This is a genomic window from Deinococcus depolymerans (assembly GCF_039522025.1).
Taxonomy (GTDB): Bacteria; Deinococcota; Deinococci; order Deinococcales; family Deinococcaceae; genus Deinococcus; species Deinococcus depolymerans.
Genome location: NZ_BAAADB010000023.1, coordinates 1 through 56,179, shown reverse-complemented (window position 1 = coordinate 56,179; position 56,179 = coordinate 1). Strand labels below are relative to the sequence as shown.

Sequence of the window (56,179 nt, the reverse complement as noted above, 5' to 3'; positions counted from 1 at the left end):
AGTGAGGCCGGCAGGAGAGTGAACGGTTCCATTCTTACCCCCAGGGGTCTTCACCGGACTGATTTTCATTCGTCACGCCGCAACTTGGCTTTTTTGATACTACAGCATGTTCCAAAAAAGCATGTTCATCTAAAGTTAAGAGTTTCCATGCCTGTCGGAGTCGTGTGCCACACGACGTCATGAGGACGCGGATCAGGAGAAACGTCGGTCAGCACGTCATTTTCTCTATCGCGTTCTGGAGTGCATGTTGAGCCGTGCCAAGCCCTTCTCAGCCTGAACAGCCCGGAGACGAGCATCAGGCGGTCGAACAACGAGAAGGCGAGAGGCGCCGGATGTCGTGTGGTGCGGGGCGCAGGGAACAGGTACGCGCAGCATGCTGTGCTGACCGATAAAAATCCGTGTGGGGCCGTGATCGGCAGCGTTCTGGAGGGCATCTCGTGCCGCCTGGAAACTCTTGTCCCAGCAGTAAGTTCCTGATCCAGGGTGAAATCGGCGAGCGCACCGCCACCCTGACGCGGTCATTGCTCGTTCAGACCAAAGAACGCCTCGCTGATCCGCATGGACTGGTCCTGTTCACGGACGGTTTTCTGTCGTACCAGACGTTATTCCCTGAAGTATTCGGCAGGCCGTACCGGCCTGCGAGACAGGGGACGCGGGGGCGGTTCCCGAAGACGGCTTACCGGATCCCGCGATCCTCGGCCCACGTACGGATCATCAAGGAGTATGCCGGGAAGCGGGTCGTGAGCGTCCGAACCGAGATCGCCGCAGGGACTCGCACCCGGGTGCACGAGGAACTGCAGCGGTTGGGCTACCGGAAGCCCAATACCTCTGCCGTGGAGCGTCAGAACGCGACGGCAAGACGGATGAATCCCCACCTGGCGAGGAAAAGCCTCGCATTCGCGAGGCTGACAGTCCACCGGGTGAGCCTGGCTCATCTGGTTCAGGGGACCTACAACTGGTGCCGAACGCAACGCGGTCTTCGGAAGAAGCTTGACGTCCCGAAGGGACGTCAACAGCACCTCCAGCGCATATCGGCGATGGCGATTGGGCTGACCGATCGCGTTTGGACGCTGCGAGCGTGGCTGTCACGGCCTCAAGGCGTTTCCTGTCGGGCATAGTTCGCCTCTGTTAGCGAATTCAGGTGATGGCCCCCGGACTCCGCATTTATCGTTACTGAGCCGCGATGATCCGCCCCGCCAAACAGCAGGTTTCGAATTCGCCAACAAAGTCTAGTTCCAGCCAACTACCTCTCGCTGGTCCAGAACGAGTTCCATCTCGGCGAAGGTTTCGAGGTAGATCTTGTTGGGCCATCTGAAGCTTGTGCGATTCAGCCGTCGGATGCGTTCAAGACGGTCGTGTCTCACTCACTCAGGGTAACGGAGGACTTTCGCAGAAGGTGCACTGGTGAAACGAGACACGGCGGGGACTATACCAACTGACCCACAGGCACACGGACGACTTTGAGATCGTGTGTTCCCCAGCCACTTGACCCCCACAACAAATGAGATTTATACTGTCCTAGACGATATTTTCCAGCTCAGTGGCAGAGCATCCGACTGTTAATCGGACGGTCGTTGGTTCGACCCCAACCTGCCGAGCCACACAGAACCCCCCACTCCGGTGGGGGGTTTTCATGTCCGGTCCGCTCAGAGCAGGCGGCCCTGCTCGGGACCCTGGCCGGGGTCCGGCGTCTGCACCGGCACGCCGTGGGCGTTCAGGGCCGCGCGCAACTGGGGAATGTTGTGCAGGGCGTGGCCCTTGGTGGTGTTCTCGAAGAACACGTACAGCTCGCTCAGGTCGTCCGCCACGAGGGCGATCTTCTGCGCCCATTCGTCCATCTCGGCGCGGCTGTAGCGGTAGTCGTGGCGTTCGGCGGCGCTCTGCCCCTCCCACCAGCTGCCGGCGTTACGGCCGTGCAGGCGCAGGTAGCCCACGTCCCCGGTGACGTGCAGTTGCGGTTCCGGCAGGCCCCCGGCGGGCGGGTAGTCGGGGCTGACCCAGATCAGGCCGCGCTCGGCCATGCCCTCGCGGACTTCCGGGCGGTCCCAGCCCTCGTGGCGCATCTCGACGGCCAGTTCATGCCCGGCGAAGCGTTCGGCCAGCTGGCCCAGGTAGCGGCGGTTGGCGGGCGTGCGGTGAAACGAGAACGGGAACTGCGCGAGGTAGGGGCCCATGACGCCCGCCTCGCGCAGCGGTTCGGGGCTCTGCAGCATCCGGTCGAAGTCGGCGTCGGTGGGCGCGCGGTCGTGGGTGAAGACCCGGTGGAGTTTCACGGCGAACCGCACCCGGCCACCGCTCCTGCGGGCCATGCCCTCGAAGGCCTTCAGGCCGGGAATGGCGTAGAAGGAACTGTTCAGTTCGGCGGCGTCGAAGTGCCGGGCGTAGGTGGCGAGGTACTCGTCCTTGCGGACCCCCTCGTAGAGCAGGCCCTCTTCCGTCCAGTCGTCGTTGCTGTAGCCGCCGCAGCCGATGTACACGCGCATGTCTGTCAGGGTACGGTGCGCGCCGCGGGTGCAGGCGTGGGGCGCGGTGAAGGTTTCGTTCACCTGCGGCGGACTGCCGTCTGTCCCGTTCCCACCCCCGCAGGGCGCCGGGTTGCCGACGCCCCGCCCGACCCCGCTCTGCTGCCACTCGCCCTGCGGCGCCGCTCTGCGAGTCTGCTCGGATTGAACGGTTGCCAGCACCATTCAATCGGAGTCCGTCTCATCAATGGTGCGGACAGGTTCATACCTTCAGGGCAGACCAGCGATGAACACGCCGTGTTTACCCCTCCCCCTTGAGGGGGGAGGCTGGGAGGGGGTGAGCAGGAATGGCGTTACAGAAGACGTTTTCCATGCTTGTTCCCTCTAGCGCTTGAAAAGTGTCCGCACTATTGCTCATACGGATTCCGTTTGTTTCGCTAACAGATCGGAACACCACCGATCTGCCAACGCCACGTCCGGAATCCGTTTCTCTCCTGCTCTGCGGGGCAGCTCTACGAGTCGCATCCGCTCGGATTGAATGGTCTTTGCAGCCCATTCAATCGGAGTCGGTATCAGTAGTACAGGATGTCCCAGTGGTTCGATTCGCGGGCGTAGATGTTCCCGGCGGCGCTGCGGTACTGGGGCGCGCCGTCGCCGCGTACGCCGATGTACGTGAAGTTCGCGGTGATGTAGTTGCTCACGCAGGTGGTGATGGAAGTATCGACCTTGTAGCCGTTGTAGTGACTGTACGTGCCGCTGGCGTGCCCGACCTCGGTGCCGCCCGTGATGTTCACGGCGCAGCCGGACGCCTGCTTGAGCGTGATGATCCCGTCGATGGTGCCGGAGTAGATCTGTTCGAGGGACGTGCAGCTGGCGTTGCTGCGGACACTGCAGTTGCCGCTGGACACCACGGGAATCCCGGCGGCGGTCACGCGGCTGCGGGCGGTGGCGTCGCTGAGGCGCGTGCCGCTCTGGGCGGTGAGGGGCGCGTCGCCGTCCTGCTGGGCGCGGCCGGTCGGCGTGGCTTCCGGCAGGGGCACGGAGCGGCAGGCGGCGAGGGTCAGCAGGGCGAGCAGCGTGGCGGCCTGAAGGGGCTGGGGCATGGGGGCTCCTGTGGGGTGGGGGCAGGGAACGTCAGCGTCAGGGCATGACAGGCAGGCCGGTCCGGGGTGGGGCCGGCGCGGTCTGAAGCTCGGGGTGGGACGTGCCGAGCGTACCCCACCCGCTTCCCACAGGGTGAGAGGCGCGTGTGAAGCGGGCGGGAGCAGAGCGCACGGGCGGGCGTGGCGTCGGCAACCCGGTGCTGTTCCAGGGTGGGAACGGGACAGACGGAACCCGCCCAGCTCCTGCTCGCTTCGCTCGGATTGAATGGTCTTTGCAGCCCATTCAATCGGAGTCCGTATCAGTTGAGGCTGGGGGGGCGGTTCAGGGTGGTCCAGAACGCCTGGATGGTCTGCATGGCGGCGCGGAACTGCGTGAAATCCATGGGTTTGATGACGTAGGCGCTCGCGCCGTGCGCGTAGGATTCGCGGATGTCGCGGCCCTCACCGCTGGTGGTGAGCATGACGACCGGGATGCCGCGCAGGCCCGGGTCGGCCCGGATGACGTCGAGCACCGCGATGCCGTCCATGTGCGGCATCTTCAGGTCCAGCAGGATCAGGTCGGGCAGCGTGCCGGCGCTGCGGGCGGCGCGGAGCAGCTCGATCGCTTCCGGACCGCCGGACGCGACACTGACCTCGTGGCCGGGGCTGCCGGCCGGCCCGTCGTCCAGGGCGGTCAGGGCGAGCTCCACGTCATTCGGGTTGTCGTCGATGATCAGGATCCTGCGGGTGTTCACGGTTCCCCCAAGGGCGGCAGCCGTTGCGCGTGCGAGGCGACCGGCGGCCTCGTGCCGCTGGTGACCATCAGCTTAGCAGAGCTCATGAGGGATTTATAAAGCCTGTTTAACATTCTGGCTGGCGCGTGTGCCGCCCCGGGGCGCCCGTCTCGTATGACACGCACACGGTCTGCCCGCACCCTGACCGCGTAGACTTGCCCCCATGTTGACCAAGCGCATCATTCCCTGCCTGGACGTGCAGAACGGACGGGTGGTGAAGAACGTCCGCTTCTTCGAGGACCACCGCGACGCCGGGGACCCGCTGGTGCTGGCCCAGGCGTACGAGGCGCAGCAGGCCGACGAACTGGTGTTCTACGACATCACCGCCACGTTTGAAGGCCGCAGCCTGATGCTGGACGTCGCCGCCAGGGTCGCCGAGCAGGTCATGATGCCCCTGACCGTCGGGGGCGGCGTGAACCACCTCTCGGATTTCCGGCAGTTGCTGCTGGCCGGCGCGGACAAGATCAGCGTGAACAGCGGCGCCCTGACCCGCCCCGAACTGATCCGCGAGGCCAGCGACCACCACGGCGCGCAGTGCGTGATGCTGAGCATCGACGCCAAACGCCGTCCGGACGGGCGGGGCTGGAACGTGTTCCGCGCCGGCGGGCGCGTGGACACCGGCCTGGACCTGATCGAGTGGGCCGTGCGCGGCCAGGCGCTCGGCGCGGGCGAGGTCTGCCTGAACGTCATGGACGCCGACGGCACCCGCGCCGGCTTCGACCTGCAGGCGACCCGCGCGGTGGCCAGCGCGCTGGACATTCCGGTGATTGCGTCCGGCGGCGCCGGGAAACTCGAGGATTTCCGTGACGTGCTGCGCGGCGGTGACAGCGGCGGGCACGCCGACGCCGCGCTGGCCGCCAGCGTCTTCCACTTCGGGGAACTGACCGTGCCGCAGGTCAAGGCGTACCTGAAAGGCGAGGGGCTGCCCGTGCGGCCCGACTGGCAGGACACCCACACGCCCTGAACGACACGCCCTGAGCCGTGGACCCTGAGCCGTGGGTCCTGAGCGGTCAACAACCCTCACTCCACACCTGCCACCCCGGCACCCTGGCCTCTGGAGGGCCGTGACATGACCTCTTCCATCTCCCTGGACACCCTGAACTTCGACCCGCAGACCGGCCTGATCCCGGTCGTCACGCAGGACGCCCGCAGCGGCGCCGTGCTGATGCAGGCATACGCCGACCGCGCCGCCGTCGAGCGCACCCTGGACACCCGCGAGGCCACGTACTACAGCCGCTCCCGGCAGGCGCAGTGGGTCAAGGGCGCGACCAGCGGCCACACCCAGCGCGTCGTGGACGTGCAGGCCGACTGCGACGCCGACAGCCTGCTGTACCGCGTTCACCAGACCGGCCCCGCCTGTCACACCGGCGCGTACTCCTGCTACCACCAGCCGCTCCTGACCACCGATACACCCCCCGCCGGGCTGGACGGCACGCTGGACCGCGTCTTTGCCACCATCACCGAGCGGCTCGCCACGCTGCCCGAGAACAGCTACGTGGCCCGCCTGCACGCCGGCGGCCTGGACCGCGTGCTGAAGAAGATCAGCGAGGAGAGCGGCGAGGTGCTGCTGGCCGCGAAGAACGCCGACCGCGCCGAGCTGGCCACCGAGGTCGCCGACCTGCTGTTCCACACCCTGTTCGCCATGGCCGAGGTCGGGGTCTCCCCCGCCGACGTCGCCGCCGTCCTTCAGGAACGCGAAGGAAAGACCGGCCTGAAAGGCCCGAAAGAGGTGGGCTGATACGGATTCCGTTTGTTTCGCCAACAATCCGGAACTTCACCGGATTGCCGGCTCCACGTCCGGAACCCGTTTTTCTTCCACTCGCTTCGCTCGGATTGAACGGGCTGTAGAGCCCATTCAATCGGAGTCCGTATGATACGGATTCCGTTTGTTTCGCCAACAATCCGGAACTTCACCGGATTGCCGGCTCCACGTCCGGAACCCGTTTTTCTTCCACTCGTTTCGCTCGGATTGAACGGGCTGTAAAGCCCATTCAATCGGAGTCCGTATGAGGACGACAGTACGGGCGCGGTCCGCGGGAAGCACTCACCGCGCGCCGCTTCCCGTTTCCCTCAGAACAGCGTGGGTTGCAGCGCTTCCTCGGGCACCTGGGGAAGCGCCTCGACTTTCACGTACTCCAGGCCGGCGGCCTGCGCGACCTTCAGCGCCGGGACCGTGATGTCGGGCGCGGCGAGGATGCCGCGCACGTTCCCCGGCACCTGTTCCCGCACGGCGTCCACGTACCGGCCGAGCTGGTGCACGGCGTCGTGGCCGGCCTTGCCGCGTTTGAGTTCCACGACCACGTAGCGCCCCTGCGCGTCGCGGGCGTACAGGTCGATGCCACCCACCCCGACGAGCAGTTCGCGGTCCAGGACCGTCAGGCCGTCCTCGATCAGGTGCGGGGCGCGGGCCAGGGCCCGCTGCATCTGCGCCTCGCTGCCCTGCAGCAGGAACAGCGCCTCGTCGCCCAGGTGCAGGGCCGTGACCTGCGCGCAGCCGATCACACGGACGCGCACCACCTCGGCGGGGCTGCGCCGCTCGGCGTGCAGGACCACGCAGCCGCCCTCCAGTTCCGCCGAGAGGTGATCGGTGCGCGGCTGCCAGTTCACGGGCTTCACGCCGCGCGGCCCGTGCACCTGCAGCGACCCGTCGGGCTTGAGCAGCAGCAGGCGGTCGCCGGCCTCGGCCATGCTGGCCGCGCGGCCCGCGTACAGCACCTCGACCTCGCCGGCCAGGTGCAGGGTCACGCGGGCGTGCAGGTGCGCGCGCAGGAAGGCCAGCAGGGCGTCCGGGGTGGGATGGGTCAGGGAGTCGATCAGCATGGGCGGGCAGCGCAGCATAGCGCGCCCGGCCGGAGGCGCGAAGAGTCAAGGTTCGGTGAACGCCGCCCGGTCATCCAGCGCGGGCCGCGCCGCATATGGCTGGTCAGGCTTCGCTCCGCAGGAACACCCCGCCGCGTGGGCCGGTGTTCCTCGCCCCTGGCCCGTCCCGCGTCCCTGCCCGCCCCACCCCTGTCCCGGAGGACCCCCATGAAGAACCTGGCCCTGCTGACCCTGATCTCTGCCGCCCTCGCCTCGTGCAACCAGATGCGCCTGCCCGCCCCGCCCGCCGGTCAGCTCGCGTACGGCCTGGGCAGCGACGGCACCCTCGTGACCTTCGGCCTGGGCAACCCCGACGCCAGCTCCGTGACGCAGGGCATCTCCGGGCTGGGCGGCGACACCCTGGTGGACCTGGACGTGCGCAACACCGACGGCCGGCTGTACGGCGTCGCGGCCAGCGGCCGGGTGTTCATGATCAACCCCGTCACGGGGGCCGCCACTGCCGACAGCACCGTCACGGGCGCCACGGTGGTCGCCGCGGACTTCAACCCGGTCGCCAACCGCCTGCGCGTGGCCGGCACGAACGACCTGAACTTCCGCCATACCCTGATGGCCGCCCCCACGCCCGCCACGACCGGCACCACCGCCGACGGCACCTTCGTGTACGCCCCGGGCGACCCGAACGCCGGCAGGAACCCTGGCGTGGTGGCCGCCGCTTACACCAATTCCTTCGACAACAGCGGCACGGGGGCCATCGCGGCCGGCACCACCACCACCCTGTACACCATCGACGCCGATCTGGACATCCTGGTCATGAACACGGTCGGCCCGCAGTTCAACACCCTGAACACCGTGGGCGCGCTGGGCGTGAACGTCATGGCGGACATGACCGGCTTCGACATCGCCGGCGCGGGCAGCGCGTACCTGAGCCGCGTGTCGGGCAACGACACCGACCTGTACACCGTGGACCTCGCGACCGGGAAGGCCACCATGACCGCCAGGCTCAGCGGCATGAAGCTCAGGTCCGTCGCGCTGAAGCTCGCCGCGCAGTAATCCCCCGCGCGCCTGCTTCCGGTGAACGTCCCTGCCTGCGCGGTGGGGGCGTTCACCGTTGTGTGCGGTGGTCGGGACACAATGGCGGGCGTGACCCGACCCGACCCACCCACCGACCTGTCCGACAAGGCTGCCTGGAGGACCTGGGCGCGGACCGTGCGCGCCGGGCTGCCGGACGTGTCCGGTGAGGTGACGGCGCAGGCGCGGACGCTGCTGCGTGCGGTGGGGGCCCGGTGCGTGCTGGCGTACCGGGCGTTGCCGGGCGAGCCGGACGTGTCGGCGCTGCGCGGCGAGTTCGAACTGCTGGCCCCCCGCGCCCGCTTCCGGCCCACGCCCAGGTTGACGCTGCACCCCTGGGACACCGCCACGGAGGTCAGCCGCTTCGGAGCGCTGCAACCGCCCGCCGACGCGCCGCAGGTGGGCCTGGACACCGTGGATGCGATCCTGCTGCCCGCGCTGGCCTTCGACCGGCGCGGCGTGCGCCTGGGCTACGGCGGCGGCTTCTACGACCGCCTGCTGCCGGGTTTCGCGGGGGTGACGGTGGGCGTGATCCAGGGGGCGCTGATCGTGCCGCGCCTGCCCGCCGACCCGCACGACGGCCCGGTCGCGTGGCTGCTGAGCGAGGCGGGCGTGCAGGCGGCGGTCAGTCCACCCTGAGTTCCGGCGTGGGGTCGCCCGCACGGTGCGCGGCGATGGCGCGGGCCACCACGTCCGGCGTGACTGCGCCTTTCGGCACGCGGCCCACCTGCGACCACAGGGGCGTGTCCACGGCGGGCGGCAGGACCAGCGTGACCCCCACGCCCCGGTGTTCCAGCCGCGCGACCTCTGCCGCGCGGGCCAGGGCGGCCTTGCTGGCGGCGTACTGACTGAAACCGCGCGCCGTGACCAGTTCGGGCCGCGCCCCGATCAGGTACACGCGCCCGCCCGCGTTCAGGCGGCCCAGCCCGTGCTTGAGCACCCACAGCGCCCCGAAGTAGTTGGCGTTCCACACGGCGCGGACGTGCGTGGGGTCGGCGTCCTTCAGGGGTCCGGGCAGCGCCGCGCCCGCCGCGTACACCAGCGTGTCCAGGGGCGGCACGCCCTCCAGCAGCGCCCGCACATGGCTCTCGTAGCCCAGGTCGGCGGCGTGGTGGGCCGCGCCGAGTTCGGCGGCCAGGGCGGTCAGGGTCGCCTCGTTCCGGCCGCTGAGGGTCAGGGTGTCGCCCTGCGCGGCCAGGACGCGGGCCGTGGCGGCGCCGATCCCGCCGGTCGCTCCGATGATCAGGGTGTTCATGACGGCAGTGAACCGCACCCCGCCCACCGTGTCGGTACGGGCGCGTACAGGTCACGGACCCTACCCTCCGAGCGGCCACGCCTGCACAGGCTGGTACGCGCCGCCGGGTCCGGGTTTGCGCATCCAGACGAGGTGGGTGGCGGTGAAGGACAGCGGCTGCGGGAACGCCAGCCGCGCCGCGTCCAGCAGGGCGTCCAGGGTCACGTCCCGCCGCCCGAGGGCCAGCGTGAGGTGCGGGGTCATCTGCGGCCCCTCGTACCCGAAGCGCCGCGCGGGCCTCAGGGCGTCCAGCAGGGCGAGGTGCAGCCGCACCGCGCCGGGACTGCGGGCGGGCAGGTACAGGGCGCGGCCGTCCGGGAACACGCGCGGCGCGAGCAGTTCGACCGGAACGGGCGGGATCGCCGCCGCCACCGCCGGGATGAGGTCCAGCCAGCGCAGATCGTCGTCCAGACCGCTGCGGGCCTTCACGGTGACGTGCGGCACCGCCGCCGCGTCGCGCACGCCGTGGGCTTCCCGGAACGCCACGACGCGGGCCTCGATGTCCGGCGGGGGCCGCAGCGCCAGCAGGTGCGAGGGGCTCACGGGGCGGGTGGGTCGGTCAGGGCGTCGCGCACCATCAGCGCGTGCAGGACGTCCAGGATGCCCGCGTGGTTTTCGCGGTCCGTGCCGGAGTGTGCGCGGGTCACGGCCCACCACGCCTGCTTGCAGTTCAGAAGGTCAGGGTCAGCCTGCGCGACCGTCCGCGCGTGCAGGGCATGACGGGCGTTGAGGCTCAGGGGGCGAGCGCCAGCCTGTGCAGGCACACCCCGCAGGTACCCGTGTTCGGCCAGGGAGACGAATGTGGAGCGTGGGCAGCCCTTGGCCAGCGTGCTGGGTTTCGCGGTCACGAGAGCCTGCGCGGCGGCCCAGGCAGCACGGGGAGTATGCCCCTGCCGCAGGGCTTCCAAGGCCCGGTCCGTCAGCTGCTCGTACACCGTTCCAGTCTGACGTTTTTCACCCTGTGGAACGCTCTTTTTCCCGGTCGTCATGCCCCAGCGTACACCCCCCGGGCGTCCAGACGGCCCGGACGCTCCGGGGGTGGGTCGGCTACAGTTTCAGGTGTGAACCAGTCCCCCACCGAGCCGCTGAAGCGGACGCCGCTGCATGCCGCGCACCTGCGCGCCGGAGCCCGCATGGTCCCCTTCGGCGGGTGGGACATGCCCGTGCAGTACGCCGGCGTGAAAGCCGAACACGACGCCGTCCGCACGAAGGCTGGCGTGTTCGACGTGTCCCACATGGGCGAATTCCGCGTGCAGGGCCCGGGCGCACTGGCCTTCCTGCAGCACGTCACCACCAACGACGTCAGCAAACTGAAACCCGGCCGCGCTCAGTACAACTGGCTGCCCGGCGTGTCCGGCGGGCTGGTGGACGACATCTACATCTACATGGTCGCGCCAGACGAGTACCTGACGGTCGTGAACGCCAGCAACATCGCCAAGGACTGGGCGCACCTGCAAAGCCACGCCGAAGGGTTCGACGTCACCCTGACCGACGAGAGCGACCGCTGGGCCCTGCTGGCCGCGCAGGGCCCCCAGACCGAGAGCCTGCTGCAACCCCACACCGACACCGACCTGAGCAGCCGGAAGAAGAACGCCTTCTTCCCCGCGAAGCTCTTCGGTTTCGACGTGATGCTGGCCCGCACCGGGTACACCGGCGAGGACGGCTTCGAGGTGTTCACGGACGCCAGCGAGGCCGAGACCGTCTGGGACAAACTCCTGGCCGTGGGCTTCACGCCCGCCGGACTGGGCGCCCGCGACACCCTGCGCCTCGAAGCGGGCTTTCCCCTCTACGGGCACGAATTTTCAGACACCATCCACCCGCTGAGCAGCACGTACAGCTGGGTCGTGAAGGACAAGACCCACATCGGCCACGAGCACATCCGCACGGCCCCCACGCAGACCCTGATCGGCCTGAAACTGGAGCGCGTGCCCGTCCGCGAGGGCTACCCCGTCAAGGTCGGCGGTGAGGTCGTCGGGCACGTCACGAGCGGCACGAGCAGCCCTACCTTCGGGCATCCCATCGCCATGGCCCTCGTGAACGCCGAGCACGCCGGAGCCGACATCTTCGACGTCGAGGTGCGCGGCAAGGACCACCCCGCCACCCGCGTGCAACTGCCGTTTTACAAACGGTGATGGCCCATCGTTGATAGTAGAAAGAACCGATCCATCACCCATCACCCATTCACCATCAACCCTCCGAAGGAGCACCCCATGACCACCACCCCCACCGAACTGAAGTACGCCGCCTCCCACGAATGGCTCGCCGCTGACGGCACCGTCGGCATCACCGACTTCGCGCAGGACCAGCTGGGCGACGTCGTGTACGTCGAACTGCCCGAAGTGGGCCGCGTCGTCGAAGCAGGCGAAACCATCGCCGTCGTCGAGAGCGTCAAGACCGCTTCTGACATCTACGCGCCCGCCAGCGGCACCATCACCGCCGTGAACGACGCCCTGAGCGGCACCCCCGAACTCGTCAACAGCGCCCCCTACGAAGGCGGCTGGCTGTTCAAACTCGACGTGACCGGCGAGGGCGACCTGATGGACGCCGCCGCGTACGAAGCCGCGAACAACTGACCCCCCAGCGGGCCGCGCGTTTCCGCAGCACCCCCTCCCCAGCCCTCCCCCCTGAAGGGAGAGGGAGCCCACAGAGGCTCACACGTCTGACTCCTTCCCCTGACCGGGAGGAGGTCGGGAAGGGGTGAGCCGCAGCGCCGCCATGCCCCCCCGACGCCCCACCCCCAGGAGTACTCCATGACCCGTTCCCTGACTGATCTGCTGCAGACCGCTGATTTCCTCGACCGTCACGTCGGCCCGACCGCCGCCGAACAGGCCGCCATGCTCGCGGAGCTGGGCGTGGGCAGCCTGGATGAACTGAGTGACACGACCCTGCCCGAGAGCATCCGCTTCACGGGTGACCTGAACGTGGGCGGCCCGGTCACGGAAGCGCAGGCGCTGGCCGACCTGAAGGCGGTCGCGGCGAAGAACAAGGTGTTCCGCAGTTACATCGGCATGGGGTACAGCGGGACGCACACGCCGGGCGTGATCCTGCGGAACATGCTGGAGAACCCCGGCTGGTACACGGCGTACACGCCGTACCAGGCGGAGATCAGCCAGGGTCGCCTGGAGATGCTGCTGAACTTCCAGCAGGCGATCATGGACCTGACCGCCATGCCCGTCTGCAACGCCTCGCTGCTGGACGAGGCGACCGCCGCCGCCGAGGCCATGACCCTCGCCAAGCGCGCGGGCAAGAGCAAGGGCAGCACGCTGTACGTGGCGCAGGACGTGCACCCGCAGACCATCGACGTGATCCGCACCCGCGCGGAGTACTTCGGGTTCGAGATCGTCACCGGACCCGCCGACGCCGAACTGCCCGAAGGCACCTTCGCGGCGCTGGTGCAGACGCCCGGCACGTACGGCGACCTGCACGACCTCTCCCCCATTGCCGAGCGTGTGCACGCCAGCGGCGGCCTGCTGATCGCCGCGACGGACCTGCTGGCCAGCGCCCTCGTGAAACCCGTGGGTGAGATGGGCGCGGACATCGTGATCGGCAGCGCCCAGCGCTTCGGCGTGCCGATGGGCTTCGGCGGGCCGCACGCGGCGTTCCTGGCGTGCCGCAGCGACTTCCAGCGCTCCATGCCCGGCCGCGTGATCGGCGTGAGCAAGGACGTCAAGGGCCGCCCGGCGCTGCGCATGGCGATGCAGACGCGCGAGCAGCACATCCGCCGCGAGAAGGCCACCAGCAACATCTGCACCGCGCAGGCCCTCCTGGCGAACATGGCCGCCGCGTACGCCGTCTACCACGGCCCCGAAGGCATCCGCACGATTGCCGAGCGCACGCACCGCCTGACGGGCATCCTGGCACGCTTCCTGACGGAGGCTGGCGTCGAACTGGTCAACGGGGAATTCTTCGACACGCTGACGTTCAAGGGTGACACCGCCGCCATCCGGAGCCGCGCTGAAGGCATGGGCATCAACCTCCGCTACGAGAATGATCTGATCTCAGTCAGCCTGGACGAAACCACCACGCCCGCCGACATCGAAGACCTGATCGAAGCGATTGCCGGAACCCGGCAGAACGACAACGGTCAGGAGTTCAAGGTGCTGTCCGAGTACCAGCACAAGTTCGTGGACGGCATTCCCGCCGACCTGAAGCGAGAGAGCGAGTACCTCTCGCACCCGGTGTTCAACACGCACCACAGCGAGCACGGCATGCTGCGGTACCTGAAGAGCCTGGAGAACAAGGATTACAGCCTGACGCACGGCATGATCCCGCTGGGCAGCTGCACCATGAAACTGAACGCCACGACGGAAATGATTCCCGTGACGTGGCCCGAGTTCGGCCAGCTGCACCCCTTCGCGCCCGCCGACCAGACGGAAGGCTACGCGGAGATGCTGGCGGAACTGGAGGCGTGGCTGGCGGACATCACCGGGTACGACGCCGTGAGCCTCCAGCCGAACAGCGGCGCGCAGGGCGAGTACGCGGGCCTGCTGGTCATCCGCAAGTACCACGAGAGCCGCGGCGAGGCGCACCGCAACATCTGCCTGATTCCCGCATCCGCGCACGGCACGAACCCCGCCAGCGCCGCCATGATGGGCATGCAGGTCGTGGTCGTGAAGACCGACGCGGACGGCAACATCGACATGGACGACCTGAAAGCCCAGGCGGAGAAGCACAGCGAGAACCTGGGCGCGCTGATGATCACGTACCCCAGCACGCACGGCGTGTACGAGGAACGCGTGACCGAAGCGTGCGAGCTGATCCACCAGCACGGCGGGCAGGTGTACCTGGACGGCGCGAACATGAACGCCCAGGTCGGCCTGACCAAACCCGGCCTGATCGGCAGCGACGTCAGCCACCTGAACCTGCACAAGACCTTCGCCATTCCCCACGGGGGCGGCGGCCCCGGCATGGGACCCATCGGCGTCAAGGCGCACCTCGCCCCGTTCCTCCCGAACCACGCCGTGCGCCCCACCAGCGAGAGCAGCACGGGGGCCGTCAGTGCCGCGCCGTACGGCAGCGCCAGCATCCTCCCCATCAGCTACCTGTACATCCGCCTGCTCGGCGCACGCGGCCTGAAAGTCGCCACGCAGGTCGCCCTGCTGAACGCCAACTACATCGCCCACCACCTCAAAGGCGCGTTCCCCGTCCTGTACACCGGCCGGAACGACCGCGTGGCGCACGAGTGCATCATCGACCTGCGCCCCCTGAAAGCCGAGAGCGGCATAACCGAGGAGGACGTCGCCAAGCGCCTCATGGACTACGGCTTCCACGCCCCCACCATGAGCTTCCCCGTGCCCGGCACGCTGATGATCGAACCGACCGAGAGTGAACCCAAAGCGGAACTCGACCGGTTTATCCAGGCGATGCTCGGCATTCGCCGCGAGATTCAGGACGTGCAGGACGAACTGATCACCGCCGCCGACAGCCCGCTGAAGCACGCGCCCCACACCCAGGCCGACCTGATCGACATGGACTGGAACCGCGCGTACAGCCGCGAAACCGCCGCCTACCCCACCAGCACGCAGAAACAGTGGAAGTACTGGCCCAGCGTGAATAGAGTGGACAACGTCTACGGCGACAGAAACTTCGTGTGCAGCTGCCCCCCCGTCGAGGACTACATAGAGGCGTAAAGTCAGCCCATCACCACAACTGAATGACATCTTTAGCCCTTCCCGCTATGCTGATCTAGTCGATGATCACACCATTTCTTAAATGGCCCGGCGGGAAGGGCTGGCTATATAAACAACATCCCGAGCTATTTGATGGCGATTATAGCAATTACTTTGAGCCTTTCTTGGGTAGTGGAGCAGTATTCTTTTCAAAGAAACCTGCCTTTAGTCACTTGAATGATTCGAATAAAGAACTTATTGAAACATATAGGGCGATTAGAGATAACCATGAGGGCATTCTGGATTTACTCGAAAGACATCAGAAAAAGCATTCTAAAGAATATTATTACAATATAAGATCTAGCAGGCCAACCAAAAGAATAGAGATTGCAGCAAGAATGATTTATCTTAATCGTACATGCTGGAATGGTCTCTACAGAGTAAACCTAGAAGGTCAATTTAATGTCCCTATAGGCACTAAGACTAATGTGCTAATGAGAGCAGAAGATTTCCCGATCATATCTGAATACCTCAAAAATACCAAATTAACTAGTATTGATTTCAGTCACTCAATCAGAAACGCGAAGGAAGGAGATCTAATCTTTGCTGATCCGCCTTACTTTGATTCTTCCTCGGCTGATAAATTCAAAAAATATTCATCTCTGCCTTTCACATTTAACGATCACAAAAGGTTAGCACGATCACTTTTTCGAGCGAGCGAAAGGGGCGCTAAAGTCATAATGACTCACTCACAATCAGATGATGTGTTAGGCCTATATGAAAACAAATCGCGGATCCTTTATACGGACAGGAGAGATACTCTCTCCGCAAAAAGTGAATATCGCGGACGCTATCGAGAAGTCGTCATCGTGATAGGTATATAGATGCTGAACTTTTTTACAAATCCGGCAATCAGACTCTGGTTCAAAAACTTTATGCGGACACTGATGGAGTGGGTGATTAACTTTACCTTTTCAACAAGTCCTCTTTGGCTAGGCACTTTAGCTCTTGCGGCAATCGATAAAAGCGATAACCACCTATTTTCCAACTACATATCCAAGTTTCCCAATCTTTATCAGAAGGGCGAATTATTTAGCTATTCTATCGCAGCTCTTGCGCCAGTTATTTATATCGCAATCAAATTGCGCAAGGAAGAAAAGTATTCAGATAAAGCAATTGGCTTATTGCTATTATCAATTCTATTCGCAATTATATCTAGCGTGCTAATAGCAACCAGCCTATCAAACAGCAATTTTAATGGGCAATCAACGTTATCACTCTCAATTACTGTATTTTGGGTATGTTTTGCGCTTTTATTTATCGCAATATTTATTAATAATCAGGCTTCGCCTGAATCTCAGATGATTGACGCAAATGACGTTATTGCCACGGAAGGACAAAACTTCGCCTCTAGATTTAGGGATAGGTAGTTTATGCTAGATTACAAAGAAAATAAAGGCGAGTTTAAGTTTCCCTGCCTTTCCATAAAACAACCTATCGGAGAGTTCTACTTAGCTAGTATGCCATTCGATATCTTAATGGCTATTTCATATTTTGACGTCAGGCGCATCGAGAGAGAAGAGCGGGCAATAGAATCATATCTAGGCATACAACGCCCTTTAAGCACTAAAAGAGTTCAGGAAATAAAAAAATATGTAACAAACAAGGATGCAACTTTCCCCTCATCAATTATCATCTCTGTGGATATAGAAAACACAGCAATTGACAAAGTCAATAAAACCATGACGCTTTTTACGTCAGATGATTCGGATTTAGGAGCAGATCATATAGGAAAAATAGCCCGAGTATTAGATGGCCAACACAGGTTGGCAGGGCTAGAAGATTATACAGGGAGTAACTTTGAAGTCCCGGTGAGCATCTTTGTCGGCCTAGATATTGCGGATCAAGCATATATATTTTCCACTGTCAATCTTGCCCAAACGAAGGTCAATCGCAGTCTCGCATATGATCTTTATGATTATGCAAAACACAGAAGTCCTCAGAAAACAGCGCATAACATAGCTATTGCCTTGAATGAAGATCCAAAGTCGCCGTTTTATGAAAGAATTAAACGATTAGGGGTTAGCGACGGCATTACCAGTGAGCAGACTATTACCCAAGCAGCATTCGTCGAGTCCCTTATTCGACTAATCAGCAAAGATCCCATGAAAGATCGAGATGATGCATTAAGGAATAGGAGACTCATAGATTATAATGACGAAAAGTTCGCATTTAGGGGAGACTTTATTCAAGGCGACGATCTAAAAATCGCACAAATCGTCAATGATTACTTTCAGGCGGTCAAATTAAAATATCCAGATGCTTGGTTAGATACTTCTAAAGGCGCAGTACTTAGCAAAACCAATGCATTTATGGGCCTGATGAGATTTCTACCTACAGCCTTGCGAATCTTAAAAATTAAAAATCTTAACCAAGATGTCAAAGGGTTTTCTACAATATTTGATAACTGGACCCTAAAATCAAATGATTTTACCACAGAACGCTTTAAGCCGGGTTCAAGCGGAGCATCGGAAATATATAGAACACTGAACAATGATATCCTTCAGAATTCAAAATATTAGCATGTTCCGCCAGCTTCGTCTATCAGATTTAGAACAGACTAAGATTTTTCAACTTCAAGGTAGTTTGAAATGCGGTCGCCATCCATCTTTTGCAACAAATCCACCCCGAATTGCTGTATGAGCGATACTGTTTGCAGAATATAAGTAGGGCCGCGCTTTTCCCCGAGTGTAGCCCTTCTTATATCCTCTGTTTACCTTTTGCTGTTGTGGTCGCCTTTCTGGAGTTCTTCGATCATCTTGGCATTGCAGGCGGTGATGTCGCTGGGGTTGCAATTGGTGACGATGCCTTTGTCCACGACGCCGGGATAACTCAATGATTCCCCATCAAACCTCAGTCCGCGTTTCAGGCTGCACTATTGATAGCGGCATAGATTCGCATTCATAAGCTGACGAGGCAAGTCGATATACCGAACCCGCTGCCAAGCCGTCACAAGCTTTGCTTTCAGCTCCGAGACCGAGCGGGCACAGAAGTTCCCCAGCACATTGCGCTTCACATATGCCCACACCAGCTCGATCGGGTTCAACTCCGGCGCATAGGGCGGCAAAAACACCAGCGACAGGCGTTCGTGGGTCTCCACGAACGCCTGTGTTGCCTTCGCCCGGTGGATCCCGGCGTTATCCAGCACCACCACGATCTCCCCCTGAACGTGGCGGAGCAGGTGCTGGAAGAATCGGATGACGTCCCCACTACGAATCGCCCCAGACTTCGTCTGCTGGAAGAACCGCCCATCCGACGTGATCGCACCGATGGTCGAGAGTTTCTCCCAATTGGCCGGGAGCGTGACCAGGGGCGTGACGCCCCTGGTCGACCACGTGCGCCGTCGTACGCCTTTCAGCGAGAACCCGACCTCATCCAGATACACCAGGGTCGCGCCCTCAGCGACCTTTTTTTCCCAACTCCGGTGCGACCTGTTCTTTCCAGGACGCGATCCGGAGTTCATTGCGCTCTGCCGCCCGCCCATCCGGCATTTGCGGCGTGAAACCCAACTGGCGAAGGATTTTTCGGACGTGGTCGTGGTGATACCACACGTCAAAGTGACGTCCGATCAGATCAGTGACCCGACGTGTCGTCCACGTCGGATCAGGGAACCCGTGGTGCACCGCACCCTCCCGCAGGAAGGTGCGCAATTGTTCGTGTTGTGCCGCTGTGAGCCGCGAGGTTGCGCCACTGGCAATGGTGGCCTTCAGGCCACCATTGCGGCGTAGTCGTGCTTTCCAGGTGTAGATCGTATGGACGGAGACACCGAAGTGATTCGCAATCTCCTGGTTCCGATGGGTTCCGCGTTCAATCCATGCGAGAGCGGCGAGGCGGCGCTCCTCGAGTTGAGCGCGGGAGTAGTGGGTCGGTTGCCAACCAGGCATGTGGCAAGTCTATCAACTCAGATCTTCGCCGCGATCAATAGACCGTCATGCGCGGGCATCCCCGGATACCCACCACTCTCTTGTTCAGTTCAGCCCGAGGCGTTCGCGCAGGCTGGGCAGGCGGGTGGTGTCGTCCACGAGCCGCTGGTCGTGCGTGTAGTCGTCCGTTGCCTCGATCACCCAGTCGCGGTTCAGGTGCCGTGCGAGGCCGCGCACGAGTTCCGGGAAGGTCAGGGCGTCGTGGGCGTTGCTGTCCAGGTGGACGGTCCCGCCGGTGCCGTCCTGCGCGAGGGCTGCGAGGGCGTGGGCGGTGTCGGTCATGAACGAGGTGGCGGGAATCCAGTGCCGGCTGGCGCGAATAACGCCGTTCTGGTCGTGTTGTGCCTGGAGTTGCTGGGTCATGTTGTTGCCGGTGGCGGTGAGGTGGATCTGCCAGCCGATGCGGGCGATGACGGCGTGGGGGTTGGCGGCGCGGATGGCGTGTTCGGTGCGGGCCTTGTGGTGGCCGTAGTCGCTGTCGGGCTGGGCAGGCTGGGTGGGGTGGTGGGGGCCGCCGGCCTGGGCGCTGTAGACCATGGCGGTGCTGGTGTGGACGAAGGGGATGCCGGTGGCGTGGGCGTGTGCGGCGAGGGTGGCGGCCCAGGCTTCGCTGCCCAGGGCGAGGTGCAGGATGCCCTGGGGGTTCAGGGCGTGCAGGTGGGCGCGGGCGGCGGGGCTGTCGTCGGCGGGGGTGGTGTGGCGGTCCCAGCCGGTGACGGTGTGTCCCTGGGCTTGCAGGGCGTGGGCGACGTGTGGGGCGAGGGTGCCGGTGAGGCCGGTGACGAGCCAGGGTCGGGTCATGGGGTGCAGTGTAGGGGGGTGGGGGTGGGGTTTGAGGGTTTTTTGTGGGGGGTCTGGTGAAGTGGGGGTGTCCGGCGTGGGTGGTGTGGCCGGGGGTGCGTTCAATGATTCCGGTTGCGGGTCATTGATCTTCTGTCGTTTTAAATGAATTTTGGGTCAATCATATTCCTTTCAGGTTCGTTTTCTATAGTCCGCTTCACCGGGCAGTTGTGGTGCCCGGAAAGGATGTGACCATGAAACGAATTCTCTTTCCTGTGGTAATGACGGTTTCCCTTCTGGCTCCTGTGTCCCTGGCGGCGGCGGGTTCCGCGGTGGGGTCCGCGTCGGGTTCGGCGGCGGCGGCGGCTTCGGCGGGCGTGGCGGTTCAGGCGAGCGCGGTGGTGCTGCTGGACGCGCAGGGCCGCGTGATCGGCACGGTGAACGGGGCGGGGCAGGTGGTGTTCAGTGGCGCGAGCCGCGCGGTGTCCACGGCCCGCGTGACGTTCGAGAACGGGGCGCAGCAGTCGTTCCGGGTGGCGGGCGGCGCGGCGGCGCAGGGCCGCGTGACGCTGGAGTCGCTGGTGGTGTCGGGTCGCGGGGCGGGCGTGAGCCTGGGCAGCGCGATCCGCGCGGAGGGTCAGGTGCTGGCGCGTGCGGCGGCCGAGGGTCGCGCGGCGTTGCAGGGTCGCGTGGTGACGCTGCTGGACGCGCGTGGGCAGGTGCTGGGTCAGTTCGACGCGGCGGGCCGCTGGGCGGGTGGCGCGCAGGCGGCGCTGGTGACGGACGTGGTCGTGTCGGGCGGTGCGGGCGCGGGGACGTATGACGTGGCGGGTCGCGTGCTGGTGGACGCTTCGGGCATGGTCAGCCTGGAGAACGTGGCGGTGCAGACGCAGGCGGGCGCGCGGACGCTGGTGCAGGTGCTCGTCTCGGGCGCGGCGGCCGGTGCGGCTGCGGGTTCGGCAGCGGCGGGTTCGGCAGCGGCGGGCAGCGTGTCGGGGAGCGGTTCGGCGTCCGGTTCCGCTGGTGGTGCAGGGTCGGCCGGTGGGAGCGGGTCGGGCGGCGTCAGCGTCGGTGTGGGCGTCGGCGTGGGGATCGGGATCGGCATCGGCGGCGGCAAGTAAGACGGACTCCGATTGAAGTGGCTTATAAAGCCATTCAATCCGAGCGGATGCGACTCGTAGAGCTGCTCCGCAGAGTAGGAGAGAAACGGGTTCCGGACGTGGAGCTGACAATCCGGTGAAGTTCCGGATTGTCAGCGGAACAAACGGAATCCGTATAAGACGGACTCCGATTGAAGTGGCTGCAAAGCCGGTTCAATCCGAGCGGATGCGACTCGGAGAGCTGCCCTGCAGAGTGGGAGCAACACGGGTTCCGGGATGGAACGCTGTGCAGATTCCGTTTCATTCCAGGCGGTCCATTCCAGGCAGGCGTGCAGCAGCGCAGCGGCCCTTCCATCTCTGGGAGGGCCGCTGCCTGCGTTGGGGTCGGTGGGGTGGGGTCAGCGTTTGCTGCTGTGGTCGCCTTCCCGGAATTCTTCGATCATCTTCTCGGTGAAGGCGGGGATGTCGTCGGGGTTGCGGCTGGTGACGATGCCCCGGTCCACGACGACGGGCTGGTCGACCCATTCGGCGCCGCCGAGGGTGAGTTCGTGTTTCAGGCTGGGCCAGCTGGTCATCTTCAGGCCCTTGCTGATGCCGGTCTCGCTGAGGCTCCAGGGGCCGTGGCAGATGGCGGCGATGGGCGCGCCGTGGTCGTAGAAGGCGCGGACGAACTGCATGGCGTAGGCGTCCAGGCGCAGCTTGTCGGGGTTGACGGTGCCGCCGGGCAGCAGCAGGCCGTCGTAGTCGCTGGGGTTGGCCTGCGTGACGGTGTGGTCCACGTCGTACCGGGCCTGGGGTTCCATGTCGCCTTTCATGCTCTGGATCTGCCCGGGCTTGAGGCTGATGAGGTGGGTGGTGGCCCCGGCGGCCTCCAGGGCCTCGCGGGGTTTCACGAGTTCGACCTGTTCGACTCCGTCGGTGGCGAGGATGGCGATGGTCTTGCCTTTCAGCGGTTGGTCGGTCATGCGTATCAGCGTGGCGGGTGGGGGGGGTGGGGGCGTGATGGGGGTCTGAAGGGGGGTTCATGGGGGGTTGAGCGGGACTTGAGTCGCGTGTGGGTGGCGGGGCATGAAAAGTCCCTCTCGGTGGGGAGAGGGAGGGACCCGCCGTGACGCGGAGCAGCGCCGCGGAGCGCCGGAAGGGTGAGAGGTGCGCTGCTTACACGGACTCCGATTGAATGGGCTGCAAAGCCCGTTCAATCCGAGCGAAGCGAGTGGGAGCAACACGGGTTCCGGACGTGGAGCCGGCAATCCGGTGAAGTTCCGGATTGTTGGCGAAACAAACGGAGTCCGTATTACTGGTCGCGGCCGGGCGTGGTGACCTCGACGGCGGTGAGGGTCTGCGTGATGCGGTACGTGTGCGGCGTGCCGGCCGGCACGCGGTAGGAGTCGCCGGGCTGGAGGGGAATGGTCTGCCCGTCGATGATCAGGTCGGCGCGGCCCTCGATGACGTACCCGAGCGTCTCGTAGGGGTTGGTGCTCTGGGGTTTGTCGGCGTTGGGTTCCTCGCGGTGCCACAGGCGCATGCGGGCGTGCTGCCCGGTCACGAGGTGGTGTTCGCCGTCCGGGCCGTGGGTGGTGTCGCTCTGGCTGACCTTGTAGGGGTTCATGGGATTCAGCCTGCGCCGCCGGGGCGGCCGGGGGGGTGAGGGCGACCTTCAGGGGTGGTCATGGGGCCTGAAGGGAGCGCTGGGGGTCCGTTCACCCGGGCGGGGAACGTGTGGCACGCACCCGCCGCTTCTTCTCATGGTTTTATTCGTGTCAGACGCACAATTCGGGGTGTAGCGGTGTGGGCGGGGGCTGGAGTACACTGCGGGTCTACCGGGCCGTCCGCGCAGTTGTGCGGGCGGCCTGCCAGGGGGGGTGAGGTTGCATGGGAACGAAAGAAGAGGTTCGTTCACGGCTGAACATTGCGGAGGTCGTGGGCGAGTACGTGCGCCTCACCCCGGCCGGGAAGGGCCGCATGAAGGGCCTGTGTCCGTTTCACAAGGAGAAGTCACCGTCGTTTCAGGTGGACACCGACCAGGGGTACTTCTACTGTTTCGGGTGCAAGGCGGGCGGGGACGTGTTCAGTTTCGTGCAGCGTACCGAGAACCTGAGTTTCGGGGACGCGCTGCGCAAGCTCGCGGAGCGGGCCGGGGTGCAGGTCGAGGCGAAGTACGGGGAGCGCAGCAACCGCGACCTGTACGACGTGAATGCCTTCGCACTCGCGTACTTCCGTGAGCACCTGACCGGCGCGGCGGGCGAGGGGGCCCTGGCGTACCTGCGGCGGCGCGGCCTGACGGACGCGACCATCGAGGCGTTCGAGATCGGCTTCGCGCCGGAGGGCTGGGACGGCCTGCTCAAGCACGCGCGCGTCAAGGGCCTGACCGAACGGCAGCTGCTGGAGGCCGGGCTGCTGATCGAGAACCCGGAATCCGGGCGGGTGTACGACCGGTTCCGTGGGCGGGTGATGTTCCCCATCCGTGATCACCTGGGGCGGCTGGTGGGGTTCGGCGGGCGGGTGCTGGACGACAGCAAGCCGAAGTACCTGAACACCCCGGAAACCGACGCGTTCCGCAAGGGCGAACTGCTGTACGGGCTGGACAAGGCCCGCGCGGGCCTGGGCAGCGGCGCGGAACTGGTGGTCGTGGAAGGGTACATGGACGTGATCACCATGCACCAGCACGGCTTCACCGGCGCGGTGGCGAGCCTGGGCACCGCGCTGACCGCCGAGCACGCCACGCTGCTCGAACGGCTGGGCGCGCAGAGTCTCGTGCTGCTGTTCGACCGTGACGAGGCGGGCCTGAAGGCCACGCTGTCCGGGCTGGATCAGGTGCTGGGGGCCAAGTTCCGCGTGCGGGCCACCAGCGTGCCCAGCGGCAAGGACCCGGCCGACACCCTGCTCGCGGGCGGCGACGAGCAGCTGCGGCAGGCGATCGGGAGCGGCCTGGACGAGGTGCATTACCGCGTGCAGGCCGCCATCGAGAAGCACGGGGTGAGCACCAGCGAGGGCAAGCGCCGCATCCTGATGGAACTGCTGCCACGCATGCAGAACCTCGACCCGCTCGACGAGATTGCCGAGGGGGTCCGCGCGGCGGCCTGCGAGACGCTGGGCATCAAGCCCGAGGCGCTCATGGAGTGGATCGCCAGCAAGGCCAAGCGCCGCACCCTGACCGACACGCACCTGGCGGGCATGAGTACCGCCCGGCACGAGGAGGACCGTGAACTGGCGCTGCTGCGGCAACTGCTGGTCGACCCCAGCCTGCGCGCGAAACTGGACGGCAGCACCCCGTGGCGCAACGACATGGTCCGCAACGTCATGCTGGCCCTGCAGGGCGCGCCCACGCCCGAGGGGGTGCTGGACCTGTTCCGGGGCCAGCCCGAGGAGCAGCTGCTGATCCGCCTGATGTTCGAGGGGCGTGACGCCGGCAGCATCAGCCGCGCGCACAGCCAGCAGTACGAGCAGAACGTCGGCGCGTACGCCGCGACCGCCGTGGACGACATTCAGGTCAGCATGAGCATCGACGCGCTGCGCGCCGAGGTCACGCACCTGAAAACGCAGCTCACGGCCGCGCCGCCCGCGCAGCAGCTCGACATGCTGCGCCAGATTCAGGAGTTGCAGCGGGCCATCGAGGCCGAGAAACGCAGCCGGCGCAGCGCGTAGCCCGCGGGTGGCACCGCTTTCGCTCCCGGTGGCACGCCCGGCCTTCCGACCCGGCTCCGGGTCATGGATCCGGATCGATACGGACTGCCGTTTGTTTCGTTGACAGATCGGACCATCACCGGATTGCCAGCTCCACGTCCGGAACCTGCCCAGCTCCTCCTCGTTCAACCGGAATCCGGATCAGTGAAGGTCGTGAACGCTGCGGTTGCGGCCCGCGTGCTTGGCGCGGTACAGGGACTGGTCGGCCAGGGCGATCCAGTCGCCGGGCTGGCCGGCCGCGCCGGACGTGACACTCACGGCCCCCACGCTGACCGTGACCGTCCCGAACGGCGACGCGGCGTTCGGGATGCCCAGCGCCTCGACGTTGCGCCGCAGCCGCTCGATCACGCCGGCGGCGTCCTGGGGCGACTCGCCCGGCAGGATCACCGCGAACTCCTCGCCGCCGTAGCGGGCGAGCAGGTCCCCGGGGCCGCGCAGCGCGCCGCGCAGTGCGCCCGCCACCCGCTGCAGGCAGCGGTCGCCCTCCTGGTGCCCGTAGGTGTCGTTGAAGCCCTTGAAGTGGTCGATGTCCAGCAGTGCCAGCGTGACCGCGTGCCCGAGCGGGACCTGCGCGGCCGCCTGCTGCCACGCCCCGTCGAAGTGACGGCGGTTGGCCACGCCGGTCAGCGCGTCGGTCAGCGACAGGGTCTGCAGTTCCCGGTTGGCGCTCAGGAGTGCGTCGTGGGCGCGTTCGACCTCGCGGGTGCGTTCCAGGACCCGCTGTTCCAGCGCGAGGTTCTGCCGGCGCAGGCGACGGGTCTGCAGCAGCGGGCCGGTCAGCGTCTCGAGGAGGCTCCGCACGCGCCGCTGCCAGCGGGGCGGCTGCACGTGCAGGCGCAGCAGCGCCTGCGGGTCGCCCCAGCCGGTCAGGGGCGCGAAGGCCTGCACCTGCAGGGTGTAGCGTCCGGCGGGCAGCGACTGGTACTGGATGGGGCCCGGCGGGTGGGGCGCGGACCACTCGGCTTCCCAGCCGAGCAGGCGGTGGCGTAGCTGCAGGGTGTCCTCGTCGAGGTACCAGGGGCAGGCGGGCCAGACTTCCAGGCCCCAGTGGCCCTGCGGCAGGGTGTGCGGCCCGGCCCCGCTGGCCCGCGCGACTTCCGGTGGCAGCGGGGCCGGGCCGGGCCGGAAGGTCAGGGCGGCCAGGGTGGGCTGCGGGGGGACGGTCAGGTTCCCGAGTTCCGTCAGGTCGATCAGCAGCAGGCCGGTGTTCAGGCCGCACAGCAGCGCGCCGGGCCGGGCGGCGAGGCTGCGGCTGGTGGTGAATTCCCAGCTGTCCGCGCCGGGCCAGTTGCTCTGGCGGCGCCGCTCGCCGCTGTGGGCGTCGTACTCGGTCAGGCCGTCACTGCCGCCCACCCACAGCCGGTCGCCCTGCACCAGGACCGTCCAGCCGGCCACGGCCTCCTCGCTGCGTGCCAGCACGCGCCCCCCGCCACGCCCGAGGCGCAGCACGCGGTTGTCCTGCACGGCGATCAGGTCGCCGTTGTCGCAGGGGGCCAGGGCGTACACGTTCCCGGTGTCGCTGAGCAGGTCCGGGACGGGCAGGCTCAGGCGGCGCAGCTGGCCGTCCGGCGCGTGCCACAGGCCCTGTCCGAGCGTGCCGATCCACAGGGTGCCGTCGTGCCCGGCGCACAGGGTGTACACGTACCCCAGGGGCGTCCCGCCGCTCAGGTGGCGGCGCAGCGTGACGGGGCTGCCGGGCGGGCCGTCCAGCGGCACGCTGAGCAGGCCCCGGACCGTCCCGATCCACAGGGTGCCGTGCAGGTGCAGCAGCGCGCGGGCCGGGGCGGTCGCTTCGGGATCGGCCGGCGCGACCGGCTGCGGGGACTGGCCGGGCGCGGCGCGCCACACGCCCTGCTGCGTGGCGAACCACCGCTCGCCGGACGCGAGTTCCAGCGTGTCCCACACGGCCGGCAGTTCGGCGACCACGCCGCCCTGCCAGCCGGCGTGGGGGGCGCTGTTCTCCTCGAGGCGCCACAGCGCCTGCTCGGTGCCGATCAGCCAGGCGTGCGCGCCGCTGGGCCGCACCGAGTACGCGGCCTGCGGGAGCGGCATGCGCGGCCGGAGGTACACGCGGCGCAGCGCACTGACCCGCAGCACGCCTCGGCTATCGGTGGCGGCCCAGACGTTCCCGAAGGAGTCGCCGTGCAGGGCGTTCACGCGGCCCTCGGCCAGCGGCGGGCCGTGCGCCTGCCAGCCGGCCGCGCCGCGCCGGAAGGTCAGCAGCTGCGCGGCCGCCGCGACCCACAGTTCCGCCGGGTGGGTCCCGGTGGGCGGCTGGAACAGCAGGGCGGTGGCGGGGGCGGGCAGCGGCAGGCGGGCGCGCACGGTCCCGTCGGGGGACAGTTCGGTCAGGTGGGTGTGCCCGCCGATGAACAGCGTGCCGTCCGGGGCGACGCTCAGCGCGGTGATCGCCTCGCGTGGCAGCGCGACGGGCGGGTCGCGCCACCCGCCGCCCGTGTCCGTGCCGGGGGCGGGGTGGCCGCGCAGGGCGCCGCTCTGCGTGGCGGCCCAGATCAGCGGGCCGCTGCGGACCAGCGCGGTGATCTGCTGCCGGGCCAGGGCCGGGTCGGTGACGGCCTGCACGGTCCCGCCGGGTTCCCAGCGGTACAGGCCGGACGCCGTGCCGATCCACAGGCCGCCGCCGGCGTCCGGGTCGGGCAGCAGCGTCTCGACGCGCCCGCCAGTCCAGGTGGGGGTGGTCAGCAGGGGCTGCGCGCGCGGCGGGCCGATCTCGCGGACGTCCAGAAGGTCCACGCCGGCGTCCCCGCCGACGAGCAGTTCGTGGGGCGCGTCGGCGCGGGCGGCCAGGGCGCGCAGGCCGTGGGTGGAGAGCCCGTCGCGCTGCTGGTACCGCCGGACGCTCACGCCGTCGTAACTGGCCAGGCCGCTGGACCCCGCGAACCAGTAGCGGCCCTGGTGGTCGCATGTCAGCGCGTGGACCTGCGTGCCGGGCAGGCCGTCGCGGCGGCTGAAGCGTTTGCTGGGCAGGTCGTTCGGCAGTGGTTGCACGGGCACTCCGGGGTTCAGGGCAGACGGGCTTCTTGCAGCAGTTCGGACAGGCGCGACAGGCAGCGGCTGTACTTCTTGGCGTACGCGCCGTGCCGGTACGTGTCGCTGAACAGGCCCGTGAGGCTGGTGCCGGTGAACGCGGCGGGCAGGCCCAGGTCGTACAGCTTGTCGATGAAGTGCACGAAGCGCAGCGCGACGTTCTGGTCGGGCATGGGGGTCAGGTCGGTGACAGCGACGGCCTGCACGCCCTCCAGCAGCCGCCCGAAGCGGCTGGGGTGGACCAGCAGCAGGTGGCGGCTCAGGTCGCGGTGCGTCAGGCGGGCCAGCGTGGCGGGGTTCTGCCGGGCCTCCCAGCGGGCGTACTCGTCGCGGCCGAGGGTGTCTTCGGGGCGCACGCCGCGCTGGCGGTAGTCGGGACCGTCGATGCGGTGCGTGTCGAAACGGTCGGCGATGCCCTGAATCTGCCGCTGGAAGTCGCTGGCGTTGAAGCGGCCCTGGCCCAGCGCGCCGGGTTCGGTGTTGCTGGTGGCGATGACGCTGGTCCCGCCGGGCATCAGCTGCCCCAGGAAGGTGTTCGCCATGTGGGTGTTGCCCGGGTCGTCGAGTTCGAACTCGTCGATCAGCAGCAGGTCGTGCTGGCGGAAGGCGTCCACGGCGCGGGTCATGCCGAGCGCCCCGATGATGTACATCAGGTCCTGGAAGCTCATGATGGCGCGTTCGCCCTGCGCGGCGTGGTACGCGCTGGCCAGCAGGTGGGTCTTGCCCACCCCGAAGCCCCCGTCGAGGTACAGGCCGCGTCCCTCGGGTTTGGCGCGGCGGAACAGGCGGAACCCGCCGGGACGGACCTGCGCGCCGCGCAGGAAGGCCTGCACGGCGGTGCGGGCCTCGGCCTGGCTGGGGTAGGCGGGATTGGGGGCGTACGTGTCGAGCCGCACCTGCTGGTAGCGGTGGCTGGGCGTCAGGTCACGGGTGAGCTGCTCGGGGTGCAGGGCGGGGTTGCGGGCGCTCAGGTCAATCACGGGCGGGTCCTGCGGCGCGGCGGGCGCCGGTCGTGCGGGGGCGTTCAGGCCGGGCGGGGCGGGCAGGAACAGGGCGGGGCCGGGTCACTTGTGAACGTCGAGTTCGACTTTGAAGTTCCCGCGCCGGGTCTCGTTCACGACGCGTTTGAAGTCGATGCGGCCCAGCCCGTCGGCGCTGAGGCTGTCGCCCTCGCGGATCTCGCTGCTGGCGCGGGCCGGGGCGCCGTTCAGGCGGACCTTGCCGCCGTCGATGCCCTGCTGGAAGTACGCGCGGCTCACGCCGAAGCCCTTGGCGCCGACCACGTCCACGCGCATGGAGGGCACCACGACCTCGCGCACCCGGCTGCTCTTGCCGGCGCTCTCTCCCACGGGCTGCACCGTGACCTGCCGGCCGCCGAGTTCGGTGAGGGCCTCGAGGGCCTGGGCGGCCTTGCCGGTCGTGGCGATCAGGAAGTCCCCGCGGTCCTCGCGCAGGTCGCCGAGCTGCGCCTCGTCGAGGCCCAGGCGGCGCAGCTGCACGCTGAAGTCCTGCAGGTCCCAGTGGGGCGCGGCGTCTTCGGGCGTCACGCGGTACACCTGCACGCCGCTGTCCACCTCGGGAATATGGGCGGGGTGCAGGGTCAGGATCACGCGCCGGGCGTCGGGGAACCCGCCGGCGATCTTGTGGTTCAGGTCGTCGCCGCTCAGCAGGCGGCGGTCGATGTCGTCACTGTCCAGGAAGGGGGTGCGGACGACCCGGCCTCCGCGGGCCTGCGCGACCAGGGTGGAGAGCTTGTGCTTCATGCGCCTCAGGATAGTGCGCGGGGGGGGCCGGTGGGCGGGCGGGGTGCATTTGCATGAAGGTGGTAAGACTTGGGGTGGCACGATGGAGCGGTGCGTGTCCGGCAAGTCCGGCCGCCGGCGCTGCGGGTTCTCCCGGCCCGCCCTCCCTGTCTCCCTTCCGCGTCTTTCATGCGTCCGCCGGCGCCGCCCCGGCACGCGAGGTACTCCAGAAGTGACCCCCCCTGCTTCCTTTTCCGCCGTTCACGCCACCCTGAGTGACCTGCTGCGCGTGCATGCGCCGCAGGCGACGCTACTGGCCTCGCTGGGCGACGAGGTGCTGCGCGTGCGGGCCGACGCGCCGGCCGTGTCGGTCGGACCGGACCTGGTTCCCCCGGACGAGTGGTTCGACCGGGGCGAGATGACCTGGCTCACGCGGGACGGCTCGCTGCTGGGCCTGCTGTGGACCGAGGACACCGCGGTGCCGCCGGCGGCCGTGCAGGTCCTGACCATGCTGCTGGCCGCCGCGCGGGTGGACGGCACGAACCGCGAGACCGAGGTGCTGGTCACGCAGCTGCCGGTCGCGACGGCCTGGCTCACGGCGGACCTGAGCTTCCGCAAGGTCAGCCGCCCCTTCCTGGAACTGTTCGGCCTGACCGAGGCGCAGGTGGTGGGACAGGGCGTGCAGGAGATCTTCGCGGGCCGCGCGGCCTTCCTGGACGTGCTGGCGCAGGCCGGCGCGGGCCGCTCCGTGCGCCTGCCGGACGAGCAGGTGCGCCGCGGCAGCGCGGTGGTGTGGGTGCGCGGCGAGGCACGCCCCTACTACGGGGGCGCGGTGGCCGGCGTGATGCTGACGCTGCAGGACGTGACGGGCGAGTACGAGCGGGCCGCGCGGGTCTCGGCGCTGCTGGACACCGACACCCCGGCGGCGCTGCTGTCGGATTCCGGGGCGGTCCTGCAGGCCAGTCACGGGCTGCTGGAACTGCTGCCGGCAACGTCGCCGGTCGTGACGGGCGCGCCGCTGTGGGCGTGGCCGTGCTTCGCGAACGTGCCGTCGGACACCGTGCGGGACCTGGTGCGGCTGGCGGCGACGGGCGGCGCGGCGCGCGCCGAGGTGGAACTGCAGGGCGGCGGAAGCCTGACCCTCAGTGTGCGCCGCACGTCCGAGGAGGGCCTGCTGGTCGCGCAGGGTGAAGCCGGGGGCCGCGACGGCCGCGCGCCGCTCGGCGTGATGACCCAGGTCCTGGCGCTGTCCGAGGACGCGACGATCCTGGTCGATCACCTGGGGCGCGCGCAGCTGGTCAGTGAGCGGGCGTCGGCGCTGCTGGGCGTGGAAGCCGCGCGGCTGGTGGGCCTGGGCATCTCGCGGGTGCTGGGGGAACTGGGCGTGCGGCTGTTCACGCCCGAGGGCGAGCCGCTGATCATGCCCGAGTGGAAGGACGTGCCGCTTCCCATGCGCCGCGAGGTGCTGCTGGCCCTGCCGGACGGCACGGTGCGGCAGATGGAGCTGCGCGCCACCGGCGTGGGCGGCGAGGCGGGCGGGGCGCGCGGCAGCGTGCTGCTGACCCTGCGGGACCTGACGGCGCTGCGCCGCGCCCAGGCGAAGATCCGGCACGACGCGCGGCACGATTCCCTGACCGGACTGCTCAACCGCACCGGGCTGCGCGAGGCGCTGAACGCGGCGGGCGGGTCGGGCAGCGTGGTGTGCCTGGACCTCGACGGGTTCGGGGCGCTGAACGCCGCGCTGGGCCGCACCGCCTGCGACCGGCTGCTGATTCAGGTGGCGGCGCGCCTGAACGACCTTGCCAACGAGTCCCGGGGGCAGGCGGCGCGGCTGGCCGACGACTCCTTCGCGGTGACGCTGCCGGGCGTGGACCCACTGGGCGCGGCGGGACGGGTGCGCCTGACCCTGCAGCAGGTGCCGCTGCGGGTCGGTCAGCGGGACGTGTCGGTCAGCGTGGCGCTGGGCGTGGTGGGCCTCAAGGCGGGCGTGCCGGGCGACGCGGCCCTCGGGGACGCCGAGGTCGCCATGCAGCACGCCAAACGGCAGGGCCGCGATCAGGTCAGCGTGTTCAACCCGGACCTGCGTGAGCAGGTGGCCCGCGCCTTCGAACTGGAAGAGGCGCTGCGCGGCGCGGTCGAGGGCGAGCAGTTCACGCTGCTGTACCAGCCGGCCATCTCGCTGCGGGAGGGCCGCGCCGTGAGTGCCGAGGCGCTGCTGCGCTGGAACCACCCGACGCTGGGCATGCTGAGCCCCAACCGCTTCCTGGACCTGGCGAGCCGCAGCGACCTGATCACCAGCATCAGCGAGTGGGTGGTGCAGGAGGCCGTGCTGGGCCGCTCGGCGGTGCGCGCGGCGCTGCCGGACCGGTTCGGGAACTGGACGGTCAGCGTGAACCTGGGCCTTGAGGAACTGCGCCGCAGCAGTGGCCTGCGCCGCCTGCTGCCGCTGCTGTCCGCCGAGGGCGCCCCGGACATCGAGGTGGCCGCCGGGAGTCTGCTGGACCACAGTCAGGAGACGCTGGGCCTGCTGGAGCAGCTGCGCTCGCTGGGCGCGCGCCTGAGCGTGGACGACTTCGGGGACGGCGCGAGCAGCCTCGCCTCGCTCACGCGCTTCCCGCTGAGCGCCGTGAAACTGCACCCCACCCTGACGGCCCGCCTGCCCGGCGACGACAAGTCCCTGGCGCTGGTGCAGGGCACCATTGACCTGGCGCACCGCCTGGGCCTGGAGGTGGTGGCGGTGGGCGTGGAGACGGCCGAGCAGCTGAACGTGCTGCGCGGGCTGGGCTGTGACGCGGCGCAGGGGTACGCGATCACGCCGCCGCTGGGCCGCGCCGAACTGCTCTCCTGGCTGCGCGACCACTGATACGGACGCCGTCTGTTTCGCTGACAATCCGGAACCCCGCCGGATTGCCAGCTCCACGTCCGGAGGGGCGTTTCTCTCCTGCTCTGCGGCGCAGCTCTCCGAGTCGCATCCGCTCGGATTGAATGGCCTTTGCAGCCCATTCAATCGGAGTCCGTATTACAGGTCGTTCGACCCGAGTCCGTGTGCTGACGGAGGGGGCGGGCCGGGTCGCCGGGGCGCGACTTCATGAATGGACGGTCAAGTGAAGGGTGGGCGGCGCTGCTGTCAGGCCCGGACAATCTGCTTAACGTGAAGCGGTCGCACTTCACTTTCCTGGAGGTTCCCGCATGTCTGACCGCACCCCCACCAACGACCGCACCCCCACCCTGGCCCGCCGCGACGCCCTGCGCCTGATCGGCACGGCCGGCGCGCTGGCCGCCGCCGCGCCCCTGGCCTCCGCGCAGACCGCTCCCGCTGCAACGGCGGCCCCCACCGCCATGAACGGCCACGGCTTCTACCGCCAGAAGATCGGGAACATGACCGTCACGGTCCTCAGCGACGGCACCGCCCCGCTGGCCGCGCTGCTGCCCACCTGGGGCGCCAACCCGGACCGGCAGGCCGAATTCACGCAGACCCTCGCCGAGTACCACGTGCCCGCCACGAACACCGTCAACCACTTCAACCCCGTACTGGTCGAACTGGACGGCCAGCGCATCCTGATCGACACGGGACGCGGCGGCGCGGCCGGGCAACTGGTCACCAACCTGCGCCGCGCCGGCATCGAACCGGACAGCGTGAACACGGTGTTCATCACGCACGGGCACGGCGACCACATCGGCGGCCTGACCACCGCCGGGAAACCCACCTACCCGAACGCGCAGCACGTCATGGGCGAGGCGGAATTCAACTTCTGGGTCACGCAGGCCACCCCCAACGACGCCGTGAAGAACAACCTGATCGCCCTGAAAGACCGCTTCAGGCTCATCCAGCCCGGGCAGGAGATCGTGCCGGGCCTGACGACCGTCCCCACGCCCGGCCACACCGCCAACCACCTGAGCGTCCTCGCGCAGAGCGCCGGGCAGGGCGTCATGATCCTCGGGGACGCCGGCGGGCACTTCCTGATCTCCCTGAAACACCAGGGCGCGTACGTCAGCTTCGACACGAACGGCGCGCAGGCCGCCCAGACCCGCCAGCGGATCTTCAACCGCATCGTCACCGAGGGGCTGTGGGTCACCGGCTACCACTTCCCCTTCCACGCCATCGGCCACCTGCGCCGCCTGAACGCCCGCTCGTACGAATTCGAGCCGACCGTCTGGAACTGGAGCTGAACGGGGCACGGAGGGCGTAGGCAGCGAAGAAGACAACCATGCCGCCGACCGCCCGCCACAGAAGAGAGGCCCGCACGGAACGCATCCGTGCGGGCCTCCTCTGTCGCGCGGCTTCCGGGGGTGGGGGGCCGCCTCCAGCCCCTCCACTCCCTGCGGCCTCCTTCATACGGACTCCGTTTGTTTCGCCAACAATCCGGAACTTCACCGGATTGCCGGCTCCACGTCCGGAGGGCCGTGTTGCTCCCACTCGCTCCGCTCGGATTGAACGGGCTTTGCAGCCCATTCAATCGGAGTCCGTATGATCAGTGGTGCGGACACTGTTCAAGCGCAGGAGGGGACAAGCATGGAACACGTCTTCTGTAACGCCAGTCCTGCTCACCCCCTCCCAGCCTCCCCCCTCAAGGGGGAGGGGTCAACACGGCGTGTTCATCGCTGGTCTGCCCTGAAGGTATGAGCCTGTCCGCACCATTGATTACACGCCCTGAACGTCGAAGGTCAGGCCGAGTTCTTTCAGGGTGTCGTCGTTGGGGTCGCGGCCGGTGACGACGGCGTACGCGGCGCGGTCGGGGGTCAGCCAGGTGTCCATGACGCGGCGCAGGTCGTCGAGGGTGACGGCCAGCAGGCGGGTCTTGTACGCTTCCTGCACGTCGGGCGTGTAGCCGGCCTGGTCGCTGTAGAAGCGCATGCGTCCGGCGGTGTCGGGGCTGGTGAGCGGGTCGAGGACCTTGCTGGCGCCCAGGATCGCCTCGGTCAGTTCGCGCTGCCCGAGGGGCGTGTCGAGGAAGGCGCGGGCGTCGCGGAACACGCGGTAGGTGCGGGCGACGTTCGGGTCGCGGTAGCTGCTCATGGCGAACACGCCCTCGCGGGTGTCGAAGCTGGCCGCGCCGCCGTACGCGCCGCCCTTCTCGCGGATTTCCTTGAGCAGGTAGTTGCTGCGCAGCAGGCGCGACAGGACCAGCAGGGCGGGGCTGTCCGGGTGGGTGTACGGCACGGTCTGGAACGCCACGGCGTTGAACGCGACCGGAGAGTCGGTCGTGCGGGCCTGCGGGCGGCGCGGAGCGGGGGTGGGGGCGGGGCGGCCGACGGGGGCGCTGCCCGTGAACAGGTCGGTGACGCCGCTCAGGTCGAGGGTCAGGTCCGGTTCGGTGGCGGTCAGGGCCAGGACGGGCGTGCCGGTCAGGATCAGGTCGCGGATGCGGCCGAAACGGGCCATGAGGTCGTCGAGGCCGCGGATGCCGCCGCTCTGATCCTCCACGGCCCGCCCTTCCACGATGCCCTTGAGGGTGTTCAGGGCGCTCAGGCCGCCGAAGCGTTCGCCGAGCGCCCCGGCGGGGCTGACCTGCGCCCCGGCGAGGCGTTCGGCGTAGGCGTTGCCGCTCTGCACGACGCTGGCCTTCAGGCCCGCGAGTCGCTGGCGCAGCAGCTGTTCCAGGCGGTCGCGGGTGAATTCCGGCGCGGCCAGCAGGTCGCGGATCACGCCGGTCAGGGCGGGGGCGTTGCGGGCCAGGGCCTTGCCGCTGAAACTGAGGCTCAGGCGCAGGGCGTTCAGGTCGTCGGGGCGCACGCCGGCGCTGACGCTGGCGCTCACGCCGCCCGTGACGGCCTCCATGCGGCGCGCCAGGGCCACGTAGTCCTGCCCGGCCGCGCCGCCGCGCGTGACGGCGAAGGCGTACAGCGGCAGGGCGTCCAGCAGGTCGTCCGGCACGTCCGGCAGGCGCACCTGCACGTCCAGGTAGCTCAGGCCGCCGGTCGGCTGGGCGATGCGGGCAATCAGGGCGCGGCCCGCGTCCTCGGTGCGGTACGGCACGCGCGGCACGCTGGGCGGCACGTCCGACAGGCTCAGGGTGGGCAGGGTGTCCAGCGGGTGCTCCTGCGCCTGCAGTTCCTTGAGGCGCAGGCTCTCGGCCACGATGCGCGCGCGGTCCTCGTCGGTGAATTCGGCGCTCAGGCGGTCGATCAGGGCCTGCTCGTCGGCCTCGGTGCGCGCGGCGAGTTCCGGGTCCGGCGCGAGTTCCAGCGTCACGCGGTGCGGGTTGTTCAGCAGCCCCTCCTCGATCATGGGCTCGAAGACGCGCCCGGCGTTCAGGTCGGCGCGCAGGCGGTCCAGTTCGGCGTCCAGGCGCAGGCCGGTCAGCGGGTCGCCGCCGTACAGCCACGGCCCCAGCATGCGGAACATCACCTGCAGCGCGAAGGGGTACCCGGCGTTGCTGACTTCCTTCTGGCCGATCTCGAACTGGTGCAGGCTGCTCTCGATCAGTTCGGGTTCGATGCCGCCCTGCGCGATGGCGCGCAGGGTGTCCAGCACCAGCGTCTCGACGGCCTGCACCTGCCCGGCCCCCAGGCCCTTGAGGCCCACGGCGAACGCGCCCTCCCGGAACGAGTCGCGGTAACCGCTGAGGTCCGCGAGGCCCGCCCCCAGTCCGGACTCGATCAGCGGGCGGGTCAGGGGCGCGGCCGGGTTGCCCAGCAGCACGTCACTCAGGACGCTCCAGCGCAGGTTGGCGTCGGCGTCGCTGGTCAGGCCCAGTTTCCACAGCACGCTCACCTGCGCGCCGCGTTCGGTGTCGGTGCCGGGGTACTCGACCCGTTCGCGGCGCGGCGCGGTGAACGGCGTCTGATCGGGAATGCTGACGTCCAGCGTCTGCGCCGTGAACTGCCCCATGACGTGCGCCTCGATGGCGTCCAGGATTCGCTCCAGCGGGAGCTTCCCGTAGGTGTAGAAGAAGGCGTTGCTGGGGTGGTAGTGCGCCGCGTGGAAGGCCCGCAGGTTCTCGTAGGTCAGTTCCGGGATGTTCTCGGGTGCGCCGCCGGAGTTGTTCGCGTACGTCAGGTCCGGGTACAGCGCCTTCCCGAAGGCCCGCCACATGACCGAACCGGGGTTCGCCATGCCGCCCTTCATCTCGTTGTACACCACGCCCTGCAACTTCAGCGGGGTCGTGGGGTCGTCGGGCGTCTCGAACTCGAAGCGGTGCCCGTCCTGCCGGAAGGACTCGTAGCGCATCAGCGGGAAGAACGTGGCGTCCAGGTACACCGACAGCAGGTTGAAGAAGTCCTGCTCGTTGCGGGTGCTGAACGGGTAGGTGGTCCAGTCGTTGCTGGTCATGGCGTTCATGAAGGTGTTCAGGCTGCGCGGCAGCATCGCGAAGAACGGGTCCGGCACCGGGTAACGCTGGCTGCCCATCAGGACGATGTGCTCCAGGATGTGCGCCACGCCCGTGCTGTCCTTGGGAACGGTCGGGAAGGTCACCGCGAACGCGGCGTTGTCGTCCTCGCGGATCACGTGCGCGTGCCGGGCGCCCAGTTCGTGCGACAGCAGCACCAGCGTGCCCTGCATTTCCGGGAGGGCCTCGACCCGCTCGACGGTGTAACGGCCCAGACGCTCGCCCACGCGGGGCGCAGCAGATACCAGTGAAGTCATGCCCCCGAGTCTAATGCCGCGCCCCCGCCCGGAACGCTGGAATGCGCGACGATTCCCGGTGCGGGGCGGGCGTCATGCGAATCTCACCGGGAGGGCCGGTGCGGGCAGGTACACTGCGGGGCATATGGCACCTCACCGAACCGCTGTCCGGCTCGCGCTGGCCGGCCTGCTCACGGCCCTGCTGGCGGCCTGCGGACAGGAGATCACGGGAACCTCCGCCAGCGGCGCGCGGGAAGCGCTGTACTTCGCGGACAGTCCGTCCGGGCTGCCGCCGCTGTACACCGGGGAGGCGTACACGGCGACCCTGACGGTCGCGGGCGGTGCCGGTCCGTACGCGGCGCGGCAGTCGGGCGGCACCCTCCCGCCGGGCCTGACCCTCAGCGGCCTGACCCTGAGCGGCACGCCGAAGACCAGCGGCACCTACGCGTTCACGGTGACCGTCACGGACGCCACGCTGAGCAAGAACAGCAAGGAGTACCGCGTGACCGTGCAGGACCTGCCGCCGCTGTCCCTGGCGCCCACCCTGCCGGCCGGGGAGATCCGCGGGGACACGCGCGTGCCCGTGACCATCAGCGCGCCCCGGAACGTGCGCGCCGCGCGGTTCGTGTGGGACCTGCCGGCCGGCGTGAGCCTCGGCGGCGCGCAGCCGGGCGAGACGGGCGGCGTGCTGTTCTGGCGGCAGGAGGGTCAGCGCCTGACCGTGGACGTGGGCTTCAAGGCCGCGCCGCGCAGCGGGGCGCGCGTGGCGCTGCTGAGCCTGAAGGTCACGAAGCCAGTCACGCTGAGCGGGAGCGCGCTGGGGTACGAGGCGCGTGACGGGCAGGGCAAGCTGCTGTCCGAGCGGCTGATGCCCGACGAGCAGAAGAAACGCGACGAGGCCGCCGCGAAAGCCGCTGCCGAGAAGACCGCTGCCGAGAAAGCCACGCCGGAGAAGGCCGCGACAGAGAAAGCCACGCCGGAGAAGGCCGCGGCCGAGAAGACCTTCCCGGAGAACGCGGTCCCCGGGAAGGCCGCGCCCACACCGGCCCCGGTCACGCCCACCCCCGGAGGGAAACCGTGAGGGCCGGCCCGGCCCTGCAGGCGACGTTGCTGGCGGGCCTGCTGGGACTGACCGGGGCGGCGCGGGCCACCACCGCGCCCCCCCTGACCCTGGCGCAGCAGGCGAGGAAGGCCGAGGTGATCGTGCGCGCCACGCTCGGCACGCCCGCCGAGGTCCGGGACGGCGACGTGACGTACGTGGCGTACCCGCTGACCGTCACCGAGACCATCGCGGGCGACCCGGCCAGCCTGCCCCGGCAGGGCGGCGCGCCGGCGCTGCTGTTCCTGAAGGGTGTGGCCGACCTGCCGGACCTGCGCAGCGGTCAGGACGTGATCGCGCTGCTGTACGCGGGGCGGTTCGACAGTCCGCTGGTGGGGTTCAACCAGGGCTTCTACCCGGTCGTGAACGGCAGTCTGGTTCCGGGGGTGTCGGTCACGCCGGCTGTCACGGCCGTCACGCCGGCCACCCCGGCTGTCCCACCGGCTGCCACGCCCACCCCGCCCGCCACCGAGACCATCACGGATCCGGCAAAACTGCGCGCCGCGATCCTGGCGGCGCGGGAGGTGCGCCCATGAACGCTCCCCGCTCCCGGCTGGCCCGACACCTGCGGCGCACGCAGGACCGCCGCACCCGCATCGCCGCGCTGCTGGCCGCCGCACTGACCGGCGCGTCGCACGGCCACGCCGACGCCGCCAGCGTGAAACTCCGCCCGCAGGGCGAGGCCCTGACCAGGGCCGTGCAGGCCGCGCTGGCCGCCATCAGCACGCCGGAACTGCCGGTCACGCTGGACACCAGCGGCGGCCCGCTGCTGACGCTGGGCGGCAGCGGGCCGAGCGCCGCGCCGTTCAACCCGGACGTCGCCGCGCGCCTGTTCGTGAGCGGCTCGGAACGCCGCATCGAGTTCAACCCGCGCGGCCCGCTGCCGCTGGCGGAGGCCGTGCAGGGCGAACTGGCCCGCGAACTGGGCCTGAAGGACTGGACGCCCAGCGCCGCGCGGACCGCCCTGAGCGGCGCGGACCTGAACGGCGACGGCCGCATCGACCTGACCGACCTGGCCATCCTCATGAACAACTACGGCAAGCCCGGCACCAGCGGCGACCTGAACCAGGACCGCCGGGTGGACGACGCCGACCTGCGCCTGTTCAGCGAGCAGTACAACAAACGCTGAGCCTCGCCGGGCGGGGCGGGGACCGGGCGCACAGACCCCGCCCCGCCCACCCTGCTACGCTGCCCGGCATGACCGATTCCAGTTACTCTCCCTATGACCCGGACACCATCGACCTGCAGGACTTCCTGAAGATGCGCGGGCTGGTCGAGACGGGCGGTGAGGCCAAGTTCCGCGTGCAGGGCGGCGAGGTCCGCCTGAACGGGCAGATCGAGACCCGCCGCCGCCGCAAACTGCGCCGGGGTGACATTGTCGAGTACGCCGGGCAGCGCGTCACGGTGGACTGGTAAGCGTGGGGCTGTACGAGGAGGCGGTGCTGGACTTCCGGAACCGCAAGGACCAGCATTTCGCGGCCGGGAAGGGGCCGGTGGACCCGCAGGCGTTCCACGGCCTGCGGTACTTCGCGCCGGACGAGGCGTGGGCGTTCACGGTGCTGCTCGAGCGCCTGCCGCAGGACGCAGCGGAGTTCCCGCTGGAGACGAACACCGGCGAGACACGCTTCATGGCCCGCTACGGGCAGGTGACGGTGCCCCTGCCGGGCGGCGAGCGGACCCTGAGCGTGTTCGCGCCGCTGGGCGAGGAACAGCCGGCGCGGGTGTTCATTCCGTTCCGGGACGCCACGAGCGGCGCGGCCGAGGGCGGCACGTACGGCGCGGGCCGCTACCTGGACGCCCCGCTGGACCGGCAGCTGGGCGGCGACGGGGCGCTGGTGCGCGTGGACTTCAACCTGGCGTACCACCCGTACTGCGCGTACGGGGACGGCTGGACCTGCCCGCTGCCCCCGCGGGAGAACTGGCTGCCGGACGCGGTCACGGCGGGCGAACGCCTGCCCTGACCGGGGGACCTGCCGTCAGCGGGCGATGACGGCGGCGTACAGCTCCGTCACGCCCGCCTCCTTCAGGGTGTCCTGGCAGGCGAGCAGGGTGTTGCCGGTGGTGAACACGTCGTCGATCAGCAGCACCGGACCGCCCGGCAGCGCGTCCGGGTGGGCGCGGAACGCGCCGTGCAGGTCCTCGCGCTGCGCGGCGTGACGGCGGGCCTGCTGCGCGGTGTGGCGGGTGCGTTGCAGACCCGGCACGCACGGCACGCCCAGCCCCGCGGCCACGGCGCGGCCCAGCAGTTCCGCCTGGTTGAAGCCCCGTTGCCGCTGCCGGGCCGGGTGCAGCGGCACGGGCACGACCGCCCGCACGTCCCAGTGGGTGGGCACGCCCTGCGCGAGCGCCTCGCCCAGCACGGCGGCGAGGTCGCGGGCCCCGCCGAACTTCAGGGTGCGGACCACGCGGCGGTTCACGCCCCGGTACGCGCCCAGCGTCACGAGGTGCGGGACCGGCTGGGCACGCAGGGGGCTGTGCGCCTCCACGCGGGCGTGCAGGTGGGCGCGGCAGGCGGGGCACAGGCCGGCGGCGCGGCCCAGCTGCCCGCCGCAGCCGGGGCAGGCGCGGGGCAGCAGGGCGCGCAGGGCGTCCCCGAGCAGCTGCGCGGCGTTCAGGGCGATCCCCGCTGCAGTTCGTCCAGGAACAGGGGCGGTTCGGTCTCCTGGATGCGCTGCCACGCGGCGTTCAGTCCGGTGGGGTCCAGCATGGGCGCGGCCAGCGAGAAGCTGGCGATGTGGTGCGCGCAGACGCGCTGCACGCCGCTCTCGCCCAGGCGGGCGCGTTCGGTCGGGGTCAGCAGCGCGGCGAAGGCGGCCGGGTCGCCCAGCGCGGGGTGACCGCCCTCGCGGATCGCGGCGCGCAGGAACGCGGCGACCTCGGCCGGGTTCAACCAGAACCCGAACATCAGTTCGTCCGACAGGGCGTCCAGTCGGCGCATCTGCGCGCTGTCCATGCCCCGGCGGATCAGGGACCGGGCGAGGTCCTGGCGTTCCAGGCGCAGCGCGGCGTACTGCGCCAGGCTCAGCTGCCCGCCGGGCGGCGCGACCTGGCCGCCCACGGCGCGGCGCAGGCGGTAGGCCAGCACGTATCCCTGGTACTCGCGCAGCAGTTCCGTCACGGGAGCGGTCACGCCGCCCAGTGTAGGGGGCGGACACCGGGAGCGGCGCGGGGCCGGTCCCATCCGATCTTCACGCCCACTTCACCCGGGCGCGGCAGACTGCGCGGGAATCATACGGACTCCGTTTGTTTCGCCGACCATCCGGAACTTCACCGGATTGCCGGCTCCACGTCCGGAACCCGCTTCTCTCCTTCTCTGCGGAGCAACTCTCCGAGTCGCATCCGCTCGGACCCAGCGGGCTTTGCAGCCCATTCAATCGGAGTCCGTATCACAGGTGTGTGGCGGGACAAAGGACACGCGGGGAGCGCCTAAGCTGGGCGTCACAGCCTTCCCTGAACGTTGGTTCCGTCTTCCGGTCGCCGCGCCGCGTCCCCGGCCGTCCCCGCTTCCGCCTCGCCCCTGCCCCACTGCCTGCCGTTTCCCCCCTTCCAGAGGAGAGTGTCCGACGATGTATCTGCTGCGGTCCCTGCATGAATTCGAGTACCGTTCCCACGCCGGGGAGGACCTGCTGGGCCGGGTGGACATCTGGACGGACGTGGCCGCCACGCGCGCCGTGCTGGTCCTGCGGGACCTGCCGGTCGGTGAGGCGGGCCGGGCGCTGGCGGCCCTGAACGACAGCGTCCTGCCGTACCTGCTGCGTCCGGCCACGACCCTGCTGACGCTGGTCCTGCGCCCACTCGAGGCGGGCGTCAAGGCGCGCGCGCTGGTGCTGCCGCAGAGCGCCTGATACGGACTCCGATTGAATGGCTTTATAAGCCATTCAATCCGAGCGGATGCGAATAGGAGAGAAACGGGTTCCGGACGTGGAGTTGACGACCCGGTGCCGTTCCATGTCGTCAACGAAACAAACGGAATCCGTATGACACGGACTGCCGTCCGGGCCAGTCACTCGAGTACGAAACGCACGCCCTCTTCGAAGGTCACGCGCGCCACGTCCGCGCGGGGCAGCACGGCGTTGCGTTTCCAGGGCATCCATTCGGTCTGCCCGGCGGCGCTGCGCAGGAAGCCGCGCACCCCGACTTCCACGTAGCGGGCCGGGCCGCCCAGCAGGGCACTCAGGCCGGCGCGCAGCACGTCCGGGTCGCGCAGGGGGCCGGTCAGGCGGGCCGAGGGCACCGCGTCGGGCGCGTCACCGGCCTGGTCGGCGTGCAGCGCGGCCGGGTGGGGGCGGTACAGGTCCACGGTGAAGCCGTCCAGGGCCAGCAGGGCCGCGCGGGCCTGCGCGGCCGCCAGGGGCTGCGTGAACGCCACGTGGATGTCCAGTTCGAAGCCACGCACGCCCTTGTCCGTGCGGGTACTGGCAGGTGAAGTGGTGGGGTCGCTCATGCGCTGGCACTGGCTTCCAGCTGCTTGCGGTGGTTGTTCAGGTGAATGGCGACCATGCGCATCCAGTCCATGGCGTCCAGTTCCCCGAAGAACGGGTGCCACAGCGTGCGGCCCGGCGTGGGGCGCAGGTCAGCGGCGGTGCGTTCCAGTCCGGCGCGGCTCTGCGCCCAGCGGGTGTCCAGGTCCTCCCAGGCCAGCCCGGTGTCGCTGGGGCGGGTGTGGGGCGGGGCGACGCGGCGGCCGTCCGGGGTGGTCTCGCCGGGCGCGCGGGGCGAGGGCCGCAGTTCCCGGTCCGAGAGCAGCAGCGTCACGCCGCGCGAGATGGAGTCGTTGATCAGGATGACGTGCTCGGCGTCCTGGGCGGGGCTCCACTCGCGGCCCGGCTGCACGCGCGTCCAGTCGGCGTGGCGGGTGCGCAGCTGGGCCTTGAAGCGGTCGAGTTCCTTGGTGAGGCGGGCGCGCACGTCGTCGGGCGTGGCGCCCATCACGGCCAGCACCGCCGGGTCCGTCAGGGGCTGTGTCATGCAGCGCAGTGTAGCGCTGCCCGTCCGCGCCGGCCACCGCACGCCGCGCGCCACGTTCCCGCCGGTCAGCGGACGGGCTGCCCGATCACGGCCTTGCCGCCCAGGTAGGGGCGCAGCGCCTCGGGAATGCGGATGGTCCCGTCGGCCTGCTGGTGGTTTTCCAGCAGCGGCACCAGGATGCGGGGCGCGGCGACGCCCGTGTTGTTCAGGGTGTGCGCGAAGACCAGTTTGCCGCCCGCGTCGCGGTAGCGCAGGCCGGTGCGGCGGGCCTGCCAGTCGCCCAGGTACGAGCAGGAGTGCGTCTCGCGGTACACCTGCTCGCTGGGCACCCAGGTTTCGATGTCGTACATCAGGACCTTGCCGGCACCCATGTCGCCGGTGCAGTTCTGCACGACGCGGTACGGGAGTTCCAGGGCCGTCAGGAGCGCCTCGGCGTTCGCCAGGATCTTCGCGAACCACTCCAGGCCGATTTCCTCGCTGGCCTCGCACAGCACGTACTGCTCGACCTTGCGGAACTCGTGCACGCGGATCAGTCCGCGCACGTCCCGCCCGGCCGATCCGGCCTCGCTGCGGAACGCGGCGCTGATCGCGGCGAACGTGATCGGCAGCTGCTCGTGGTGCAGCTGCTCTCCGGCGTACAGGCTGTTCACGGGCACCTCGGCGGTCCCGGCCAGCATCAGGTCGTCGCCCTCGATCCGGTACACCTGGTCCTCCCCGCCGGGGAAGTGCCCGCTGCCCACGAACGCCTCGGGGCGGGCCAGGGCGGTGGTGGACAGCGGCGTGAAGCCCCGCCCGGCCAGGAAGTCCATGGCGAACATCAGCACCGCCATCTCCAGCATGACCGCCTCGCCCTTCAGCAGGTAGCTGCGGCTGCCGGACACGCGGGCCACGCGCTCTGGGTCGCTCCAGCCCTGTTTCTCCAGCAGGTCCACGTGGTCCAGCGGCGTGAAGTCGAACTCGGGCAGTTGTCCCTCGCGGCGCAGTTCGACGTTCTCGCTGTCGTCACGCCCGACCGGCACGGACGCGTGCGGGATGTTCGGGACGCGCAGCAGCATGACCTTCAGGCTGTCCTCGTGGGCGCGCAGGGCGGGTTCCAGGCCCCTGATCTCCTCGGCGAGGTCCTTGCCTTTCTGGATCAGCGCCGGGCGTTCCTCCGGGCTGGCTTTCGGCACGAGTTTCGCGTTGGCGTTGCGTTCGGCCTGCATGGCCTCCACGCGCTGCTTCAGGTCCACCAGTTCGCGGTCCACGCGCAGCAGCTCGTCGATGTCGATGCTCACGCCCTTGACCTGCGCGGCGTGCCTGACAGCCCCGGCGTTCTCACGGATGAATTTCAGGTCTAACATCAGTCGGCCTCCACGGTGCGGGGAACGCGGATGTGACCGTCGGGCATGCTCTCGGGGGCGAGGGCGGTCACGGCGGCCTGCGGGAAGACCGCGCCGGGCACGTCGTCGCGCAGGACGTTCACGAGGTCGACCGGGCGCTGCATTTCCTGCACGCCGCTGGTGTCCACCTCGTTCAGCTGCTCGAAGTACCCCAGCACGCGGGTCAGGTCGCCCTGCATGGCGGTGCGTTCCTCCGGGGTCAGGTGCAGCCGGGCAAGCTGCGCGAGGTGGTCTATCTGGGCCGCGTCGATCATGCCCAGAAGTATAGAGGCGCGGAACCCGGACCCGGCGGGCCGCGTACCGGGTGCCATGCGACCTTCCTGGCGTGCCCCGGTGTTCCTGAGCGTCTCCCTGCTGGCGTCCGCGCAGGCGCAGGCCACCCCGGACATCCCGGCTGCCGTGACGCGGCTGTTCGGCGGGCCGGTGCAGGCGGCGTGGCTGGCCCCGGACCTCCAGGCGGTCCTGAGTGCCGCGCAGCTTCAGACGGCGCTGGACGGCCTGCGCGCGCAGCTGGGCGCCTTCCAGCGCACCGAGATGCAGGGCGGAATGGCCGTGGCCGTGTTCGAGAAGGGGCAACTGGGCGTGCAGGCCGCGCTGGACGACCAGGGACGTTTCACGGGCCTGCGCTTCACGCCGCTGGTGGCGACCACGGACGCGACCGGGACCGGCTCGCCGCGTGAGCTGCTGAAGCGCATCTTCGGGGGACCGCTGGACCCGGCGCTGTTCTCCCCGGCGTTCCTGGAGGCGCTGCCCGCAGCGCAGTTGCAGTCCTTCCTGGAGGGCCTGCGCGCCCAGTACGGCCCGCTTCAGGACGTGCAACTCAGCGCGACCGGCGCCACCCTGATCTTCGAGAACGGCCCGCTGACCGTCCGGCAGTTCACGCTGGACGCTCAGGGCCGCGTGACCGCGCTGGTCGTCGCACCCGTCACGCCAGAAGTGACCTTCGGCTCGCCCGACGAGGCGCGCGCCGCGTTCGCCGCGCTGCCCGGACAGGTCAGCCTGCTGGTGCAGGAGGTGGGCGTTCAGGGCGGCGCCCCGCTCGTCGCCCTGAACGCGGCGCGGCCGCTGGCGGTCGGGTCCACCTTCAAACTGGCGATCCTGGCCGAGTTGCAGGCGCAGGTCAGCGCCGGGCAGCGTGCCTGGACCGACGAACTGACCCTGACGGACGCCGACCGCAGCCTCCCCAGCGGCACGTTGCAGGACGCGCCGACCGGCAGCCGGTACACGCTGCGGGACCTCGCGGCGCGCATGATCTCGCAGAGCGACAACACCGCCACGGACCTGCTGCTGAACGCCGTGGGCCGCGCGGGCGTGGAGGCCCGGTTCGGTCAGCGGCCCATGCCGGGCACCCGCGAGGCCTTCGCGCTGAAGAACCCCGCGAACGCCGCGCTGCTCGCGGAGTACCGCGCCGCCGTCCTGAACGTCCCGGCGCGGCGGGCGGTGCTGGACCGGGCGCGCGTGGCCCCGCTGCCCGCCACCTCGGCGTTCGCGGGCGGTCCCCTGGCGCGGGACGTGGAATGGTTCGCCAGCACGGGGCGTCTGTGCCGCCTGATGGGTGAGGTTGCCGCGCTGAAGGAGACGCAGCTGAACCCCGGCGTGGCCGACCCCGCCGAGTTCCGCAGCGTCAGCTTCAAGGGCGGCAGCGAACCCGGCGTGCTGAACCTGACCACCCAGGTCACCACCCCGGCGGGGCGCACGTACTGCGTGAGCGCCACCTGGAACGACGCCCGCCCCCTGAACGACCCGCAGTTCCTGGCACTGTACGGCGGCGTGCTGCGCCTGCTGCGCTGATCCCACCCCCACCACACACCGCACCCCACGCCTTCCCTGAAGGTTCGCTCGGGGTTCCTCACCCGGCGTCAGGCAGGGCCGCGCACAGTGAAGGGCATGACGCCCCGCATCCGCACGGCCCTGCTGTCCATCGCCCTGCTCGGCACGCTGTCCGCCCAGGCCCAGGTGAGCATCTTCACCATTCCGGCCCTGCCGCCCCGCAGCGCCGCGCCGGCCCCCACCACGCCCGCGCCCAGCACCCCAGCACCCGTCACTCCGGCACCCGTCACTCCGGCACCCACCACCCCGGCCCGGCCGGCCCTGAACCCCGCGCTGACCACCCCGCACAGCGCCAACCTGAGCGGCCCCGCCAGCCTGCGCGGCGGGCAGGACACCACCTGGACCTTCAACCTGACCAACGAGGGCGAGAACCCCATCGAGTTGCAGCACGGAGCCTGCGACGTACGCTTCGAGGTCCTGAACGCCGCCGGCAAGGTCGTGCGCGCCAACCCCACGAACACGGTCTGCACCATGCAGCTGGTCGTCACGAACGTCGCGCCCGGCGAGACCATGGACGTGCAGAGCGTCCGCTGGAACGGCCGGGGCAGCGACGGCAAGGCCCTGCCTGCCGGGGAGTACACCATCCGCGCCTACTTCAACGGAGCGGGCGTGAGCATCGTCGCCACCGATTACCCGGTCACGCTGGAAAACTGAACGCCCCCCACCGGCTCACGGAACAGCGGGCCGCGTGTGAGGCGGCCCGCTGTTTCATGCCGGTCTGTCAGGGCGCCTGACCAGCGGCCCGGTCGGTCCGCACCTGCGCGAGTTTCACGCTGTCCCAGCGCTGCCCGGCCCAAGCGCGGGCCTGCGGGATGCGGGCGCACTCGCGGAAACCGGCGCGGGCGGCGGCCCGCACCATGCGTTCGTTGCCGCCCCAGGTGGTCAGGGTCAGGACGTGCGCGTCCGTCTGCTCGAAGGTCGCCGCCGCCCACAGGTCCAGCGCCCGCGTGCCCAGCCCGCCGCCCCAGTGCCGGGGGTCGAAGATCAGCAGGCCCAGCTCCCACCAGCCGCCGCCCGCCGGGGCTTCCTCGTGGCGGGTGACCTGCCCGATACACGCGCCGCTGAGCGCGATGATCTGCCCGTGCGGATCGGGCGCACGACCACGCTCGCGGGCCGTGAAGTCCGTCAGGGACAGCGTGGACGGCCCGCTGCCCGCGTGAAAGTACGGGGCGTCCCAGCGTTTCCATTCCGGGCCGCTCTCGGCATGCAGCCAGCGCCAGAGGGTGGGCAGGTCGTCGTCACGGCGGTCACGCAGGGTCAGGACGGGCAGGGTCACGTTGGGCGGTGTGGGCATCGACGCGCAGCGTACCCCGGCCGGGAATCTGTGGACATACGCCTTCTGCCGGATGCAACTCCTCACGCATGGGGTGCGTAATGGGGGGCATGAGCGATGGTACTTCCGGTCCGCTGACTCCCCCCGATTCCCTGCTGAAAGCGCCGGACGCCGTCCCGGCCGTGCGGGCGCAGGAAGCGCCGGAGATGGTGCCACTGTCCGCCGAGGACCGCGCACGGCTCGACCAGATGGCCCGCGCCTTCGCTCAGGACGTCCTGAGCGCCGGGGCGCACACCCCGGAATTCAAACGCAAGCTGGACGCCGTGCATGAACTCGGCCTGCCCGAACAGCGGGCCGCCGCGCAGAGCAGCAACCGCATGCTGGACCGCCCGCTGCGCGCCACCAAGGTCGGCGCACTCGCCGAGGGCAGCGACATCCTGCGCGGCCTGACCGACCTGCGCCGCACCGTCGAGGACCTGGACCCCAGCCGCGCGGCCACGCCCCGCCGCTTCCTGGGCCTGCTGCCCGGCGGGAAGAAGGTGCAGAACGCCCTGGACAAGTACCAGAGCGCGCAGTCGCACCTGAACGGCATCCTGGAGGCGCTGTACCGCGGTCAGGACGAACTGCGCCGCGACAACGCCACCATCGAGACCGAGAAGGTGCACCTGTGGGACACCATGCAGAAACTCCGGCAGTACGCGCACGTCGGGAAGGCCGTGGACGAGGCCCTCACGCAGCGCCTCCAGGAGTTGCAGGCCACCGACCCCGACAAGGCCCGCATGGTCAGCGAGGAACTGCTGTTCGCGGTGCGGCAGCGCGTGACGGACCTGCTGACCCAGCTGGCCGTCAGCATCCAGGGCTACCTGGCGCTGGACCTCGTGCGGCGCAACAACCTCGAACTGATCAAGGGCGTGGACCGCGCCACGACCACCACCGTCAGCGCCCTGAAGACCGCGCTGATGGTCTCGCAGGCCCTCGGGACGCAACAGGCCGTGCTGGGTCAGGTGACGGCCCTGAACGACACGACCGGCAAGATGATCGGCTCGACCGCCAGCCTGCTGCGCCAGCAGAGCACCGAGATCCAGCGGCAGGCGGGCAGCGCCACCGTGGACCCGCAGATCATCCAGGCGGCGTTCCGGGACGTGTACGGCGCGCTGGACGCCATCAGCTCGTACCGGCAGCAGGCGCTGGAACGCTTCCAGGACACCATGCAGGTGCTGGACAAGGAGGTCGCGCAGGCGCAGACGTACCTGGACCGCGAGCGGCAGCAGGCGTCCCGCGAACTCGCGCAGGACCTGAACGTCACGCCACAGGGCGAGCTGAAAATCTGATACGGACCCCGATTGAATGGCCTTTGTAGCCCATTCAATCCGAGCGAAGCGACTCGTAGAGCTGCCCCGCACAGCGGGAGCAAAACGGATTCCGTTTGTTTCGTTCACAGATCGGAACACCACCGATCTGTCAACTCCACGTCCGGAACCCGTTTTGCTCCTTCTCGCATCCGCTCGGATTGAACGGCTTTGTAAGCCATTCAATCGGAGTCCGTATAACACGCCCCTCCGGACGTGAAGCCGGCAGAGGCGGTGAAGCTCAGGATTGTTGGCGAAACAAACGGCAGTCCGTATGACCAATGGTACGGACACTGTTCAAGCACCAGAGGGGACAGGCATCGACAACGTCGTCACGCCATTCCTGCTCACCCCCTCCCCGCCTCCCCCCTCAAGGGGGAGGGGTAGACGCGGCGTGTTCATCGCTGGTCTGCCCTGAAGTTATGAATCTGGCCCCACCATTGCTTATACGGACCCTTCACCACACGCACCTGACGCAACCGCGAGTGGTGAAGGTCCGGCCGCTCGGATCAAGAGTTTCCAGGCGGCACGAGATGCCCTCCAGAACGCTGCCAATCACGGCCCTACACGGATTTTTGTCGGTCAGCACAGCATTCTGCGCGTATCTGTTCCTTGCGCCCCGTACCACACGACATCCGGCGTCTCTCGCCTTCTCGTTGTTCGACCGCCCGATGCTTGTCTCCGGGCTGTTCAGGCTGAGAAGGGCTTGTCACGGCTAAAAGTTCTCTCCAAGACGCAAGGGGGAAAATGACGTGCTGACCGACGTTTCTCCTTCTCCGCGCCCTCATGACGTCGTGTGGCACACGGCTCCAACAGGTGTGGAAACTCTTGCTCGGATAGAAACGGGCCGGACGCCCCTATGGGAGGCGTCCGGCCCGCTTCTGTACAGGGTCTGTTGCGTTCAGTTGTCGGCGCGGGCGCTCTGGCTTTCGTTCATGGCGTCGGCCGGGGCGAAGGTGAGGCACTGGGCGGTCTGGCCGCTCATGCTGACCTCGATCTGGCCGGCGGTGCAGTTCATGTCCTCGTTGAAGCGGCAGGTGGTGGCGTCGCAGCGGCTGACCATGCTCTGGGTGTCGTCGTTCATGGGACCCTCCTGCCTTCAGCGTGCGGCCCGTGTGGGCGGGGGATGGTGAGCTGCGCTGCACGGTGAAGGGAAGGGGCGGATTCCGAGTAAACGGGTCTGTTTTCTGCGTTCCAGCCGCTTTTTGGGCTGCTGGAGCGGACTGCGGTTCCCTCCGACACTTGCGTGGCGGCTGCAGTCCCTCATTTGTTTCACACGGACCCCGGCTTCAGTTGAGCAGGCTGGCGCGGATGCCCTGGGCGCAGGCGACGCGGTGCGCGACCTGCGCGGCGTCCAGTTCGCCGTGTTCGCGCAGTCCGGCGGCCAGGACCTCGATCTCGGTCCAGGCGCGGCGGAGTCTGGCGCGGGTGCGGCCCCGCAGGACGCTCAGGTAGGCGTCCAGGGTGTCGCGTTCGTCCGGGTCGGTCAGGGCGCAGTCGAGGAGCATGCGGGCGTCCCGGCCGCCGTCGGGGGTGGGCGTGCCGCTCAGGTGGGCGGCCTCGGCGGGGGCCAGGGCGACCATCACGACTTCCTCGGCCAGCGCGCGGTTCAGGCGCAGCGCGGCCGGGTCCGGCGCGGCAGCGTAGGTGACGCCGTGCAGGGTCACGCGGTTCAGGCGCAGCGGGGCGCGGGGGTGGGTGTGCGCCAGGAACGCCTCGGCTGCCCGGTGCAGCGAGCGGGCGTGCGCGGCGGTGGGGGCGGTGGCCGGGGGGGTCTGGGGGTGGGGGCTGGTCATAATCCTGACTTCCGGACTCAGGATAGGGCGGCCCGGGTGAGATTCGTAAGCACCGGCCGGGGGGGGCACTGTCCAGCGAAGCGCTGTCCGGGAAGGCCGGACCCGTCCAGCTGCCCCCCAGCCTCCCGGCGGTCATACGGACTCCGATTGAATGGCTTACAAAGCCGTTCAATCCGAGCGGATGCGAGTAGGAGAGAAGCGCCCCTCCGGACGTGGAGTTGACGACCCGGTGCCGTTCCGGGTCGTCAACGAAACAAACGGAATCCGTATCAGCCGCCCTTCTCCTCGACCTCGGCCTGCCGCTCACCCCAGGCGGCCATCTTCGCCTCCAGCTGCACTTCCAGGTCGTGCGCCGCCTGCCCCAGCGCCACGAAGTCGGCGTCGGCGGGCGCGGCGTTCAGGGCGGCCTGCGCCTCTTCCAGCTGCGCCTCCAGGCGGGCGATGTCCGCCTCGATGGCCTCGACCTCGCGCTTGAGGTGCCACAGGCCCTTCGCTTTCGGCGCGGCAGGCTTGGGGGCGGCCTTCGGGGCGGCGGCCAGCGCCTCGGCTTCCAGTTCGGCGGCCGTGCGGTGCTTGGCCTTGTAGTCCTCCCAGCCGGGGTACTCGTAGAACTGCCCGTCCTCGATCAGCCAGATGCGGTCGGCGAGGCCCTCGATGAAGGCGCGGTCGTGGCTGACCATCATCAGGGTGCCGCCGAAGTCCTCCAGCGCGACTTCCAGGCTCTCGACCATCTCCATGTCCAGGTGGTTGGTGGGTTCGTCCATGACCAGCAGGTTGTGGTCCTCCTGCGCGAGTTTCAGCAGGGCCAGGCGGGCCCGTTCGCCGCCCGAGAGGATGCGGGCCTGCTTGTCGTGCTGGTCGTACGGGAACATGAAGGTGCCCAGCAGGTCGTGCGCCTGCGGGTCCTTCTGGGTGTACGCGCGGGCCACGTCGTAGAGCGTGTCGTTGGGGTCCACGCCGCGCAGCGCCTGATCGTAGTACCCGACCGTCACGCGCGCCCCGGTCAGCAGGCGCGTGCGGGGGTCGTCGCTTTTCTCCAGGCCCAGCAGGGTCCGCAGGAAGGTGGTCTTCCCCGCCCCGTTGCGCCCGATGATGGCGATGCGTTCACCCCGGCGGATCTGCACGCTCACGTCCCGGAACAGGGTGCGACCCCCCGGCAGCACGCGCGTGACGTGCCGGGCGTCCAGGATCACGTCGCCACTTTCCGGCGCGTGGAAGGTGATGCGGGCCGTGCGCTGCTCGGCGGCCGGGGCGGCGGTCGCGCGGCTCTGCATGCGGTCCACGCGGGCCTGCATGGCCTTGGCGCGCCGGGCGAGTTTGCTCATGCCCAGACCCCAGATCTTCATGCGGTCCGCGCTGGCCTGCAGGCTGGCGATCTGCTTGCTCTCGATGGCGTGCCGGGCGGCCTGCTGCTCCTGCTCGACTTCCAGCAGTTCGCGGAACTTGGTGTAGTTCCCGGCGTACATCTTCAGGGTGCCGCCGCGCAGGTAAGCGGTCTCGCGGGTCACGGTGTCCAGGAAGGTACGGTCGTGACTGATGACCAGCACCGCGCCCGGGTAGCGGCCCAGGAAGCCTTCCAGCCACTCGACCATCACGATGTCCAGGTGGTTGGTGGGCTCGTCGAGCAGCAGCACGTCCGGGTTCTCGACCAGCAGCGCCGCCAGACCCAGCCGGGTCCGTTCCCCGCCGCTGAGGCTGGCGGCCAAGTCGTTCTCGCGGCCCCGGAACCCGAAGGCCAGGGTCACGGCGTCCTTGCGGCTGCGGCGCTCGAAGCCCCCCCGGCGCTGGTAGTGTTCCAGCAGCGCCTCGTGGTGCAGGATGCTCTCGGGTGTGCCGCTGCTCATGGCGGCGGCGGCGGCGCTCAGTTCGGCCTCCAGTGCGTCGAGGTCCTGGAAGGCGGCGTTCAGGACGCTGTCGATGGTCGCGCCGTCCGGGAACACCGGATCCTGCTGCAGCGACCGGACCCGCACGCCGGGCGCGCGTTTCACGGTGCCCCCGTCGGGGGTGAGCTGCCCGGTCAGGAGTTTCAGCAGCGTGCTTTTCCCGGCCCCGTTGCGGCCGACCAGACCCACCCGGTCGCCCGGCTGCACGGCAAAATTCACTTCGCTGAGCACGGTCAGCGGACCGTACTCCTTACTGGCATCCACGACGGCAACAAGCACGCCCCTCAGTATACGCGCGTTACGAAATTGTCAGATTTTTCTCGTAGACTGGATTCAATGAAGGTGACGGCCCCCGCAGCAGTTCCGAAGCTCCACTCGAACCTCCGGGTCGTTCCCCTGACGGCGCTGCTCCTGCTGGGCGGCGCCGCCTTCGCCCTCGCAGCCGGCAGCGCCCCGACCCTCAGTGCCGTGCAGGGCAGCGTCGAGACGCTCGGAGAGGCCGGCACCTGGGCCGCCCAGCCCGCCGGCGCCGCCGTGACCACCTCGCTGCGCACCGGCACGGGCCGCGCGGTCCTGACCACCGGGAACGGGCAGGTCGTGATGGGCAGCGCCTCGCAGTTGCGCCGCCTGCGGGACGAGGCGGACCTCACGCAGGGCCGCTTCTTCCTGCGCGGACCGGTCGCCGTGCATGTCGCCGGTAACCACGTCGTGATGGACAGCCCCGGGCAGATCCGGGTGGACCTCGACGGCCGGGTCACGCGCCGCGTCGCCGTGCTGACCGGACAGGCCCGCGTGGACCTGGGCGGACGCCTGATCACCGTGCGCGCCGCGCAGCAACTGAACCTGGGAAGCGGGCAGCTGAGCGCCTTCCGGGAAACGGACCCCTGGTACGCCTCGCAGTTCCGCGGGCTGGGCAGCGCGAACGTCGAGGCGACCCGCGGCATGGTGCACATCGAACAAGGCGGCCGCACGCGGGTCGCGGACGTCGGCGAGACCCTGGACCCCGGCAGCCGCCTGAACACCGACGCGGGCGCCTGGGCCGAGGTGGGCTTCACGGGCGGCGGCTACCTGCGCCTGAACGAACAGAGCGAACTGAGCGTCCTGGCCGTCGAACGCACCGAACGGGGCCGCGAGGTCCTGCTGAAACTCTCACGCGGCACCGCCTGGAACGTCGTGCAGAAGGGACAGGGCGGCTACCGCCTCGACACCCCGGTCGTCAGTACCGCCGTGCGCGGCACGGTCTTCCGCGTGGACGCCAGCGGGACCGTGAAGGTCTTCGAGGGGCAGGTGGCGCTGCCGGGCAACGCCGACCAGACCGTCAGCGCCGGACAGCAACGCGCGGAGAGTGGCGCCCTGGGCACCCTGACGCCCGACGCTCTCGACCGCTTCAACCAGTCGCTGGACGCCGAACGCGCCCGCCCACTCACCCTGGCCCTGCCGCGAGGGGCGCGCAGCATGCAGGACCTGACCCTCAGCGCCCGCAGCCTGCCCGACGCCACCGTGACCGCCAGCGTCGCCGGCCGCAGCGTGACCCTCAGCGGCGCGGGCGGCGCATTCCGCCTCGAACGCCTCGAAGACAGCCTCCCGGAGGGCCGCTACGAGGCGCAGGTCACCGCGCGCCGCCTCGGGCAGACCGTCACGGGCCGCGCTCCCGTCGTGATCGACCGCACCGCCCCCACCGTCACGTTCCGCGCCACCCGCTCCGGGCGGATCCTGCACCTCACGGGCGACGTGCAGGACAGCGGCTCGCTCATCAGCGGCACCCACGTGCAGCTTAGCGTGACCCTCGGCGGCGCCACGTACCGCCGTCTCGTCAGGCCCGGCCCCGCCGCGCTCGACTGGACCCTCCCGCTGGCCCGCCCGGACGCCACGGGTCACCTCACCCTGAAGGACGAGGCAGGCAACGAACGCCATGTTGAGATCCCCTGACCGCTCGCTGGCGCTGTACACCGTCCCGGTGGCGGCGGTCCTCGCGCTGCTGCTGACCCTGATCCTGCCGGACAACCCGCGCCTCTGGGACGCCCTGAACCGCGCCCTGCCCAGCGCCACCGACCGCCGCATCGTGCTGGTCGGCATCGACGACGCCTCCCTGCGCGACTACGGCCGCATCGGCACCTGGCCCCGCGAACTGTACGGGCAGGCGCTGCGCACCCTCAACCAGGCCGGCGCGACCGCCATCGGCATCGACGTGCTGCTCAGCGACCCCGCCCTGAACGACCGCCGCCTCGCCGACGCCTTCAGTCAGCCGAACGTCGTCCTGGCCACCGCCCCCGGCGAGAGCGGCCTGCTCGCCAGCCCCGACTGGCGTTCCCCGACCGGCATCAGCGCCCTGAACGTCAGCCCCGACGGCATCGTCCGCACCTTCCAGACCGGCTACCCCACCGGCGACCGCGGCCCCCTCGGCGCCAGCTTCGCGCGGCAGCTGGCCGTCGCCGCCGGCCGGAACGTCCCACTGAGCACCGAACCGCAACTGCTGCGCTACAGCTCCCCCGACCAGGACCGCCTGCCCGTCATTCCCTTCCGGGACGTCGTGAACGGCAACGTCCGCTACGGTGACATTCAGGGCAAGATCGTCATCGTCGGCCTGACCGCCACCGGCACCGGCGGCCCCACCGTCCGCGACGTCACCGGGCAGACCGTCGCCGGCGCCGCCCTGCAGGCCCGCGCGGTCTCCAGCCTGCTCAGCCCGCCCTTCACCCGCCTCCCCACCTGGCTGATCGCGCTGCTGGCCGTCGCCACCGCCGTCACGGCCGTCCTGGCACGCGGCATGTGGGGCTTCGGGCTCGCCATGCTGACGCTGGCCGCCGCGATTCCCCTGTGGCTGGGGAACATCCTGCTGCCCGGCGTGACGCTCTCGTACGCCGCGATTCTCGGCACGGCCCTCGTCGCCCTGGAACGCTGGTGGAACCTGCGGAACCTCAGCGTGCGCGACCCCCTGACCGGCTTCGGGAACCGCGTGGCCTTCACCCGCGCCCTCGAACAGCGCTGGGCCGGCCGCGCCGCCCGGCCGCTGGGCCTGCTGCTCGTCGACCTGAGCGGCTTTCGCAAGGTGAACGAACTGTACGGCCTGCAGGCCGGCGACGAACTGCTGCGCGACCTGTCCGGACGCATCATGAAACACAAACGCCGCGGCGACCTGATCTTCCGCTGGGGACCCGACGAGTTCGCGGTCCTGCTCGACAACGCCAGCACCCAGGACATGGCCCTCGTCACGCAGCGCCTGCAGGATTCCCTCGGGCAGCTCTCCTACCGTGACCTGCACGTCCGCACCAGCGTCGGGGCCGCCCGCACCAGTCCCGACATCCAGACGCCCATCGACCTCGTGGAGGCGGCCAGCCGCAGCCGCTACCGCGTGAAATACCAGCGCGAACAGCGGGGCTAGCGCACTTGCCATAAAGATGCAGTCTTATACGGGCTCGGATTGAACGGCTTTGTAAGCCATTCAATCCGAGCAAGAGTTTCCACTTCCCTGCCGATGTCGTGTCACGCGGCCTTAAGCAGGAGTCCGTCCTGCTCCATCCCGGTCAGGACGTACTTTTCAGCATTCTGAGCTGCCTGCCGTTGTG

The 56,179-nt window shown here is 68.6% G+C and carries 51 protein-coding genes (1 of these 51 cut by a window edge); 25 read left to right on the top strand and 26 right to left on the bottom strand.

The features are described 5' to 3' along the window. The 4 genes from ABDZ66_RS17280 to ABDZ66_RS12250 form a co-directional block, all read right to left on the bottom strand. Positions 1-32, bottom strand: partial view of an RES family NAD+ phosphorylase gene (locus tag ABDZ66_RS17280; protein WP_425544430.1) — the 5' portion only. 463 nt of this gene lie to the left of the window's left edge; the window shows 32 of its 495 coding nt (coding positions 1-32); it begins with the start codon at positions 30-32; the stop codon falls past the left edge of the window. A 1,614-nt stretch (positions 33-1,646) separates the two neighbouring features. Further along, positions 1,647-2,483, bottom strand: coding sequence for a DUF72 domain-containing protein (locus ABDZ66_RS12260; protein ID WP_343759299.1), 837 nt, complete (start codon positions 2,481-2,483; stop codon positions 1,647-1,649). 551 nt (positions 2,484-3,034) lie between these two features. Next, entirely contained in the window at positions 3,035-3,565 is a 531-nt protein-coding gene (locus ABDZ66_RS12255; RefSeq protein ID WP_343759297.1) for a hypothetical protein, read from the bottom strand. Positions 3,566-3,864: 299 nt separating this feature from the next. Next, the gene (locus ABDZ66_RS12250) at positions 3,865-4,299 is read right to left on the bottom strand and encodes a response regulator (protein ID WP_343759295.1); all 435 of its coding nucleotides are present in this window, start codon (positions 4,297-4,299) and stop codon (positions 3,865-3,867) included. Between the two features lie 202 nt (positions 4,300-4,501). Between ABDZ66_RS12250 and hisF the strand changes: the two genes are divergently transcribed. Beyond that, complete coding sequence (hisF, locus tag ABDZ66_RS12245) at positions 4,502-5,302, top strand: imidazole glycerol phosphate synthase subunit HisF (RefSeq protein ID WP_343759292.1); 801 nt, start codon at positions 4,502-4,504, stop codon at positions 5,300-5,302. Positions 5,303-5,407: 105 nt separating this feature from the next. Continuing rightward, positions 5,408-6,076 (top strand): bifunctional phosphoribosyl-AMP cyclohydrolase/phosphoribosyl-ATP diphosphatase HisIE, encoded by a 669-nt coding sequence (gene hisIE, locus ABDZ66_RS12240; RefSeq protein ID WP_343759290.1) that lies wholly within the window; start codon positions 5,408-5,410, stop codon positions 6,074-6,076. A gap of 332 nt (positions 6,077-6,408) precedes the next feature. On the opposite strand, the gene nucS is transcribed toward hisIE, so the two are convergent. Further along, entirely contained in the window at positions 6,409-7,158 is a 750-nt protein-coding gene (gene nucS / locus ABDZ66_RS12235) for an endonuclease NucS (RefSeq protein WP_343759288.1), read from the bottom strand. A 207-nt stretch (positions 7,159-7,365) separates the two neighbouring features. On the opposite strand from nucS, the gene ABDZ66_RS12230 reads away from it, so the two are divergent. Then, the gene (locus tag ABDZ66_RS12230) at positions 7,366-8,208 is read left to right on the top strand and encodes a DUF4394 domain-containing protein (RefSeq protein ID WP_343759286.1); all 843 of its coding nucleotides are present in this window, start codon (positions 7,366-7,368) and stop codon (positions 8,206-8,208) included. 90 nt (positions 8,209-8,298) lie between these two features. Continuing rightward, positions 8,299-8,865 (top strand): 5-formyltetrahydrofolate cyclo-ligase, encoded by a 567-nt coding sequence (locus tag ABDZ66_RS12225; RefSeq protein WP_343759284.1) that lies wholly within the window; start codon positions 8,299-8,301, stop codon positions 8,863-8,865. On the opposite strand, the gene ABDZ66_RS12220 is transcribed toward ABDZ66_RS12225, so the two are convergent. Genes ABDZ66_RS12220 through ABDZ66_RS12210 form a run of 3 tightly spaced genes read right to left on the bottom strand, consistent with a single transcriptional unit; the run spans position 8,852 to position 10,509 of the window. Next, positions 8,852-9,481 carry an SDR family NAD(P)-dependent oxidoreductase gene (locus ABDZ66_RS12220; protein WP_343759282.1) on the bottom strand — a complete coding sequence of 210 codons (630 nt, stop codon included), beginning with the start codon at positions 9,479-9,481 and terminating at the stop codon, positions 8,852-8,854. The two genes, ABDZ66_RS12225 and ABDZ66_RS12220, sit on opposite strands and share 14 nt — an antisense overlap. Positions 9,482-9,541: 60 nt before the next feature. Further along, the gene (locus ABDZ66_RS12215) at positions 9,542-10,063 is read right to left on the bottom strand and encodes a 2'-5' RNA ligase family protein (RefSeq protein ID WP_343759280.1); all 522 of its coding nucleotides are present in this window, start codon (positions 10,061-10,063) and stop codon (positions 9,542-9,544) included. Then, the gene (locus ABDZ66_RS12210) at positions 10,060-10,509 is read right to left on the bottom strand and encodes a DUF6979 family protein (protein ID WP_343759278.1); all 450 of its coding nucleotides are present in this window, start codon (positions 10,507-10,509) and stop codon (positions 10,060-10,062) included. Before ABDZ66_RS12210 ends, ABDZ66_RS12215 begins: the two co-directional genes overlap by 4 nt. A gap of 72 nt (positions 10,510-10,581) precedes the next feature. Here ABDZ66_RS12210 and gcvT point away from each other — a divergent pair, with 72 nt between their 5' ends. From gcvT to ABDZ66_RS12180, 6 genes are all read left to right on the top strand, one after another. Further along, the gene (gene gcvT / locus ABDZ66_RS12205) at positions 10,582-11,652 is read left to right on the top strand and encodes a glycine cleavage system aminomethyltransferase GcvT (RefSeq protein ID WP_343759276.1); all 1,071 of its coding nucleotides are present in this window, start codon (positions 10,582-10,584) and stop codon (positions 11,650-11,652) included. Positions 11,653-11,730: 78 nt separating this feature from the next. Then, a complete protein-coding gene (gene gcvH, locus ABDZ66_RS12200) occupies positions 11,731-12,093 on the top strand; it encodes a glycine cleavage system protein GcvH (protein ID WP_119674173.1) in 363 nt (120 codons plus the stop codon). 177 nt (positions 12,094-12,270) lie between these two features. After that, positions 12,271-15,150 carry an aminomethyl-transferring glycine dehydrogenase gene (gene gcvP / locus ABDZ66_RS12195; protein ID WP_343759271.1) on the top strand — a complete coding sequence of 960 codons (2,880 nt, stop codon included), beginning with the start codon at positions 12,271-12,273 and terminating at the stop codon, positions 15,148-15,150. A 62-nt stretch (positions 15,151-15,212) separates the two neighbouring features. Further along, complete coding sequence (locus ABDZ66_RS12190; RefSeq protein ID WP_343759269.1) at positions 15,213-16,013, top strand: DNA adenine methylase; 801 nt, start codon at positions 15,213-15,215, stop codon at positions 16,011-16,013. A gap of 63 nt (positions 16,014-16,076) precedes the next feature. Beyond that, the gene (locus ABDZ66_RS12185; RefSeq protein WP_343759266.1) at positions 16,077-16,559 is read left to right on the top strand and encodes a hypothetical protein; all 483 of its coding nucleotides are present in this window, start codon (positions 16,077-16,079) and stop codon (positions 16,557-16,559) included. Between the two features lie 3 nt (positions 16,560-16,562). Further along, positions 16,563-17,711: a DGQHR domain-containing protein gene (locus ABDZ66_RS12180; protein WP_343759263.1), complete on the top strand. Its 1,149-nt coding sequence runs from the start codon at positions 16,563-16,565 to the stop codon at positions 17,709-17,711. Between the two features lie 353 nt (positions 17,712-18,064). On the opposite strand, the gene ABDZ66_RS12175 is transcribed toward ABDZ66_RS12180, so the two are convergent. Together ABDZ66_RS12175 and ABDZ66_RS12170 are read right to left on the bottom strand one after the other, a co-directional pair. Next, positions 18,065-19,073, bottom strand: a protein-coding gene (locus ABDZ66_RS12175) for an IS630 family transposase (protein ID WP_343759261.1) whose coding sequence is annotated in 2 segments (ribosomal slippage) — positions 18,065-18,604 and positions 18,606-19,073 — 1,008 coding nt in all. Because the reading frame shifts where the segments join, the coding sequence is not laid out codon by codon here. A gap of 84 nt (positions 19,074-19,157) precedes the next feature. Next, positions 19,158-19,913, bottom strand: coding sequence for a sugar nucleotide-binding protein (locus ABDZ66_RS12170; protein ID WP_343759259.1), 756 nt, complete (start codon positions 19,911-19,913; stop codon positions 19,158-19,160). 260 nt (positions 19,914-20,173) lie between these two features. On the opposite strand from ABDZ66_RS12170, the gene ABDZ66_RS12165 reads away from it, so the two are divergent. After that, positions 20,174-21,013, top strand: coding sequence for a hypothetical protein (locus tag ABDZ66_RS12165; protein WP_343759257.1), 840 nt, complete (start codon positions 20,174-20,176; stop codon positions 21,011-21,013). A gap of 377 nt (positions 21,014-21,390) precedes the next feature. Here ABDZ66_RS12165 and ABDZ66_RS12160 read toward each other — a convergent pair whose 3' ends face one another. Together ABDZ66_RS12160 and ABDZ66_RS12155 are read right to left on the bottom strand one after the other, a co-directional pair. Further along, positions 21,391-21,957 (bottom strand): type 1 glutamine amidotransferase domain-containing protein, encoded by a 567-nt coding sequence (locus tag ABDZ66_RS12160; protein ID WP_343759255.1) that lies wholly within the window; start codon positions 21,955-21,957, stop codon positions 21,391-21,393. 329 nt (positions 21,958-22,286) lie between these two features. Further along, complete coding sequence (locus tag ABDZ66_RS12155) at positions 22,287-22,601, bottom strand: cupin domain-containing protein (protein WP_343759253.1); 315 nt, start codon at positions 22,599-22,601, stop codon at positions 22,287-22,289. 263 nt (positions 22,602-22,864) lie between these two features. Between ABDZ66_RS12155 and dnaG the strand changes: the two genes are divergently transcribed. Further along, entirely contained in the window at positions 22,865-24,637 is a 1,773-nt protein-coding gene (dnaG, locus tag ABDZ66_RS12150) for a DNA primase (RefSeq protein WP_343759251.1), read from the top strand. Between the two features lie 180 nt (positions 24,638-24,817). On the opposite strand, the gene ABDZ66_RS12145 is transcribed toward dnaG, so the two are convergent. The 3 genes from ABDZ66_RS12145 to ABDZ66_RS12135 form a co-directional block, all read right to left on the bottom strand. Then, on the bottom strand, positions 24,818-27,685 hold the full coding sequence (locus ABDZ66_RS12145) for a diguanylate cyclase (protein WP_343759249.1): 2,868 nt from the start codon (positions 27,683-27,685) through the stop codon (positions 24,818-24,820). A gap of 14 nt (positions 27,686-27,699) precedes the next feature. Then, positions 27,700-28,704, bottom strand: coding sequence for a cell division protein ZapE (zapE, locus tag ABDZ66_RS12140; protein WP_343759247.1), 1,005 nt, complete (start codon positions 28,702-28,704; stop codon positions 27,700-27,702). 84 nt (positions 28,705-28,788) lie between these two features. Beyond that, positions 28,789-29,487 carry a S4 domain-containing protein gene (locus ABDZ66_RS12135; RefSeq protein ID WP_343759245.1) on the bottom strand — a complete coding sequence of 233 codons (699 nt, stop codon included), beginning with the start codon at positions 29,485-29,487 and terminating at the stop codon, positions 28,789-28,791. A gap of 211 nt (positions 29,488-29,698) precedes the next feature. Between ABDZ66_RS12135 and ABDZ66_RS12130 the strand changes: the two genes are divergently transcribed. Then, positions 29,699-32,329 carry a sensor domain-containing protein gene (locus tag ABDZ66_RS12130; RefSeq protein WP_343759243.1) on the top strand — a complete coding sequence of 877 codons (2,631 nt, stop codon included), beginning with the start codon at positions 29,699-29,701 and terminating at the stop codon, positions 32,327-32,329. A gap of 326 nt (positions 32,330-32,655) precedes the next feature. Next, on the top strand, positions 32,656-33,636 hold the full coding sequence (locus tag ABDZ66_RS12125) for an MBL fold metallo-hydrolase (protein WP_343759242.1): 981 nt from the start codon (positions 32,656-32,658) through the stop codon (positions 33,634-33,636). Between the two features lie 472 nt (positions 33,637-34,108). Here ABDZ66_RS12125 and ABDZ66_RS12120 read toward each other — a convergent pair whose 3' ends face one another. Next, positions 34,109-37,054, bottom strand: a complete 2,946-nt coding sequence (locus ABDZ66_RS12120; protein WP_343759240.1) for an insulinase family protein — start codon at positions 37,052-37,054, stop codon at positions 34,109-34,111. A 124-nt stretch (positions 37,055-37,178) separates the two neighbouring features. Here ABDZ66_RS12120 and ABDZ66_RS12115 point away from each other — a divergent pair, with 124 nt between their 5' ends. The 5 genes from ABDZ66_RS12115 to ABDZ66_RS12095 all read left to right on the top strand — a co-directional run bounded on the left by ABDZ66_RS12115 (position 37,179) and on the right by ABDZ66_RS12095 (position 40,093). Then, on the top strand, positions 37,179-38,114 hold the full coding sequence (locus ABDZ66_RS12115) for an Ig domain-containing protein (protein ID WP_343759238.1): 936 nt from the start codon (positions 37,179-37,181) through the stop codon (positions 38,112-38,114). Beyond that, complete coding sequence (locus ABDZ66_RS12110; RefSeq protein ID WP_343759236.1) at positions 38,111-38,668, top strand: hypothetical protein; 558 nt, start codon at positions 38,111-38,113, stop codon at positions 38,666-38,668. The genes ABDZ66_RS12115 and ABDZ66_RS12110 overlap by 4 nt, the downstream gene beginning before the upstream one ends. Further along, on the top strand, positions 38,665-39,261 hold the full coding sequence (locus ABDZ66_RS12105; RefSeq protein WP_343759234.1) for a hypothetical protein: 597 nt from the start codon (positions 38,665-38,667) through the stop codon (positions 39,259-39,261). Before ABDZ66_RS12110 ends, ABDZ66_RS12105 begins: the two co-directional genes overlap by 4 nt. A 68-nt stretch (positions 39,262-39,329) precedes the next feature. Next, on the top strand, positions 39,330-39,548 hold the full coding sequence (locus tag ABDZ66_RS12100; RefSeq protein WP_189064052.1) for an RNA-binding S4 domain-containing protein: 219 nt from the start codon (positions 39,330-39,332) through the stop codon (positions 39,546-39,548). A gap of 2 nt (positions 39,549-39,550) precedes the next feature. Next, complete coding sequence (locus ABDZ66_RS12095) at positions 39,551-40,093, top strand: DUF1684 domain-containing protein (RefSeq protein ID WP_425544429.1); 543 nt, start codon at positions 39,551-39,553, stop codon at positions 40,091-40,093. A gap of 15 nt (positions 40,094-40,108) precedes the next feature. Here ABDZ66_RS12095 and ABDZ66_RS12090 read toward each other — a convergent pair whose 3' ends face one another. Together ABDZ66_RS12090 and ABDZ66_RS12085 are read right to left on the bottom strand one after the other, a co-directional pair. Next, positions 40,109-40,810 carry a ComF family protein gene (locus tag ABDZ66_RS12090; RefSeq protein ID WP_343759231.1) on the bottom strand — a complete coding sequence of 234 codons (702 nt, stop codon included), beginning with the start codon at positions 40,808-40,810 and terminating at the stop codon, positions 40,109-40,111. Then, complete coding sequence (locus tag ABDZ66_RS12085) at positions 40,744-41,262, bottom strand: hypothetical protein (protein WP_343759229.1); 519 nt, start codon at positions 41,260-41,262, stop codon at positions 40,744-40,746. The genes ABDZ66_RS12090 and ABDZ66_RS12085 overlap by 67 nt, the downstream gene beginning before the upstream one ends. A 436-nt stretch (positions 41,263-41,698) precedes the next feature. On the opposite strand from ABDZ66_RS12085, the gene ABDZ66_RS12080 reads away from it, so the two are divergent. Beyond that, positions 41,699-41,977, top strand: a complete 279-nt coding sequence (locus ABDZ66_RS12080; protein WP_343759227.1) for a hypothetical protein — start codon at positions 41,699-41,701, stop codon at positions 41,975-41,977. 158 nt (positions 41,978-42,135) lie between these two features. Here the strand turns inward: ABDZ66_RS12080 and ABDZ66_RS12075 are convergent, their stop codons facing one another. From ABDZ66_RS12075 to gatC, 4 genes are all read right to left on the bottom strand, one after another. Then, complete coding sequence (locus ABDZ66_RS12075; RefSeq protein WP_343759225.1) at positions 42,136-42,576, bottom strand: hypothetical protein; 441 nt, start codon at positions 42,574-42,576, stop codon at positions 42,136-42,138. Then, complete coding sequence (locus ABDZ66_RS12070; protein ID WP_343759222.1) at positions 42,573-43,100, bottom strand: DinB family protein; 528 nt, start codon at positions 43,098-43,100, stop codon at positions 42,573-42,575. Before ABDZ66_RS12070 ends, ABDZ66_RS12075 begins: the two co-directional genes overlap by 4 nt. Before the next feature lie 65 nt (positions 43,101-43,165). Then, positions 43,166-44,443, bottom strand: a complete 1,278-nt coding sequence (serS, locus tag ABDZ66_RS12065; protein WP_343759220.1) for a serine--tRNA ligase — start codon at positions 44,441-44,443, stop codon at positions 43,166-43,168. Then, entirely contained in the window at positions 44,443-44,736 is a 294-nt protein-coding gene (gatC, locus tag ABDZ66_RS12060; RefSeq protein ID WP_343759218.1) for an Asp-tRNA(Asn)/Glu-tRNA(Gln) amidotransferase subunit GatC, read from the bottom strand. Before gatC ends, serS begins: the two co-directional genes overlap by 1 nt. A gap of 55 nt (positions 44,737-44,791) precedes the next feature. On the opposite strand from gatC, the gene ABDZ66_RS12055 reads away from it, so the two are divergent. Then, on the top strand, positions 44,792-46,273 hold the full coding sequence (locus ABDZ66_RS12055; RefSeq protein WP_343759213.1) for a serine hydrolase: 1,482 nt from the start codon (positions 44,792-44,794) through the stop codon (positions 46,271-46,273). Between the two features lie 96 nt (positions 46,274-46,369). Next, positions 46,370-46,966, top strand: coding sequence for a BsuPI-related putative proteinase inhibitor (locus ABDZ66_RS12050; RefSeq protein ID WP_343759209.1), 597 nt, complete (start codon positions 46,370-46,372; stop codon positions 46,964-46,966). Positions 46,967-47,033: 67 nt separating this feature from the next. Here the strand turns inward: ABDZ66_RS12050 and ABDZ66_RS12045 are convergent, their stop codons facing one another. After that, entirely contained in the window at positions 47,034-47,606 is a 573-nt protein-coding gene (locus ABDZ66_RS12045) for a GNAT family N-acetyltransferase (RefSeq protein ID WP_343759208.1), read from the bottom strand. An 89-nt stretch (positions 47,607-47,695) separates the two neighbouring features. On the opposite strand from ABDZ66_RS12045, the gene ABDZ66_RS12040 reads away from it, so the two are divergent. Then, positions 47,696-48,916, top strand: coding sequence for a toxic anion resistance protein (locus ABDZ66_RS12040; protein WP_230295493.1), 1,221 nt, complete (start codon positions 47,696-47,698; stop codon positions 48,914-48,916). Between the two features lie 919 nt (positions 48,917-49,835). On the opposite strand, the gene ABDZ66_RS12035 is transcribed toward ABDZ66_RS12040, so the two are convergent. From ABDZ66_RS12035 to ABDZ66_RS12025, 3 genes are all read right to left on the bottom strand, one after another. Beyond that, complete coding sequence (locus tag ABDZ66_RS12035) at positions 49,836-50,018, bottom strand: DUF1540 domain-containing protein (RefSeq protein ID WP_055362967.1); 183 nt, start codon at positions 50,016-50,018, stop codon at positions 49,836-49,838. Between the two features lie 205 nt (positions 50,019-50,223). Beyond that, positions 50,224-50,730, bottom strand: coding sequence for a hypothetical protein (locus ABDZ66_RS12030; RefSeq protein WP_343759202.1), 507 nt, complete (start codon positions 50,728-50,730; stop codon positions 50,224-50,226). A gap of 269 nt (positions 50,731-50,999) precedes the next feature. After that, on the bottom strand, positions 51,000-52,892 hold the full coding sequence (locus tag ABDZ66_RS12025) for an ABC-F family ATP-binding cassette domain-containing protein (protein ID WP_343759198.1): 1,893 nt from the start codon (positions 52,890-52,892) through the stop codon (positions 51,000-51,002). A gap of 57 nt (positions 52,893-52,949) precedes the next feature. Here ABDZ66_RS12025 and ABDZ66_RS12020 point away from each other — a divergent pair, with 57 nt between their 5' ends. Continuing rightward, entirely contained in the window at positions 52,950-54,542 is a 1,593-nt protein-coding gene (locus tag ABDZ66_RS12020) for a FecR domain-containing protein (protein ID WP_343759196.1), read from the top strand. Further along, on the top strand, positions 54,526-55,995 hold the full coding sequence (locus ABDZ66_RS12015; protein ID WP_343759193.1) for a sensor domain-containing diguanylate cyclase: 1,470 nt from the start codon (positions 54,526-54,528) through the stop codon (positions 55,993-55,995). The genes ABDZ66_RS12020 and ABDZ66_RS12015 overlap by 17 nt, the downstream gene beginning before the upstream one ends. Positions 55,996-56,179 lie beyond the last annotated feature (184 nt).

What these genes read in the sequence shown, in the direction of transcription:
- ABDZ66_RS12015 (WP_343759193.1), top strand. Translation starts at nt 54,526, where the DNA reads ATGTTGAGATCCCCTGACCGCTCGCTGGCGCTGTACACCGTCCCGGTG.
- ABDZ66_RS12210 (WP_343759278.1), bottom strand. Translation starts at nt 10,509, where the DNA reads ATGACGACCGGGAAAAAGAGCGTTCCACAGGGTGAAAAACGTCAGACT.
- ABDZ66_RS12125 (WP_343759242.1), top strand. Translation starts at nt 32,656, where the DNA reads ATGTCTGACCGCACCCCCACCAACGACCGCACCCCCACCCTGGCCCGC.
- ABDZ66_RS12260 (WP_343759299.1), bottom strand. Translation starts at nt 2,483, where the DNA reads ATGCGCGTGTACATCGGCTGCGGCGGCTACAGCAACGACGACTGGACG.
- ABDZ66_RS12120 (WP_343759240.1), bottom strand. Translation starts at nt 37,054, where the DNA reads ATGACTTCACTGGTATCTGCTGCGCCCCGCGTGGGCGAGCGTCTGGGC.
- ABDZ66_RS12165 (WP_343759257.1), top strand. Translation starts at nt 20,174, where the DNA reads ATGACGGTTTCCCTTCTGGCTCCTGTGTCCCTGGCGGCGGCGGGTTCC.
- ABDZ66_RS12255 (WP_343759297.1), bottom strand. Translation starts at nt 3,565, where the DNA reads ATGCCCCAGCCCCTTCAGGCCGCCACGCTGCTCGCCCTGCTGACCCTC.
- ABDZ66_RS12030 (WP_343759202.1), bottom strand. Translation starts at nt 50,730, where the DNA reads ATGACCAGCCCCCACCCCCAGACCCCCCCGGCCACCGCCCCCACCGCC.
- ABDZ66_RS12070 (WP_343759222.1), bottom strand. Translation starts at nt 43,100, where the DNA reads ATGACACAGCCCCTGACGGACCCGGCGGTGCTGGCCGTGATGGGCGCC.
- ABDZ66_RS12220 (WP_343759282.1), bottom strand. Translation starts at nt 9,481, where the DNA reads ATGAACACCCTGATCATCGGAGCGACCGGCGGGATCGGCGCCGCCACG.
- ABDZ66_RS12180 (WP_343759263.1), top strand. Translation starts at nt 16,563, where the DNA reads ATGCTAGATTACAAAGAAAATAAAGGCGAGTTTAAGTTTCCCTGCCTT.
- ABDZ66_RS12080 (WP_343759227.1), top strand. Translation starts at nt 41,699, where the DNA reads ATGTATCTGCTGCGGTCCCTGCATGAATTCGAGTACCGTTCCCACGCC.
- ABDZ66_RS12230 (WP_343759286.1), top strand. Translation starts at nt 7,366, where the DNA reads ATGAAGAACCTGGCCCTGCTGACCCTGATCTCTGCCGCCCTCGCCTCG.
- ABDZ66_RS12045 (WP_343759208.1), bottom strand. Translation starts at nt 47,606, where the DNA reads ATGCCCACACCGCCCAACGTGACCCTGCCCGTCCTGACCCTGCGTGAC.
- ABDZ66_RS12185 (WP_343759266.1), top strand. Translation starts at nt 16,077, where the DNA reads ATGGAGTGGGTGATTAACTTTACCTTTTCAACAAGTCCTCTTTGGCTA.
- hisIE (WP_343759290.1), top strand. Translation starts at nt 5,408, where the DNA reads ATGACCTCTTCCATCTCCCTGGACACCCTGAACTTCGACCCGCAGACC.
- hisF (WP_343759292.1), top strand. Translation starts at nt 4,502, where the DNA reads ATGTTGACCAAGCGCATCATTCCCTGCCTGGACGTGCAGAACGGACGG.
- ABDZ66_RS12115 (WP_343759238.1), top strand. Translation starts at nt 37,179, where the DNA reads ATGGCACCTCACCGAACCGCTGTCCGGCTCGCGCTGGCCGGCCTGCTC.
- ABDZ66_RS12155 (WP_343759253.1), bottom strand. Translation starts at nt 22,601, where the DNA reads ATGAACCCCTACAAGGTCAGCCAGAGCGACACCACCCACGGCCCGGAC.
- ABDZ66_RS12055 (WP_343759213.1), top strand. Translation starts at nt 44,792, where the DNA reads ATGCGACCTTCCTGGCGTGCCCCGGTGTTCCTGAGCGTCTCCCTGCTG.
- ABDZ66_RS12105 (WP_343759234.1), top strand. Translation starts at nt 38,665, where the DNA reads ATGAACGCTCCCCGCTCCCGGCTGGCCCGACACCTGCGGCGCACGCAG.
- ABDZ66_RS12160 (WP_343759255.1), bottom strand. Translation starts at nt 21,957, where the DNA reads ATGACCGACCAACCGCTGAAAGGCAAGACCATCGCCATCCTCGCCACC.
- ABDZ66_RS12135 (WP_343759245.1), bottom strand. Translation starts at nt 29,487, where the DNA reads ATGAAGCACAAGCTCTCCACCCTGGTCGCGCAGGCCCGCGGAGGCCGG.
- gcvH (WP_119674173.1), top strand. Translation starts at nt 11,731, where the DNA reads ATGACCACCACCCCCACCGAACTGAAGTACGCCGCCTCCCACGAATGG.
- ABDZ66_RS12050 (WP_343759209.1), top strand. Translation starts at nt 46,370, where the DNA reads ATGACGCCCCGCATCCGCACGGCCCTGCTGTCCATCGCCCTGCTCGGC.
- dnaG (WP_343759251.1), top strand. Translation starts at nt 22,865, where the DNA reads ATGGGAACGAAAGAAGAGGTTCGTTCACGGCTGAACATTGCGGAGGTC.
- gcvP (WP_343759271.1), top strand. Translation starts at nt 12,271, where the DNA reads ATGACCCGTTCCCTGACTGATCTGCTGCAGACCGCTGATTTCCTCGAC.
- ABDZ66_RS12075 (WP_343759225.1), bottom strand. Translation starts at nt 42,576, where the DNA reads ATGAGCGACCCCACCACTTCACCTGCCAGTACCCGCACGGACAAGGGC.
- nucS (WP_343759288.1), bottom strand. Translation starts at nt 7,158, where the DNA reads ATGCTGATCGACTCCCTGACCCATCCCACCCCGGACGCCCTGCTGGCC.
- ABDZ66_RS12170 (WP_343759259.1), bottom strand. Translation starts at nt 19,913, where the DNA reads ATGACCCGACCCTGGCTCGTCACCGGCCTCACCGGCACCCTCGCCCCA.
- serS (WP_343759220.1), bottom strand. Translation starts at nt 44,443, where the DNA reads ATGTTAGACCTGAAATTCATCCGTGAGAACGCCGGGGCTGTCAGGCAC.
- ABDZ66_RS12100 (WP_189064052.1), top strand. Translation starts at nt 39,330, where the DNA reads ATGACCGATTCCAGTTACTCTCCCTATGACCCGGACACCATCGACCTG.
- ABDZ66_RS12020 (WP_343759196.1), top strand. Translation starts at nt 52,950, where the DNA reads ATGAAGGTGACGGCCCCCGCAGCAGTTCCGAAGCTCCACTCGAACCTC.
- gatC (WP_343759218.1), bottom strand. Translation starts at nt 44,736, where the DNA reads ATGATCGACGCGGCCCAGATAGACCACCTCGCGCAGCTTGCCCGGCTG.
- ABDZ66_RS12190 (WP_343759269.1), top strand. Translation starts at nt 15,213, where the DNA reads ATGATCACACCATTTCTTAAATGGCCCGGCGGGAAGGGCTGGCTATAT.
- ABDZ66_RS12040 (WP_230295493.1), top strand. Translation starts at nt 47,696, where the DNA reads ATGAGCGATGGTACTTCCGGTCCGCTGACTCCCCCCGATTCCCTGCTG.
- ABDZ66_RS12035 (WP_055362967.1), bottom strand. Translation starts at nt 50,018, where the DNA reads ATGAACGACGACACCCAGAGCATGGTCAGCCGCTGCGACGCCACCACC.